47 protein-coding genes are annotated in these 48,568 nt (G+C 74.7%); 39 read left to right on the plus strand and 8 right to left on the minus strand.

Annotated features, from left to right (window positions below):
- The first annotated feature begins 43 nt into the window (after positions 1-43).
- Genes ACEQ2X_RS02810 through ACEQ2X_RS02860 form a run of 11 tightly spaced genes read left to right on the plus strand, consistent with a single transcriptional unit; the run spans position 44 to position 10,303 of the window.
- Positions 44-1,987 carry a hypothetical protein gene (locus tag ACEQ2X_RS02810; RefSeq protein ID WP_370324244.1) on the plus strand — a complete coding sequence of 648 codons (1,944 nt, stop codon included), beginning with the start codon at positions 44-46 and terminating at the stop codon, positions 1,985-1,987.
- A 25-nt stretch (positions 1,988-2,012) separates the two neighbouring features.
- Complete coding sequence (gene def / locus ACEQ2X_RS02815; protein WP_370324245.1) at positions 2,013-2,585, plus strand: peptide deformylase; 573 nt, start codon at positions 2,013-2,015, stop codon at positions 2,583-2,585.
- Positions 2,585-3,523, plus strand: coding sequence for a methionyl-tRNA formyltransferase (gene fmt / locus ACEQ2X_RS02820; protein ID WP_370324246.1), 939 nt, complete (start codon positions 2,585-2,587; stop codon positions 3,521-3,523). Before def ends, fmt begins: the two co-directional genes overlap by 1 nt.
- On the plus strand, positions 3,520-4,854 hold the full coding sequence (locus tag ACEQ2X_RS02825; protein WP_370324247.1) for an RsmB/NOP family class I SAM-dependent RNA methyltransferase: 1,335 nt from the start codon (positions 3,520-3,522) through the stop codon (positions 4,852-4,854). Before fmt ends, ACEQ2X_RS02825 begins: the two co-directional genes overlap by 4 nt.
- A 6-nt stretch (positions 4,855-4,860) precedes the next feature.
- Positions 4,861-5,799 carry a response regulator gene (locus ACEQ2X_RS02830; protein ID WP_370324248.1) on the plus strand — a complete coding sequence of 313 codons (939 nt, stop codon included), beginning with the start codon at positions 4,861-4,863 and terminating at the stop codon, positions 5,797-5,799.
- Between the two features lie 24 nt (positions 5,800-5,823).
- Positions 5,824-6,858 (plus strand): bifunctional diaminohydroxyphosphoribosylaminopyrimidine deaminase/5-amino-6-(5-phosphoribosylamino)uracil reductase RibD, encoded by a 1,035-nt coding sequence (gene ribD, locus ACEQ2X_RS02835; RefSeq protein WP_370324249.1) that lies wholly within the window; start codon positions 5,824-5,826, stop codon positions 6,856-6,858.
- 13 nt (positions 6,859-6,871) lie between these two features.
- Positions 6,872-7,498, plus strand: coding sequence for a riboflavin synthase (locus tag ACEQ2X_RS02840; RefSeq protein WP_370324250.1), 627 nt, complete (start codon positions 6,872-6,874; stop codon positions 7,496-7,498).
- Positions 7,495-8,769 (plus strand): bifunctional 3,4-dihydroxy-2-butanone-4-phosphate synthase/GTP cyclohydrolase II, encoded by a 1,275-nt coding sequence (locus tag ACEQ2X_RS02845; protein ID WP_370324251.1) that lies wholly within the window; start codon positions 7,495-7,497, stop codon positions 8,767-8,769. The genes ACEQ2X_RS02840 and ACEQ2X_RS02845 overlap by 4 nt, the downstream gene beginning before the upstream one ends.
- The gene (gene ribH, locus ACEQ2X_RS02850) at positions 8,756-9,214 is read left to right on the plus strand and encodes a 6,7-dimethyl-8-ribityllumazine synthase (protein WP_370324252.1); all 459 of its coding nucleotides are present in this window, start codon (positions 8,756-8,758) and stop codon (positions 9,212-9,214) included. The genes ACEQ2X_RS02845 and ribH overlap by 14 nt, the downstream gene beginning before the upstream one ends.
- A 32-nt stretch (positions 9,215-9,246) precedes the next feature.
- On the plus strand, positions 9,247-9,948 hold the full coding sequence (locus ACEQ2X_RS02855; RefSeq protein WP_370324253.1) for a hypothetical protein: 702 nt from the start codon (positions 9,247-9,249) through the stop codon (positions 9,946-9,948).
- Positions 9,949-10,000: 52 nt separating this feature from the next.
- Positions 10,001-10,303 (plus strand): chorismate mutase, encoded by a 303-nt coding sequence (locus ACEQ2X_RS02860; protein ID WP_370324254.1) that lies wholly within the window; start codon positions 10,001-10,003, stop codon positions 10,301-10,303.
- Positions 10,304-10,405: 102 nt separating this feature from the next.
- Here ACEQ2X_RS02860 and ACEQ2X_RS02865 read toward each other — a convergent pair whose 3' ends face one another.
- Positions 10,406-11,917, minus strand: a complete 1,512-nt coding sequence (locus tag ACEQ2X_RS02865) for an aldehyde dehydrogenase family protein (RefSeq protein ID WP_370324255.1) — start codon at positions 11,915-11,917, stop codon at positions 10,406-10,408.
- 147 nt (positions 11,918-12,064) lie between these two features.
- On the opposite strand from ACEQ2X_RS02865, the gene ACEQ2X_RS02870 reads away from it, so the two are divergent.
- Entirely contained in the window at positions 12,065-13,345 is a 1,281-nt protein-coding gene (locus ACEQ2X_RS02870) for a hypothetical protein (RefSeq protein WP_370324256.1), read from the plus strand.
- A 6-nt stretch (positions 13,346-13,351) separates the two neighbouring features.
- Here ACEQ2X_RS02870 and ACEQ2X_RS02875 read toward each other — a convergent pair whose 3' ends face one another.
- A complete protein-coding gene (locus ACEQ2X_RS02875) occupies positions 13,352-14,428 on the minus strand; it encodes a serine aminopeptidase domain-containing protein (RefSeq protein ID WP_370324257.1) in 1,077 nt (358 codons plus the stop codon).
- 78 nt (positions 14,429-14,506) lie between these two features.
- Here ACEQ2X_RS02875 and ACEQ2X_RS02880 point away from each other — a divergent pair, with 78 nt between their 5' ends.
- From ACEQ2X_RS02880 to pheT, 8 genes are all read left to right on the plus strand, one after another.
- The gene (locus ACEQ2X_RS02880) at positions 14,507-15,307 is read left to right on the plus strand and encodes an A24 family peptidase (RefSeq protein ID WP_370324258.1); all 801 of its coding nucleotides are present in this window, start codon (positions 14,507-14,509) and stop codon (positions 15,305-15,307) included.
- A 22-nt stretch (positions 15,308-15,329) separates the two neighbouring features.
- A complete protein-coding gene (locus tag ACEQ2X_RS02885) occupies positions 15,330-15,776 on the plus strand; it encodes a hypothetical protein (RefSeq protein ID WP_370324259.1) in 447 nt (148 codons plus the stop codon).
- Between the two features lie 239 nt (positions 15,777-16,015).
- Positions 16,016-16,213, plus strand: a complete 198-nt coding sequence (rpmI, locus tag ACEQ2X_RS02890) for a 50S ribosomal protein L35 (RefSeq protein WP_370324260.1) — start codon at positions 16,016-16,018, stop codon at positions 16,211-16,213.
- Between the two features lie 62 nt (positions 16,214-16,275).
- On the plus strand, positions 16,276-16,629 hold the full coding sequence (rplT, locus tag ACEQ2X_RS02895; protein ID WP_370324262.1) for a 50S ribosomal protein L20: 354 nt from the start codon (positions 16,276-16,278) through the stop codon (positions 16,627-16,629).
- Between the two features lie 35 nt (positions 16,630-16,664).
- Positions 16,665-17,516, plus strand: a complete 852-nt coding sequence (locus tag ACEQ2X_RS02900; RefSeq protein WP_370324263.1) for a TrmH family RNA methyltransferase — start codon at positions 16,665-16,667, stop codon at positions 17,514-17,516.
- On the plus strand, positions 17,513-18,685 hold the full coding sequence (locus ACEQ2X_RS02905) for an ATP-binding protein (protein WP_370324264.1): 1,173 nt from the start codon (positions 17,513-17,515) through the stop codon (positions 18,683-18,685). The genes ACEQ2X_RS02900 and ACEQ2X_RS02905 overlap by 4 nt, the downstream gene beginning before the upstream one ends.
- On the plus strand, positions 18,682-19,737 hold the full coding sequence (gene pheS, locus ACEQ2X_RS02910; RefSeq protein ID WP_370324265.1) for a phenylalanine--tRNA ligase subunit alpha: 1,056 nt from the start codon (positions 18,682-18,684) through the stop codon (positions 19,735-19,737). Before ACEQ2X_RS02905 ends, pheS begins: the two co-directional genes overlap by 4 nt.
- A gap of 89 nt (positions 19,738-19,826) precedes the next feature.
- Positions 19,827-22,256 (plus strand): phenylalanine--tRNA ligase subunit beta, encoded by a 2,430-nt coding sequence (gene pheT / locus ACEQ2X_RS02915; protein ID WP_370324266.1) that lies wholly within the window; start codon positions 19,827-19,829, stop codon positions 22,254-22,256.
- 22 nt (positions 22,257-22,278) lie between these two features.
- Here the strand turns inward: pheT and ACEQ2X_RS02920 are convergent, their stop codons facing one another.
- Complete coding sequence (locus tag ACEQ2X_RS02920; RefSeq protein WP_370324267.1) at positions 22,279-22,878, minus strand: hypothetical protein; 600 nt, start codon at positions 22,876-22,878, stop codon at positions 22,279-22,281.
- Between the two features lie 81 nt (positions 22,879-22,959).
- Between ACEQ2X_RS02920 and ACEQ2X_RS02925 the strand changes: the two genes are divergently transcribed.
- Positions 22,960-23,238, plus strand: coding sequence for a DUF2277 domain-containing protein (locus tag ACEQ2X_RS02925; protein WP_370324268.1), 279 nt, complete (start codon positions 22,960-22,962; stop codon positions 23,236-23,238).
- Between the two features lie 55 nt (positions 23,239-23,293).
- Here ACEQ2X_RS02925 and ACEQ2X_RS02930 read toward each other — a convergent pair whose 3' ends face one another.
- Positions 23,294-24,244: an ROK family protein gene (locus tag ACEQ2X_RS02930; RefSeq protein ID WP_370324269.1), complete on the minus strand. Its 951-nt coding sequence runs from the start codon at positions 24,242-24,244 to the stop codon at positions 23,294-23,296.
- Between the two features lie 280 nt (positions 24,245-24,524).
- On the opposite strand from ACEQ2X_RS02930, the gene ACEQ2X_RS02935 reads away from it, so the two are divergent.
- Positions 24,525-24,779 carry a hypothetical protein gene (locus ACEQ2X_RS02935; RefSeq protein ID WP_370324270.1) on the plus strand — a complete coding sequence of 85 codons (255 nt, stop codon included), beginning with the start codon at positions 24,525-24,527 and terminating at the stop codon, positions 24,777-24,779.
- 18 nt (positions 24,780-24,797) lie between these two features.
- Here the strand turns inward: ACEQ2X_RS02935 and ACEQ2X_RS02940 are convergent, their stop codons facing one another.
- Both ACEQ2X_RS02940 and ACEQ2X_RS02945 read right to left on the minus strand, forming a co-directional pair.
- Positions 24,798-27,038 (minus strand): thiamine pyrophosphate-dependent enzyme, encoded by a 2,241-nt coding sequence (locus tag ACEQ2X_RS02940; protein ID WP_370324271.1) that lies wholly within the window; start codon positions 27,036-27,038, stop codon positions 24,798-24,800.
- A 42-nt stretch (positions 27,039-27,080) separates the two neighbouring features.
- On the minus strand, positions 27,081-28,160 hold the full coding sequence (locus ACEQ2X_RS02945) for an RDD family protein (RefSeq protein WP_370324272.1): 1,080 nt from the start codon (positions 28,158-28,160) through the stop codon (positions 27,081-27,083).
- A 268-nt stretch (positions 28,161-28,428) separates the two neighbouring features.
- Here ACEQ2X_RS02945 and ACEQ2X_RS02950 point away from each other — a divergent pair, with 268 nt between their 5' ends.
- From ACEQ2X_RS02950 to ACEQ2X_RS03020, 15 genes are all read left to right on the plus strand, one after another.
- Positions 28,429-30,285: an O-antigen ligase family protein gene (locus tag ACEQ2X_RS02950; RefSeq protein ID WP_370324273.1), complete on the plus strand. Its 1,857-nt coding sequence runs from the start codon at positions 28,429-28,431 to the stop codon at positions 30,283-30,285.
- A 65-nt stretch (positions 30,286-30,350) separates the two neighbouring features.
- On the plus strand, positions 30,351-30,926 hold the full coding sequence (locus tag ACEQ2X_RS02955; protein ID WP_370324274.1) for a sigma factor-like helix-turn-helix DNA-binding protein: 576 nt from the start codon (positions 30,351-30,353) through the stop codon (positions 30,924-30,926).
- Positions 30,923-32,536 carry a hypothetical protein gene (locus ACEQ2X_RS02960; protein ID WP_370324275.1) on the plus strand — a complete coding sequence of 538 codons (1,614 nt, stop codon included), beginning with the start codon at positions 30,923-30,925 and terminating at the stop codon, positions 32,534-32,536. The genes ACEQ2X_RS02955 and ACEQ2X_RS02960 overlap by 4 nt, the downstream gene beginning before the upstream one ends.
- Positions 32,537-32,632: 96 nt before the next feature.
- The gene (argC, locus tag ACEQ2X_RS02965) at positions 32,633-33,643 is read left to right on the plus strand and encodes an N-acetyl-gamma-glutamyl-phosphate reductase (protein WP_370324276.1); all 1,011 of its coding nucleotides are present in this window, start codon (positions 32,633-32,635) and stop codon (positions 33,641-33,643) included.
- Positions 33,644-34,855: a bifunctional glutamate N-acetyltransferase/amino-acid acetyltransferase ArgJ gene (gene argJ / locus ACEQ2X_RS02970; protein ID WP_370324277.1), complete on the plus strand. Its 1,212-nt coding sequence runs from the start codon at positions 33,644-33,646 to the stop codon at positions 34,853-34,855. It begins immediately after the preceding gene.
- Positions 34,856-34,866: 11 nt separating this feature from the next.
- Positions 34,867-35,796, plus strand: a complete 930-nt coding sequence (gene argB, locus ACEQ2X_RS02975; RefSeq protein ID WP_370324292.1) for an acetylglutamate kinase — start codon at positions 34,867-34,869, stop codon at positions 35,794-35,796.
- The gene (locus ACEQ2X_RS02980) at positions 35,793-37,055 is read left to right on the plus strand and encodes an acetylornithine transaminase (RefSeq protein ID WP_370324278.1); all 1,263 of its coding nucleotides are present in this window, start codon (positions 35,793-35,795) and stop codon (positions 37,053-37,055) included. The genes argB and ACEQ2X_RS02980 overlap by 4 nt, the downstream gene beginning before the upstream one ends.
- Complete coding sequence (locus ACEQ2X_RS02985) at positions 37,045-37,413, plus strand: response regulator (protein WP_370324279.1); 369 nt, start codon at positions 37,045-37,047, stop codon at positions 37,411-37,413. Before ACEQ2X_RS02980 ends, ACEQ2X_RS02985 begins: the two co-directional genes overlap by 11 nt.
- 4 nt (positions 37,414-37,417) lie before the next feature.
- The gene (argF, locus tag ACEQ2X_RS02990; protein ID WP_370324280.1) at positions 37,418-38,389 is read left to right on the plus strand and encodes an ornithine carbamoyltransferase; all 972 of its coding nucleotides are present in this window, start codon (positions 37,418-37,420) and stop codon (positions 38,387-38,389) included.
- A gap of 8 nt (positions 38,390-38,397) precedes the next feature.
- Positions 38,398-38,859, plus strand: a complete 462-nt coding sequence (gene argR / locus ACEQ2X_RS02995) for an arginine repressor (RefSeq protein WP_370324281.1) — start codon at positions 38,398-38,400, stop codon at positions 38,857-38,859.
- A 13-nt stretch (positions 38,860-38,872) separates the two neighbouring features.
- A complete protein-coding gene (locus ACEQ2X_RS03000) occupies positions 38,873-40,108 on the plus strand; it encodes an argininosuccinate synthase (RefSeq protein WP_370324282.1) in 1,236 nt (411 codons plus the stop codon).
- A gap of 174 nt (positions 40,109-40,282) precedes the next feature.
- The gene (locus tag ACEQ2X_RS03005; RefSeq protein WP_370324283.1) at positions 40,283-40,873 is read left to right on the plus strand and encodes a hypothetical protein; all 591 of its coding nucleotides are present in this window, start codon (positions 40,283-40,285) and stop codon (positions 40,871-40,873) included.
- A gap of 3 nt (positions 40,874-40,876) precedes the next feature.
- Entirely contained in the window at positions 40,877-42,313 is a 1,437-nt protein-coding gene (argH, locus tag ACEQ2X_RS03010) for an argininosuccinate lyase (RefSeq protein ID WP_370324284.1), read from the plus strand.
- Positions 42,310-43,500: a winged helix DNA-binding domain-containing protein gene (locus tag ACEQ2X_RS03015; protein WP_370324285.1), complete on the plus strand. Its 1,191-nt coding sequence runs from the start codon at positions 42,310-42,312 to the stop codon at positions 43,498-43,500. The genes argH and ACEQ2X_RS03015 overlap by 4 nt, the downstream gene beginning before the upstream one ends.
- A 95-nt stretch (positions 43,501-43,595) precedes the next feature.
- Complete coding sequence (locus ACEQ2X_RS03020; protein ID WP_370324287.1) at positions 43,596-44,009, plus strand: hypothetical protein; 414 nt, start codon at positions 43,596-43,598, stop codon at positions 44,007-44,009.
- Between the two features lie 6 nt (positions 44,010-44,015).
- On the opposite strand, the gene ACEQ2X_RS03025 is transcribed toward ACEQ2X_RS03020, so the two are convergent.
- A complete protein-coding gene (locus ACEQ2X_RS03025; RefSeq protein ID WP_370324288.1) occupies positions 44,016-44,375 on the minus strand; it encodes a hypothetical protein in 360 nt (119 codons plus the stop codon).
- Between the two features lie 57 nt (positions 44,376-44,432).
- Between ACEQ2X_RS03025 and polX the strand changes: the two genes are divergently transcribed.
- Positions 44,433-46,187, plus strand: coding sequence for a DNA polymerase/3'-5' exonuclease PolX (polX, locus tag ACEQ2X_RS03030; protein ID WP_370324289.1), 1,755 nt, complete (start codon positions 44,433-44,435; stop codon positions 46,185-46,187).
- 23 nt (positions 46,188-46,210) lie between these two features.
- Positions 46,211-46,807 (plus strand): DNA-3-methyladenine glycosylase, encoded by a 597-nt coding sequence (locus ACEQ2X_RS03035; RefSeq protein ID WP_370324290.1) that lies wholly within the window; start codon positions 46,211-46,213, stop codon positions 46,805-46,807.
- Between the two features lie 246 nt (positions 46,808-47,053).
- Here the strand turns inward: ACEQ2X_RS03035 and ACEQ2X_RS03040 are convergent.
- Positions 47,054-48,568 (minus strand): penicillin-binding transpeptidase domain-containing protein (locus ACEQ2X_RS03040; RefSeq protein ID WP_372530537.1); only part of this gene is annotated, 1,515 nt, incomplete at its 5' end.

Raw genomic sequence — 48,568 nt, forward strand, 5'->3', positions numbered from 1 at the left:
AGACCCGTCAGGATGACGGGTCTCCCGACACACTGGTGGGGTGGTGGGAGTGACCGCTGACCGACCCCGGTACGTCCGGGTCGTCGTCGACGTCGGGCCGGCGCACCTCGACCGGCCCTTCGACTACGCCCTCACCCCGGACATCGACCCCGCCGCCGACGTGGGCGTCGGCTCCCGCGTCAAGGTCAGCTTCAACGGCCGGCCGCGCACCGCGTGGGTCGCGGAGGTCACCGACACCCCGTCGACCGACCCCGACCGGATCAAGCCGGTCGAGGCCGTCGACGGCGACGTCCGCTGGTTCGACGACGACGACCTCGCGGTGTGGCGTTGGGTCGCCGACCGCTACGCGGGCACCCTGTCCGGCGCGATCCGGCACGCCCTCCCGCCACGGATCGTCCGGGTGGAGCGCGAGGCCGCCACCTGGGGACCGCCCGCCCCACCGACGCCGGCGGATCGGCCGCCATGCCCGAGCGACCGCTGGCGGCCCTTCACCGCCTCACCCCTCCTGAAGGCCGCGAGCGACCCCGACGGCCGGGCCTACCACCTGCGGGCCCCCCTCCACCCGACGGAGGGGGAGGGACCGCTCCTGGTCGACCTCGTCACCCGGTGCGTCGCCGCCGGCCACCAGGCCCTGGTCGTCGTCCCGTCCCCCGCGCCCGGCCCGGCGGACGACGTCCTGGCCGCCGTCGGCCCGCTCGCCGCGGACCTGCGCGGGGACGTGGCCGACGCCGAGCGGTACCGGGTCTTCCTCCGCGCCCGCCGCGGTGAGATCGGGGTCCTCGTCGGCGAGCGCGGGCTGGTGCTCACGCCGGTCCGCGACCTCGGCCTGGTCGTGGTCGTCGATGAGGCGAACCCGGCGTTCAAGGAGCAGCGCAACCCCCGCCACCACGTCCGCGAGGCCGCGCTCGGGAGGGCGAGGATCAGCGGCGCGACGGCGGTGCTCACCTCGAGCGTGCTGTCCGCGCAGGCCAGACGGCACCTCGCCGGGGGCCACCTGATCGGTGTCCGCGCCGACCGGGCGACCGAGCGGGCCCACGCGCCGGAGGTCCGGGTCATCGACCGGCGCACGCTGCCGGTCAACGCGCGGCGGACCCGCCTGGTCGGCCCGATCGCCGACGCCCTCGCGGACGTGGTCGCGGTCGGCGGCACGGCGATCGTCCTGGCCGCGGCGAAGGGCAGCGGCACCTCGCTCGCCTGCGGACGGTGCCGCTCGCGGTTCGAGTGCCCCACGTGCGGCGGCGGGATCGGGCCGACCGCCCACTCCACCGCCACGCCGGACGCGTGGCGCTGCGCCGCCTGCGGCTGGACCGGTGCCCCCCGCCCGTGCCCGGACTGCGGGAGCACCGACAGCTTCCCCCTCCGCGCGGGTGCGTCCCGGCTGGCCGGCGAGCTGGCGCGCACCCACCCCGACGCCGACGTCGCGCACATGGAGGGCTTCGACCAGCCCGGCCCGACCCGCCGACCGGCGATCGCGGTGATGACCCGGGGCAGCGTCGTGGCACGCCCGGACTGGTTGCGGTCCGACCCCGACGGGATGGCCGACCTGCTGGTGATCGCCGACCCCGACGTGCTGGTCGGCCGCCCGGTCGTCGACGCGACGGAGGACGCCCTGCGCCTGTGGCTCGACGCCGCCCGGCTGGCCCGCCGGGTCCTGGTGCAGACCGCCCACCCCGACCACCCAGGGCTCCAGGCGCTCGTGCGCGCCGATCCCGACGGCTTCTGGGACGGCGAGCACGAGCGGCGCGCCGTCCTCGGGTTCCCGCCGGCCGGGTCGCTCCTGCGCCTCACCAGCCTGGCCGACGACGCCGCCGCGGCGGTCCGCGCCGCCGTGCCGGGCACCCTCCTCGGCCCGGACCCCGACGGCGTGGCCCTGCTGAAGACCGCCGACCTGCATGGCACGCTGACGGCGCTGGCACCCCTCCGACAGGCCTGGGCGCGCGACGACCGCCGCATCCGGGTGGACGTGGACCCCGTCCGGCTGGCCTGACCCCACCCCTGGAGACCTGCTGACCATGGCCGAGCTGCCCATCCGCATCTTCGGCGACCCCGTCCTGCGCGAGCGGGCCCACGAGGTCACCGACTTCGACGACCGCCTGCGCCGCCTGGCCGGCGACATGCTCGAGACCATGCGTGCCGCGGCGGGTGCAGGCCTCGCGGCCAACCAGGTCGGGGTGCTCCAGCGCCTGTTCACCTGGGAGACCGAGGACGCCCACGGCGCGGTCGTCAACCCGACGATCACCTTCGAGTCCGAGGAGGTGCAGGAGGGCGACGAGGGCTGCCTGTCCTTCCCCGGCCTCTTCTACCCGACGACCCGGCCGCTGCAGGTCCACATCGAGGCCCGGGACGTGTTCGGCGAGGAGCTGACCCTGGAGGGGGAGGGGCTGCTCGCGCGGATCATCGCCCACGAGATCGACCACCTGAACGGGATCCTCTTCATCGAGCACCTCGCCCGGCACGACCGGAAGGACGCGATGCGCCGCATCCGCAGGGGCGAGCTGGAGTACCCCCCACCGCCCGAGGAGCTCCCGGACGCCGAGGGCCCGGACGCCGAGCTCCCCAACGCCGAGGGCGGAGCGGTCGCCTGATGCGGATCGCCTTCTTCGGCACCCCGGCGCCGGCCGTCCCCGCCCTCGAGGCGTTCGTCGCCGCGGACGACGTCGAGGTCGTCGCGGTGGTGACCAACCCCGACCGTCCCGCCGGCCGCGGGTACGCGCTGACCCCGCCGCCGGTCAAGGTCGCCGCCCTCGACGCCGGCCTCGACGTCTGGCAGCCCACGACGCCGCGGGAGGTCGTCGAGGACCTCCGCGCCGCACGGGTCGACGCCTGCGCGGTCGTCGCCTACGGCTCGATCCTGCCCCAGGACCTGCTCGACGCGGGCGGCGCCGGGTTCGTGAACCTGCACTTCAGCCTCCTCCCCGCCCACCGGGGCGCCGCCCCGGTGCCCGCCAGCATCCTCGCCGGCGACACGGTCACCGGCGTCACGTGCTTCCGCCTGGACGCCGGCATGGACACCGGCGACGTGCTCGTGACCCACGAGACCCGCATCGCCGCGGACGAGACCGCCGGTGAGCTGACCGCCCGGCTGGCCGAGGCCGGCGCCCCCGTCCTGGTCGACGCCGTCCGAGGGCTGGTCGACGGCACGCTGCCGCTGGTCCCCCAGGACCACGACCGGGCCACCTACGCCCCGAAGATCGCCGCCGCCGACGCCGCGCTCGACTGGGCGCAGCCCGCGGCCGCGATCGACCGGGCCGTCCGGGCGTTCAACCCGATGCCGGGGGCCCACACCACCCTCGACGGCAGCCGCCTCAAGGTGCACCGGGTCACCCCGACCGACGCGAGCGGGGAACCCGGCCACGTCGTCGGTGAGCGCGACGGCCGCCCGGTCGTCGCCTGCGGCGAGGGGGCGGTCCGCCTGGACGAGGTCCAGCCCGCCGGCAAGCCCCGGATGGACGGCGCCGCCTTCGCCAACGGCTACCGCCCGACGGTCCTCGGCCGGACCGACGACGCAGCCGACACCCGGTGAGCGACCCGCAGCCCGGGAGCGACCCGCAGGCCCAGGGCACCGCGTCGCGCCGCACCGCGCTCACCGCCCTGCGCCGCATCCACGACCAGCAGGCGTGGGCGTCGCCCGTCGTCGATGCGGTGCTCGGCGAGTCCGGCCTCGACGCCCGCGACCGGTCCTTCGCCGCCAACCTCACCTTCAGCACCCTGCGGGTGGAGGGGACCCTCGACTGGATCCTCTCCCACCTGGTCAGCCGCGGGCTCGACGCCGTCGAGGACGACCTGCTCGACATCCTGCGCCTGGGCACGTGGGAGCTGCGCTTCGGCGCCGCCCCCTCCCGCGCGGTCGTCAACGCCTGGGTCGAGGTCGCCCGGCAGGTCGTGGGCCAGCGGGCCACCGGCTTCGCCAACGGCGTGCTCCGCGGCGTCGCCCGACGCGCCGACGACCTGCCCTGGCCCGACGAGGCCACCGACGAGGGGCTCGGCCTGCGCCTGGGCTACCCGGCCTGGATGGTCGCCCTCGCCCGCCAGCGCTTCGGCGACCCCCGCGCCCGGGCGGTCCTCGAGGCCGGCAACACCCCCGCCCCGCTGGTGCTCCGCGCCGTCGCCGACCGCGACGCGGTCATCGCCGCCCTCACCGGCGACGGGATCGCCGCCGCACCCGGTGCGCTGTCACCCCACGCGGTCGTCCTCGCCGAACGGCACGTCCCGGGCGACCTCGCCGTCGTCCGCGACGGCCTGGCCGTGGTGCAGGACCAGGCCTCCCAGGTGGTCGGCGTGACCGCCGCGGAGGGCCTGCCCGCCGGCGCGCACGTCATCGACCTCTGCGCCGCGCCGGGCGGCAAGTCCACCCACCTCGCCCAGCAGGGCCTGACCGTCACCGCGGTCGACCGCCACCCCGGCCGGCTGCGTCGGGTGGCCGCCCTCGCCGACGGGCTGGGCATGGCCGTCACCACCCTGGCCGCGGACGGCATCGACCCCGGCCTGCCGGAGGGGCAGGCCGACGCCGTGCTGCTCGACGCGCCCTGCTCAGGGCTCGGCGTGGTCCGCCGCCGGCCCGAGCTGCGGTGGCGGAAGACCCCCGACGACGTGGACGCGCTGGCCCGCACCCAGGTCGACCTGCTCGCCTCCGCCGTCCGCCTGGTTCGCCCAGGGGGACGCGTCACCTACTCTGTGTGCACCTGGACCGAAGCTGAGACCGATCTCGTCGTCGATGCAGTACGCTCCGTGGCCGCAGTGCGCAGTCTGCGACCCCCGGCGGTGGGCACTCCCACCCGGTGCGGCACGCAGCTGGCACCCGACCTCGACGACGGGGACGGGATGTTCGTGGCGGCGATGCTGAGAGAGGGATGACGAGGCATGGGCGGTGACCGGATCCTCGTGGTCGACAACGAGACGGACATCCGCCGCTTCGTGGAGGTGAACCTCCGGCTGGAGGGGTTCGAGGTCGTCGTCGCCGGAGACGGGCCCGAGGGGCTCCAACGCGCGTTCGAGTCCGACCCCGCCCTGGTCCTCCTCGACGTGATGATGCCCGGCATCGACGGGATCGAGGTGTGCCGTCGGCTGCGCGCCGACCCCCGCACCAGCCACATCCCGGTGATCCTGCTGACCGCCAAGTCCATGACCGTCGACAAGGTCGTGGGCCTGGCCGCCGGCGCCGACGACTACGTCCTGAAGCCCTTCGACCCGATGGAGCTCGTCGCCCGCGTGCGCACCACCCTGCGGCGCGCCGCGGACCTCCGGGGCGCCTCGCCCCTCACCGGCCTGCCGGGCAACCACCGCATCGAGACCGAGATCTCCCGCCGGCTGGAGGACGACCAGCCCGTCGCGGGCGCCTACGTCGACCTGAACGACTTCAAGTCCTACAACGACCACTACGGCTTCCTCGAGGGCGACAAGGTCATCCAGGCCACCGCGCAGGTCCTCCGCGAGGCGCTCACCACCGGCGGGACCGCCGACTCGTTCCTCGGCCACATCGGCGGGGACGACTTCGTGATGGTGTTCCACCCCTCCCTCATCGACGACGTGTGCATCCAGGGGATCCGGCGCTTCGACGAGATGATCCCCGCCCTGTACGCCACCGAGGACCTCGAGCGCGGCCACCTCGAGCTGCAGGACCGCCGCGGCCAGACCCAGCGCTACGGGCTGATCAGCATGGCGATCGGGGCGACGTCCAACACCCAGCGGACCTTCATCGACCACCGCCAGATGGTCTCGGTCGCCACCGAGATGAAGTCGCACGTCAAGCGGTCGAGCCCCGGCCGCTCCGCCTACGCCGTCGACGGCCGCTCGGGCTGACGCGCCGCGTACCGTGGCGCGGTGGTGGACCACGACGACCTGAGCCGGCTGGACCGCGCCTTCGCGCTCGGTGAGCGGGGCCGCGGGCGGACCAGCCCCAACCCGTTCGTCGGGTGCGTGCTCGTCGCCGGCCAGCAGGTCGTGGGGGAGGGGTGGACCCAGCCCCCGCCCGGTCCGCACGCCGAGGCGGTCGCCCTGGCCCAGGCCGGCGAGGCCGCCCGCGGCGCGACGGCCTACGTGACCCTCGAGCCGTGCGCCCACGTCGGTCGCACCCCGCCGTGCACCGAGGCGCTGATCGCCGCCGGCGTCCGCCGGGTGGTCGCCGCGCTGGCCGACCCCAACCCGATCGCGGGGGGAGGGGTGGATCGCCTCCGCGCCGCCGGGATCGCCGTCGACGTCGACGTGGCCGCCGACCGGGCCCGCCGGGTCCACGAGGTGTTCCTGCACGGCCTGACCCACGACCGCCCGTTCGTCATCGCGAAGACCGCGAGCAGCATCGACGGCTACATCGCCGACCACACCGGCGCGTCGCGATGGATCACCGGCCCGGGTGCCCGCGAGGCCGGCCACAGGCTGCGCGCCGAGGTCGATGCGGTCCTGGTCGGCAGCGGCACCGCCCTCGCCGACGACCCGGCCCTGACCGTCCGCCTGCCCGGGTGGGATGGACCGCAACCGCGTCGGGTGGTCCTCGACCGGCGGGGCAGGCTCCGCGGGCGGCCGGACCTGCGGCTCCTCACCGATCGCGCCGCCGACACCGTCGTGCTCGACTCCGCGACGCCGGAGGACGCCCTGGCCGCCCTGCACGCCGACGGGATCCGCAGCGTCCTGGTGGAGGGCGGGGCCGGCGTGATCGGCGGGTTCCTCGCCTCAGGGCTGATCGACCGCTTCGAGGTCCACCTGGCCGGCGTGGTCCTCGGGCAGGGCCTGTCACCGGTCGCCGGGCGGTTCGACCTGGCCGACGCGCCGCGGCTCGAGTTGGCGAGCGCGGTCGTGTGCGACGACGATGTGCTGGTGACGGCGTACCCGCGCCGCGCAGATGCCGACGAACCCCAGGGCTGACAGAGGAGACGACGTGTTCACCGGACTGGTCGAAGAGGTCGGCGAGGTCGCAGACCTCCGCCGGGCCGAGGGGTCCGCGGTGCTCGAGATCAGCTGCCAGGTGGTGCTCGACGGCTCGGAGGTCGGCGACTCGATCGCCGTGAACGGCTGCTGCCTGACCATCACCGACCTGCGCCCCGAGGGCTCGTTCACCTGCGACATGATGGGCGAGACCCTCGACCGCACCGCGCTCGGCGACCTCACGCCGGGCGACCCGGTGAACCTCGAGCGGGCGATGCGCGCCGGCGGCCGGCTCGGCGGCCACCTGGTGCAGGGGCACGTCGACGGGGTCACGACGGTCCGGTCCATCGATCCGCACGAGGAGTGGACGACGGTCACCTACGCCCTGCCACCCCGCCTGTCCCGCTACGTCGTCGAGAAGGGCTCGATCACGATCGACGGGGTCTCCCTGACCGTCGCGGCGGTGGGCGACGACTGGTTCTCCGTCGGGCTGATCCCCCACACCCTCGAGGTGACGACCCACGGCATCCGCGGCGTCGGCGACCGCGTCGACCTCGAGGTGGACGTCATCGCGAAGTACGTCGAGCGGATGCTGTCCGCCGGCGTCACCTCCCCCTACTCCCCGGGCGGTGACTCGTGAGCCGCGGCTTCAGCTCCATCCCCGACGCGATCGCCGCGGTCGGCCGCGGCGAGGTCGTCGTCGTCGTCGACGACGAGGACCGCGAGAACGAGGGCGACCTGATCATGGCCGCCGAGGCCGTGACGCCGGAGAAGATCGCGTTCTTCCTCCACCACACGTCCGGCTACATCTGCGCCGCGATCACCAAGGAGCGCGCCAGCCACCTCGAGCTGCCGCCGATGGTGACCGACAACACCGACCCGATGCGGACCAACTACCTTGTCACCGTCGACGCCAGGCAGGGCACGTCGACCGGCATCAGCGCCGCGGACCGCGCGACGACCATCCACGCGCTGATCGACCCGGCCACCCGCCCCCACGACCTGTCCCGACCCGGTCACGTGGTGCCCCTCGGCGCGGTGCCGGGCGGGGTGCTCAAGCGGGCCGGGCACACCGAGGCGGCCGTCGACCTCGCCCGCCTGGCGGGCCTCGCCCCGGCCGGTGTGCTGTGCGAGATCGTCGACGCGAAGAAGACCGACATGGCCCGGCTGCCGGAGCTGCGGGACTTCGCCGCCGAGCACGACCTGCACATCATCTCCATCGCCGACCTGATCGCGTGGCGGCGACGGTCCGAGCGGCTCGTCCACCGGCTGGCCGAGGCGTCGATCCCCACGCCCTACGGGACCTTCCGGGCCGTCGGCTACCACTCGGACATGGACGGCCACGACCACGTCGCCCTGGTCTACGGCAGCCCCGAGAACAAGCCGAACGTGCTGGTCCGGATGCACTCGGAGTGCCTCACCGGCGACATCTTCGGGTCCCTCCGCTGCGACTGCGGCCCGCAGCTGCACGACTCGATGCGCAAGATCGCCCAGGAGGGCGAGGGCGTGATCGTCTACATCCGCGGCCACGAGGGCCGCGGCATCGGCATCATGCACAAGCTGCAGGCCTACAAGCTGCAGGACGACGGCCGCGACACGATCGAGGCGAACATCGAGCTCGGCTTCCCCGCCGACGCGCGCGACTACGGCACCGGGGCGCAGATCCTCGTCGACCTGGGCCTGTCGACCCTCCGGCTGCTCAGCAACAACCCGGCGAAGCGCGCCGGCCTCGAGGGCTACGGCCTCGAGATCGTCGAGCGCGTGCCGATCGAGACCGCCCCGACGGCCGAGAACCTGCGGTACCTGCAGACCAAGCGGGACCGGATGGGGCATACCCTGACCCGACTGGACACCCTGAGCGACGTGGCGGGCGGGGCCGCCGGCGAGGACACCGACGATGCGAGTGCATGAGGGCAGCCTGGACGGCAGCGGCCTGCGGGTGGCGATCATCGCCAGCCGCTTCAACGACACGGTCGTGCAGCGGCTGGTCGACGGCGCCGCGTCGTGCCTGACCCGCCACGGCGTCGCCGACGACGACGTCGCGCTGTACTGGGTGCCGGGCGCCTGGGAGATCCCGCTGGTCGCCAAGCGGCTGGCGGACGGGGGAGGGGTGGATGCCGTCGTCGCCCTCGGCGCGGTCGTCCGCGGCCAGACCGCCCACTGCGACTACGTCGCCGGCGAGTCCGCCGCGCTCGGCCGGGTCGCGCTCGAGACCGGTGTCCCGATGGCCTTCGGCGTGCTGACCACCGAGACGTGGGAGCAGGCGACCGACCGCTCCGGCGGCAAGCTCGGCAACAAGGGCTGGGAGGCCGCCCTCGCGGCCATCGAGACCGCCAACCTGCTGAAGGCGCTGTAGCGGCCATGCGGCGGGCGGCGGGACGCCGGTGGGTGGTCGCGGGACTGGTGGCGCTCGCGGCCCTGGCCACGACCCTCCCCGCCGCGGCCGCGCCGCTGCAGGCCGTCGCACCACCCGGCGCGCACTACGTGCGGGGAGGGGTGACCCCGCCCCTCGGGCCCTGGGCGGTGACGTGGGACGACGGCCGCACCGTCCACGAGACGGCCTTCGTCGCCTACGCGGACGCGGGCGCGGTCACCCTGGTGCACCCCGCGGCCGTCGTCGAGCGGATCGGCCTGCACCAGTCCAACCACGAGGGCGCCCGCGACCAGGTCCTCGCCGCGAGCGCGGCCGGCGGGATCGTGCTCGGGTCCAGGGGTCGGCTGTCGGGCCTGCAGAGCGCCGCGGACGTCGTCGTCGCGCCGGGCAGCGAGATCCGCGCGCCGGTCACGGGCACCGTCGTGCGGGCCGGCACCTACGAGCTGTACTGCCGGTTCGACGACGACTACGCGGTCATCGCCCCGGACGACGAGCCGGCGTGGGAGGTCAAGCTGCTCCACATCCAGGGCCTCGCCGTCCAGGCGGGCGACCGGGTGGTCGCCGGCGAGACGGTCCTGGCCGCAGCCGCGCGGCCGCTGCCGTTCCGCTCGCAGGTGGACGACACGACGGCTGAGCCGTCCTGGCCCCACGTGCACGTCGAGGTCATCGACCCCTCGATCCCGAACGTGCCCAACGGCGGTTCGGGTGGCTGCTGACCCGCTACCGTGACCGCCGCCCCCGACAGGCCACAGACGAGGAGCACACCACGTGACCGATGACCCCGTCCTGAGCGAGCTGCGCGCGCGCATCGACGAGCTCGACGCGGCGCTGATCCGGCTGATGGGGGAGCGCTTCGAGGTCACCCGCAAGGTCGGTGCCCACAAGCGCGAGGTCGGGCTGCCCCCCGCCGACCCGGCCCGCGAGGAGGTCCAGATCGCTCGCCTCCGCCTCCTGGCAGAGGAGGCCGACCTCGACCCGACGTTCTCGGAGAAGCTGCTGCGGCTCATCATCGACGAGGTGATCCGCGACTACGCCCGCACGGGGGGCACCCCAGGGGGCTCCGCCCCCTGACCCCGTCGGGCGCTGCGCGCCTGACCCGACCCCCGTCGTGCCGCTCCGCGGCGCGTCCCCCCGTTCCGCCAGACCAGGCTCGCTCCGCTCGCGGTCTGGCGGCTACCGGTCGATGTCGGGGCGGTCCTGGACCGCGCGGGTGCGGATGGTGTGGACCGAGTCGCCGGACAGGATCCCCCCGCGGCCGAACAGCCGGCCGCCCTCCCAGTTCGAGAGGCCGAGCTCGGGCTTGTCGAGCGCGTACTGGCCGTCGACCCACCGGGTCAGGCCGTTCCCCACGAACGGCGCGTCGACGGTGTCGAAGAACCGCTGGTGCTCGGCGGGGTCCTCGGCGATCAGGCTGGCGACGAACCGCGGGCTCTGGGCGTTGAACCGGGCGACGGCGTCGTCGACGGACTCGACCACCACGAGGGTGACCTCGGGGGAGTCCTCCCACTCCCACTCCTCCCCCAGGCGGTCGGGCGCGATCGCCTCGGCCTGCGGTTCGACCACCTCGCCCCCGGCCCGCGCGATCGGGACCTCCCGGTCGAACCACGCGTCGGGCACGTGGGACCGCGACCCCTCCTCCACGTGGAGCTTCGCGTGCACCCCCCGGGCCTCGCCGGCCGCGGTCAGCGCGTCGAGGAAGACGCCGACCAGCTCGTCGGCGCGGTCCGCCGTGATCGCACAGGTGTTGAGGGTGTTGCACACCTTCCGGTCGAGCGACCGGCGGACCGCCTCGCCGAAGTCCGTCACCGACGCGGACGGGCCCGCGACGATCCACGCCCCGCCGGTGCCGTGCAGGCTGACCGGGATGCCCGCCAGCCGGGCCACCGCCCCCAACGTCGCCGTGGCCGGCCCCGACCCGCGGGCGACGGCGAGGGCCAGACGCGGGTCGCTGAACAGCGCCCACCCCGCCGAACGGGCCGGTGAGTCCACCAACGACGCCGCGCCCGACGGCAGGCCCGCGGCGGCGAGGGCCGGCTCGAGGGCGTGCGCGACGATCGCCCGCGCCGTGCCCAGCGCGTCGGAGCCGATGCGGAACACGACCGCGTTGCCGGTCCGGAGCACCCCGCAGGCGTCCGCGAACACGTTGGGCCGGCCCTCGAACACGAACCCGACGACGCCGAGGCGGTCGACGACCTGCTCGACCCTCCAGCCCTCGTGGGAGACCACCTCGGTGACCTGCCCCCGCTGGGAGGGCATGTCCCGCCAGCCGCGCAGGCCGGCGACCATGTCCGCGCGCATCCGCTCGCCGAGCACCAGCCGGGTGGTCGAGCGGCCCCGCGCACGGGCATCCGCGACGTCGCGCTCGTTGGCGGCGCGGATCGGCGCGAACGCGTCGTCGTCGGCCAGGGCGTCGGCGAACGCGTCGTAGAACGCCGAGACCTGCTCGTCGGTGACCGTGCCCATGGCGTCGAACGCACTGACGGCGGCATCGACGGCGCGGCGGGCGGCGTCGCGCTCGGGTGCGGGCAGGTGCAGCACCTCGCCGTGGACGCCGCGCGCGGGCGCGACGACCAGGATCGCGTCGCCTGGCCTGAAGGCCTCGGCGACGTCCGGGGGCACGGTCGTCACCCGGTCCCCGCCCACGATGAGCGGCATGCCGGCGGTCAGCGTCTCCAAGCGGTCCATGGGCCCAGACGCTACCGCCGCCCGCCGGGTCGACCGAACCGCACGGTCGCTTACGGAACCGTGACCCCCCTTCCACCTCGTTCCGTTACGTGCGTACGGTACCGCCGCCTGCGAGACCGCCACGATCCGGACGGGAGATCACCAGAGATGACGCGCCTGCTGACGACCATCGCGCTCACCGCGCTGCTGCTGACCGCCTGCGGCGGGGACGACGCCGCCGACACCACCACCGAGCCGACCGAGCCGGCGGCCGAGGCAGCCGCCGCGGTCGCGAGCGAACCCGAGGCGATGGCCTCCTCCGAACCGGCCGCGGCCACCGAGCCCGCGGAGGCGATGACCGAGGAGGCGCCGGGCGACGACCCCCGTGCGGCTGATGCCGACGCCCTCGCCGCGACCTTCGACGGCGTCGCCTTCCCGTTCGACGCCCAGACCGAGGAGAACGCGCCGCTGTTCACCTACCTGGCCGCGACCGGAGAGGACCCCGCCCTCGTGGCGGGTGCGCTGCGTGGCATGGCCGCGACGCACCGGGCGGTGGAGGTCGAGGGGTACGTCCTGGTCGACGACGAGTACGCCGAGGTGGTCCTCACCCACCTCGTCCCCGACGCGGACCCCGCGGTCCTGCTGGCCGCCATCGACGCGGGCGCGACGCTGTTCAACCTCGACGCGGGACCGGACGCGCGGGTCCGCGACGCGATGATCGCCGCCGCCGAGGCGGTCGGGGACCCCGCCCTCACCACCGCCGTCGTCGACGAGATCTGGCAGGCGGACTGGGAGACCGACCCCGCGATCAGCGCCTTCATGCTCGACGCGGTCAGCTCCGGCGACCCGGTGCTCACGACCTCGGCGCTGTTCCGCGTCGAGACGGCCAACGCCTTCACCCTCGCCGAGCGGTCGGCGTTCGTCGACGCGATCCTGCCGCTGGTCGGCGCCCCCGATCCGGTGGTCCACGGCAGCGCCTTGCAGGCGCTCGGCAACCTCGCGCGGGAGATCGCGGGCGATCCGCGGGTCGACGCGATCCAGTCCGGCGCGGAGGCCGGTCTGGCCCACGCGGACGTCTACGTCCGCGGCTCCGCGGTCACCGCCCTCGAGGGCATCGGCCGCCTGTCGGCCGTGCCGCTGCTCATCGGCGTGCTCGGCGACGTGGAGGAGGGGGCGCTCGGGTCGGTCAGCACCACCGCCTACGACGGCACCCAGACGAGCGTCGGCTACGACGTGTCGCCCTGGTCGACGGTGACCGACGCGGCGCTGGTGGCCATCTCGTCCCTCACCAGCGGGACCCCGTACCACTTCGACTACTTCGGCTACGACATCGACCCCTCCCTGCCGACCCCGGTCGACGACCAGATCCTCGCCGTCGCGGCCGAGGCCGAGGCGTGGTTCGCCGCCAACGCCGCGGCCATCGAGGCGGACGCCGCCGCGCAGGCCTGATGGGCGCTAGCGGACGACCAGGTCCGCGAACGCCGCCAGCGCTGCGTCGTGGGGCAACCGGGGATCGCACGTCGTCAGGCCCACCAGCCGCGTGACCGGTGACAGGTACCCGAGGCACGTCAGGTCGGCGTGACGGGCCTCGGGGACCGCGCGGAGCTCGACGGTGGGCATCGCCGTCAGCAGCCGGTCGTTGCCGTTGCCGACCCACTCACCGCTCCGCACCGCGATCATCGGGACGTCCAGGGCGGCGCGGGCCTCCGACGGGACCGGCTGCACCCACGGGTCGAGGCCCAGCACCCCGCGGACGCGCGGGTCACGCGCGGCGAGGGCCGTCGCGGCCCCGCCGCCGGTCGACTGGCCGATCAGCCAGACGCCGTCGGCGCGGGGGCGGAGGGGGCTCAGCGCCCCGGCCGCCACCGCGTCCACCACGGCCTCGAGGTCCTCGGCGTAGCGCGCGACCAGCGCGGCGGTGCGGAGCCGGTAGTCCGGCGCGTCATCGGGCGGCATCAGCGTCGCCTCGAGGCCGGTGACCCGTCCGTCGGGGTGCTGTGCGGCCAGCGCACCCCCGACGTGGTCCGGGGCGACGACGATCCACCCCTCGCTGGCGAGCTGCTCGGCCAGGTCGGCGTGCATCGTCCGGAACCCCAGCCAGCCGTGGCTGATCACGACGGCGCCGCGGACCGGCCCGTCGTCCGCCGGCGTCCAGGCGGGGGTCGCGTCCGCGATCGCCGTCCCGCGGCTGCGACGGATCGGTCGCAGGGTCCAGGCCGGGATCCGGTAGCGCGCCGCGAGGGCGCGGGCCACCCCGGCGCTCGCCGGGAACAGCGGTGCGCCCGGCCCGTTCGCAGCCCGCGCGGGGTACCAGACCTGGACCGGCAGGGTCCGCGGCCCCTCCAGCTCGACGATCGTCGTGCCCACGGGGTGCGGACCGGTCGGCGGGGGCAGCGGGCTGGCAGGCGCGGCCCAGCGGACGACGCCGCCGACGCCGGCCAGCGCCCCGATGCCCGCGGCGGCGCGGCCGGGCGTGGTGACGCGGCGGCGGGATCGCGCGGGACGTGGGTCGGGGCGTCCGTGGGTGGCCATGGCGGACAGTTGTACCCGCGCGGTGCGCCTGTGGACGATCGGCCGCCGCGCCGCGCGCACCAGGCATGATGGCCCGCGATGGCAGGACTGGTCGCGCTGCTCGCCGGGGTGCTCGGACTCGCGTTCGGGTCCTTCGCCAACGTCGTGATCCACCGGGTCCCCGAGGGGCGCAGCGTCGCCCGGCCGCCCTCCGCCTGCCCGCGGTGCGGGACCGAGATCCGGCCGCGCGACAACATCCCCGTCGTGTCCTGGCTGCTGCTACGGGGTCGTTGCCGCGACTGCGGTGCGCCGATCAGCCCTAGGTACCCGGTGGTCGAGCTGGTCTGCGGGGCCCTGTTCGCCGGGACGGCGTGGTGGCTCGCGTCGGCGGACCCGCCGGACTGGTGGGCACTGCCCGCCATGGGCCTGTTCGTGTGGATGCTCCTGGTCGTCACCGTCATCGACTACGAGACCCGCCGGATCCCGAACGCCCTGACCTACCCGCTGACGCCGGCCCTGGCGGTCCTGCTGGTGGTCGCGGCGCTGGCGAACGGCGAGCCGGGCCGGATCGTCGACGTGCTCATCGGCGGGGCGGGGGCGTTCGCGTTCCTGCTGGTGCTCGCGCTGATCAACCCGCGCGGGATGGGCATGGGCGACGTCAAGTACGCGGCGTTCCTCGGGCTGGGCCTCGGCTACGTCGGGCTCGGCGCCGTCGTGATCGGGATCTTCGGGGCGTTCCTGATCGGGTCGGTCATCTCGATCGGCCTCATCGTCACCCGGCTCCGCGGGCGCAAGGACATGATCCCGTTCGGCCCGTTCCTCAGCATCGGGGCGCTGCTGGCGCTGCTGTTCGGCTCGCAGATCGCCGACGCGTACCTGTCGGCGGTCGGGCTGGCCTGAGGCCCGATAGCATCCGGTGGCGATGAGCGATCCATCCGCACAGGGACAGCCCACCCAGGAGGAGATCGAGGCGTACTACGCCCAGCTCCGCGAGGCCCCGGCAGGCGACCTGCTGATGCAGTGCGTCGGCATGCTGGCCTCGGGGGCCGAGGCCAAGCTCGGCCGCGGCGACGCCCGCCTCCTGATCGACGCGCTGGCGGCGATGGTCGGCGCGGCCGAACCCCACCTGGGGTCGGGCGTCGAGCAGCTCAAGACCGCCGTCAGCCAGCTGCAGATGGCCCAGGTCCAGCTCGAGCGCCAGCAGGCGTCCGGCGGCGAGCAGCCCGCCGAGGGGGAGGGGACATCGACGCCCCCACCCGGACAGGCGTCAGGTGGGCAGGCGTCCAGCGGGCCGGCACCGGGTGGGCCGGCACCGGGTGGCCAACCCAAGCAGACCGACAAGCTCTGGATCCCCGGCCGGGACGGGTAGCGGGGCCGAGCCGCCCCCCACCCCCGGTGGACAACGGTGGGCGCCGGACCTACCCTTGTCGGTCCAGACCAAGTGGGCGCGGCGCCCCACCTGCCAGGTCACGTCCTCGCGCAGGTCCATCACCTCCTCCGACCACCCCTCCCCGGGGTCGGTCACGGATGTGTCGCACGGCCGCTGCTCCCGCAGCGGCCGTCGCTGTTCCGGGCGGCCGAGCAGACCACCGACCGGAAGGCCCCGCCATGCCGAAGCAGAAGACCCACTCGGGCACCAAGGACCGCTTCCGCGTGACCCGCAACGGCAAGGTCATGCACCGCCGCCAGAACCGCAACCACCTGGCCGAGCACAAGCCGCAGCGCCGCAAGCTGCGCCTGCGCCGCGACGAGCCGCTCCAGAACACCGCCGAGGCCAAGACCATCAAGCGGATGCTGGGCCGCTAGGTCGCAGTCCGACGGGGCCCGCGACGTGGCCCCGCCCACCACACCTGAGGAGAAGCTGAGACATGGCACGCGTCAAGCGCGGCGTCCACGGCCGCAAGCAGCGCCGCACCGTCCTGAACCGGGCGAAGGGGTTCCGCGGAGCCCGCAGCCGCCGCTACCGGATCGCCAACGAGACGATCCTGCACGCCGACCGGTACGCGACCCGGGACCGCCGGGCCAAGAAGCGGGACTTCCGCAAGCTCTGGATCACCCGCATCAACGCGGCGGCACGGCAGGAGGGCATGAGCTACAGCCGGTTCATGCACGGCCTGAAGCAGGCCGAGATCGAGCTCGACCGCAAGGTCCTGGCCGAGCTGGCCGTCAACGACCCGAAGGCGTTCGCCGCGCTGGTCACGGCCGCGAAGGCCGCGCTCTAGCACGTCCGGCACCCCCGAGGGGGAGGAAGGGCGACATGAGCCTGGCGCACCAGCTCACGACCGCGCCGGTCATCACCTCGACGGCGAACCCCGCCGTCAAGGCCGCCGCGAAGCTCGCGGCGCGGAAGGGCCGGCGTGACGAGCGCGCCTTCCTGGTCGAGGGGCCGCAGGCGGTCAGCGAGGCGCTGGGCCAGCTCATCGAGGTCTTCGCCACCCCGCAAGCCCTCGACGACCATGCCGAGCTGCTGCGCCAGGCCGCCGGGGCGGGGGCGGAGGTCCGGGCCGTCACCCCCGAGGTGCTGCGGGTCCTCGCCGACACCGTCACGCCCCAGGGCCTGGTCGGCGTCGCGCCGATCCGCGACGTCGCGCTGGTCGACGTCCTCCCCACCGCCCGCTTCCTGGTCGTGCTCGACGGGGTCAGCGATCCGGGCAACGCCGGCACGATCATCCGCACCGCGGACGCGGCGGGCGCCGACGCGGTCGTGTTCCTCGCCGGCAGCGTCGACCCGTACAACCCGAAGGCCGTCCGAGCGTCGACGGGGTCGGTCTTCCACCTGCCGATCGTCACCGGCGCCGCGCCGGAGGCCCTGGCCGACCTCGCTGCGGCCGGCCTGCAGGTCCTGGCTGCCGACGTGCGGGCCTCGGTCCCCCTCGCGGAGGTGGACCTGTCGGTCCCGACCGCGCTCGTCTTCGGGGGTGAGGCGGCGGGCCTCTCGGCGACGGTGCTCGCGGGATGTAGCGTGTCAGTCCACATCCCAATCGCTCGCCCCGAACGCCCTGGCCACCACGGACACGCGGAGAGCCTCAACCTGGCTGCAGCAGTCGCGGTCATGGCGTACGCGGTGCACGACGCGCAGCAGCACGCCACGGCTCACACGGAGACATGACCACCACGTCGGGATCGCCACGACCGCCAGCCGAGCTCGCTGGCCTGGAGCTCCTGCCCGACCCGGCGGTCGCCGTGGACGCCCACGGGGTGATCGCGTACGCCAACCCCCTGGCGCGGCGGCTGCTCGCCGACGGCGGCGGCGAGCTCGTCGGCGCCCCGGCGCCCCGCACGCTGCGCCTGCGCACCGAGGACGGGTCGGACTGGTGGAGCTGCGCCGAGCCCCTGGCCGGCGACGCGACGGTGATCCGGCGCCTCGCCGAGCAGGAGCTGAACCTGCAGGTCGGCTCCACGAACCGGGCGGTCGCGGTCAACGGCACGCGGCTGACCACCGGCCCGCTGGCCGGGGGGCTGCTGCTCACCGTGCGGCGCGCCGAGGCGCGCCGGCGACGTGACACCGCGCGCAGCGACCTCGTGTCCACCGTCAGCCACGAGCTGCGCAGCCCGCTGACCAGCGTGAAGGGGTTCACGAAGACGCTCCTCGCGAAGTGGGACCGGTTCAGCGACGACCAGAAGAAGCAGATGCTGGCGACGGTCAACGAGGACGCGGACCGGGTGACCCGCCTGCTGGGCGAGCTGCTGGCCGTGTCCCGGATCGACGCCGGCCGCCTGCAGCTCAAGCGGCAGATGGTGCGCCTGCCCCAGCTCATCGACGGGGTGGTGACCCGCACCGCCGCCGGGATCGGCCAGGGTCGCGCGGTCGACGTCGTCGTCGGCGACGTGCCCGACCTCTACGCCGACCCCGACCGCCTCGAGCAGGTCCTCGGCAACCTCCTCGAGAACGCGATCAAGTACACCGACGGGCCGATCGAGATCGCCGCGGAGGAGGGGGCGGACGTCGTCACCGTGACCGTCAGCGATCACGGGGCGGGCATCGAGCCGGAGGTCCGCAACGCCGTCTTCACGAAGTTCTACCGCCGCCCGGGTGAGAAGCGGCAGGGCACCGGCCTCGGCCTCTACATCACCAAGGGCCTCGTGGAGGCGCACGGCGGCGAGATCTGGGTCACCTCCGACGTCGGACGCGGGTCCACCTTCGCCTTCACGATCCCGAAGGGCGGCCTCGAGCTCGCCGGCATCGACATGGACGCCCTCCGCGCCAGCGTGATGACGACCCAGGACAGCGTCGCCTCCCCCTCCTCCCACGGATCTCCGAACGGACCGCCGCAGTGAACGACACCGCCCAGCCGCTGACCGAGACCCTCGAGGCGCTCGGGTCCGAGGCGCTGGCCGCCATCGCCGCCGCCCCCGACCTCGACGCGCTCGACGAGGTCCGCCAGACCTTCATGGGCAAGAAGGGCCGGGTCAGCCTCATCAAGCGCCAGCTCGGCGGCCTCGACCACGAGGACCGGAGAGTCGTCGGCCAGGCCGTCAACGACGTGAACGCCCGGTTCGCCGCGGCGTTCGACGCCCGCCGGACCCAGCTCGAGCTCGAGCGGGACGCCGAGATCCTGGCGGCCGAGTCGATCGACATCACCCTGCCGCCCCGCGTGCCGCGGACCGGGTCGCTCCACCCGCTGCGCCAGACCCTCGACGCGATCCTCGACGTGTTCGTCGGGCTCGGCTACGAGGTCGTCACCGGCCCGGAGGTCGAGTCGGACTGGTTCAACTTCGACGCCCTCAACACGCCGATGGACCACCCGGCCCGCACCCTGCAGGACACGATCTACGTCCAGGGGCTGGACGAGGCCCCCCGCCGAGATGACGGCACGACCGGCCTGCTGCTCCGGACCCAGACCTCCCCGATGCAGATCCGGACCATGCTCGACCGCGAGCCGCCGGTGTACGTGGCGGTCCCCGGCCGCGTGTACCGCCAGGACACGCCGGACGCGACCCACCTGCCGGTCTTCCACCAGATCGAGGGGCTGGCGCTCGACACCGACCTCTCCCTCGCCGACCTGTACGGGACGCTGATGGCCTTCGCCCGGGCGCTGGTCGGCGAGGACGTGCAGCTGCGCTTCCGCCCCCACTACTTCCCGTTCACCGAGCCGTCGGCCGAGCTCGACGCCTGGGTCCCCGACGGCCGCGGCGGCGGGCGCTGGACCGAGCTGCTGGGCTCCGGCATGGTGCACCCGAACGTGCTCGCGGCCGGCGGCCACGACCCCGAGGTCGTGCAGGGGTTCGCGTTCGGCATCGGCATCGAGCGGACCGCGATGGTGCGCTACGGCGTGCCGGACCTGCGGCTCTTCGCCGACAACGACATCCGGCTGCTGTCCAGCTTCTAGCCCACCGACTGAAGGGTCCGTCCCCGCGCGCCTGCCACGCCGCGGCCCGGCCGGGCTCGGACCCCTCCACCGATCCGAGGAGCACCGCGATGCGCGTCCCCATCTCGTGGCTGTACGAGTACGTCGACCTCGACCAGTCGCCCGAGCGGCTGGCCGACACCCTCACCCTGGGCGGGCTCGAGGTCGACGCCGTCCACCGGCCCACGGCCGGCACCCGCGGCGTCCGGGTCGTCGAGGTCGTCGAGGTCGGCGACGTGCCCGGCTCGGACAAGCTGTCGCTGGTCCAGGCCGACGACGGCGAGCAGGTCTGGGAGATCGTCTGCGGCGCGCGCAACTTCACCGTCGGCGACCGGGTCCCCGCCGCACTGCCCGGGGCGGTCCTGCCGGGCGGGTTCGAGATCGGCCGCAAGCAGCTGATGGGGGTCACCTCGAACGGGATGCTGGCGAGCGCCCGGGAGCTCGGCGTCGGCGACGACCACACCGGCATCTGGCTGCTCGGCCCCGACGCGCCCGTCGGCGCGGACCTGACCGGCTGGCTGGACCTCGACGAGGCCGTCCTCGACATCGAGCTCACCCCGGACCGCGGGTACGGCGCGTCGTTGTGGGGGCTCGCCCGCGACCTGTCGGCGCTCACCGGCGCCGAGCTGCGCATCCCCGAGCTGGCTGGCAACCCCGACGGCGACCCGGGCATCGGCGTGACCATCGACGAGGGGTCGGGCTGCCGGCGCTGGGACGGCCGCGGCATCGCGGGCGTGTCGGTCCGGCCGTCGCCCGCGCTGGTGCAGAAGCGGCTGGCGCTGGCCGGGATGCGCCCGATCTCGAACGTCGTCGACGCCACCAACTACGCGATGCTCGAGACGGGGTACCCGGTCCACGCCTACGACACGTCGCTGCTGACCGGCGACCTGGTCGTGCGGCCGGCCGAGCCGGGCGAGACCCTCACCACCCTCGACGGGGTGGCGCGCACCCTGGACGGCGAGGACGTCGTCATCGCCGACGCGTCCGGACCCATCGGCCTGGCAGGGATCATGGGTGGCGAGGCGACCGAGATCAACGCGCTCACCACCGACCTCTACGTCGAGGTCGCCGCCTGGGACCCGGTCAAGGTGCTGCGGACCGGCCGCCGCCACCAGCTGTTCACCGAGGCGCGGTCCCGCTTCGAGCGGACCGTTTCCGCCCAGTGGCTGCCCGCCGGCGCGTCCCGGGTCAACGACCTGATCGTCGAGTGGGCCGGCGGCACCGTCGTGGGCGGCCACGACCACCACGTCATCCGCGACCAGCGGCCCAAGATCGCCCTGCGCAGCGAGCGCATCCGCTCGCTGCTCGGCATCGACGTCGACGCCGACGCGCAGGCGGACCTGCTCCGCCGCATCGGGTGCACCGTGAAGGGCGAGGGACCCGAGCGGACCGTGACGCCGCCGCCGTACCGCCCCGACCTCACCATCGAGGCGGACCTGGCCGAGGAGGTCGCCCGGCTGCACGGCTACGACAAGATCACCCCGACCGTGCCGTCGACGGGCCGCGCAGGGCGCCGGTCGCCGGAGGACCTCGCGGCCCTCGCGATCCGGCGGGCGCTCGCGGGCGCCGGCTGGACCGAGGCGCTGCTGTACCCCTTCATCGCCGACGAGGACCTGGCCGCGCTCGGCCTCTCGCCCGACGACCCGCGCCGGCGGACCGTGAAGCTGGTCAACCCCCTCAGCAAGGAGGAGTCGGTGCTGCGCACCACCCTCCTCCCCGGCCTCCTCGCCACCGTCCGCCGGAACGTCAACCGCCAGCAGGGTGACGTGGCGCTGTTCGAGACCGGCCACGTGTTCGTGCCCCCCAGCGCCGACCACCCCGCGGCCGACAGCGGCACCGAGGGTGTCTCGCTGCCCGCCGAGCCGGATCACCTGGCCCTCGTGGCCTGCGGCGCGTTCGAGGTGCGACGCCACGACCGGTCCGCCCGGCAGGTCGACGTCGCCGACGTCCTCGGCGCGGTCGAGGTGATCCGCCACACCGTCGGCGCGGACGCCCTGTCGGTCGAGCGGACCACCGAGATGCCGTTCCACCCGGGCCGCGCGGCGCGGGTCTCGTTCGGGGGGACGCCCGTGGGCGTGGTCGGTGAGCTCCACCCGCGGGTGTGCGACGCCTTCGAGGTGCCGCGCCGCACCGTGGCCGCTGAGCTCCGCCTCGACGTCATCGTCGCGGGCGGGGCGGCCCTGCCGACGGCGACGGTCCCCTCGTCCCTCCCCAGCCTGCGCTTCGACGTCGCGGCCCTGGTCGACGCCGACCTCGACCACGCGACACTGCGCACGGCCGTCGCCGAGGCGGCGGGGGACCGCCTCACGGCGATCGAGCTGTTCGACGTCTTCGCCGGCGAGCAGCTGGGGGAGGGGAAGAAGTCCCTCGCCTTCAGCCTCGTCCTCGACGACCCGGAGACCCAGCTCACCGACGCGGAGGAGGCCGCCGCGATCGAGCGGATCGCGACCGCGATCGAGCGGCTGGGCGGGGAGATGCGGGGCGGCCCGGCGCGCAGCTGACGCGGGCCGGGCGGGGGAGGGGTCAGGCGGCCCCGTCGACCAGCTCGCGGTCCCCGAGGGGAGCGTCGAGGGTGATGGTGTGCTGCGTGGCGATCGCCTGCTCGGTGCAGTAGACGTCGGCCTCCGGCGGGTGCTCGCTCGCCTGGACGAGCGTGATCGTGACCGTGGTGTCGGTCTCGACGACCCGGACGTCGGCGAGCACGGTGCAGGGCGCGACGCCGGACCACCAGCGCAGCGTGACCTCGGTGCCGTCCGCCGAGACGTCCGCTGACTCCCACGGGATCTCGCGCGGCTCCCCCTGGGCGGTCGGGACGATCTCGACGGGTTCGTAGGTGACCGCCGGCCCCTCGCCGGTGCACCCCTCCGGGGGGCACGGGGCCGCGGAGGGGTCCGGGGCGGTGTCCGAGCACTCGGTCGAGTCGGGCGCGCAGATCGTGGCGTCCGGGGCCGAGGAGACGGGTGCGTCCGGATCCGGGGTGGTCGGCGGGTCGCTTGTCGGCGCGGGTTCGGTGGCCGGCGGGGGGGCCGCGCCGACGCCCGTGCCCTCCTGGGGGCCGCAGGCGACGAGCACCAGTGCGAGGGAGGCGATCAGGACGGTCAGCAGGGGGCGGGGGGAGGTCATGTGCGGTCCGACGTCTGCCGACCCGCCGGCGTTCCGTCCCCCCGCGTGCCGTCCCCCGGCGTGATGGAGGAGACTGGGCACATGTGCCGCAACATCACCGAGCTGCGGGGCCTCGAGCCCCCGGCGACCGAGGACGAGATCACCGCAGCCGCCCGCCAGTACATCCGCAAGGTGACCGGCATCCGGTCGCCGAACGCCGTGGTGTCGCCCGGCTACGAGGCCGCCGTCGCGCAGGTCGCCGAGGTCACCAGCGCCCTGCTGGCCGACCTGCCCGACCGACGGCAACCGCCGCAGACCGTGCCGCCCCTGCGCCGCCCGCAGGTCCGCGCCCGGATGGGCCTGCCGCCCTTCGAGGGTTGAGGGGCCACGGCTCCCGCGTGCTCAGACGGCCAGGTTCTCAGACGGCCAGGGTTGCTCAGACCGCCAGGGTCACTGAGCGGGCCAGCTCGGCCGCGCCGACTACGCCGGCGTCGTCGCCCAGGGTCGCCACGACCCAGCGACGCTCGACGTCGGGCGCCATGAGCCGTGGCCTGGTCGCCTCGGCGATCCAGTCGACGTGGTCCTGCCCGAACTTCTCGGTCAGCCCGCCGCCGAAGACCACGGTGTCGACGTCGAGGATGTTGAGCGCCCCGCCGAGGGCCACGCTGAGGGCGGCGACGGCCTCCTCGATGATGACGACCGCGACCTCGTCACGGTCCTTCCAGGCGGCCTTCCAGACGCTCGACGTGATGCGGTCCTTGCCCTTCTCCGCCATGATCTCCGGGATCCGGGTCAACCGGCCCTCGGCGCGGAACCGGTCGATCGCGGACTCCATGCCCGCACGGCCGGCGTAGGCCTCCAGGCAGCCCCACCGCCCGCAGGCGCAGCGCCGGGGGTTGGCCTTGGCGACCGGCACGTGCCCGAGCTCGCCGGCCACGCCGTGCACGCCCTGGTGCATGCGCCCGTCGAGGACCAGCCCACCGCCGACGCCCGTGCCGAGCCAGCAGCCCAGCACGTCCGTGCTGCCCTGCCCCGCACCGTGGCGGGCCTCGCCGAGCGTGCCGAGGTTCGCGTCGTTGCCCACCACGACCGGGGCCCCGCCGATCCGGGGGGAGATCATGTCCGCCAACGGGACGTCACGCCCCCACCCGACCAGGTTCGGGGCCTCCAGCACGATCCCGTCGATCACCGGACCGGGCACGCCGAGGCCGATCGCCGCCGGCTCCGGGTCGAGCTCGAGGACCGACTCGACGATCAGCTCGACGACCGCCTCCGGCCCCTCCGTCGGTGTCGCGTGCTTGATGTGCTCGGTCGCGCTGCCGGTCTCGTCGACGGCGGCCACCAAGATCTTGGTGCCGCCCAGGTCCACACCGATCACAGATCCCATGGCCGGAGCCTAACCGCCACCCGCGCCGGCCAACCGGCCGGAGGGCTCGCGGTGCACGGATCGACCACCGCTCGTCCGCACTGCGCGCGCCCGAGATCCCAGAACCCGCGCCGACGGTGACGGGACCGCACGGATCGACCACGCCGGACCGCTCTCCGCAGCGGGTTCGTGGTCGATCCGTGCAACGGCGTGGGGAGGGGGGCCGGACGTGAGGTCCCACGGTCGACCGGACACCTCGGGTCATGGTTGGCGGGGTGGTGCGGCGGGCAAGAACCTCCACATGACCACCACGATCGACACCGTCCACCTCGCGAGCCAGCTGGCCCTGAGCGCGGCCTGGCAGCACCTGGACGAGGACGTCTCCCCGGTCGACGCCGCGTGCGAGGTCCTCGAGATCACCCCTGACGACGGCCGCCGGGCCGAGGTGGCCGGCGCGGTCGCCGCCACCGGCGAGATGGACTGGACCGCGCAGGTCGCCATGGCCGTCCACCTGCTGCTGTTCGCCGCCGACTCGCCGATGCCGTTCGCGGCCTGACCCGCAGCCGATCCCGACCTACCCCCGGCGGCGGCTGACGGTGATCCCGGCGGTCACGATCTCGTCGACGCCGACCAGGACCGTGTCGGCCGCCGGACCGAGGGGCACGTAGGAGTCGGCGGCGCGGACCGTCCGGATCACGGCGTCCGCCCCGCCCTCCACCAGCCCGGCGACCAGCGCATCGGCGATGCCCCCGCCGGTCGCGCGGCACTCGTCCACCACCAGCACCCGTCCGGTCGCGGCCGCCCGCTCTGCCACCGCCTCGACGGGCAGCGGGTTCAGCCAGCGCAGGTCGACGACCTCGGTGTGGACGTCCAGGGCAGCCAGACGCCGGGCCGCCTGCAGCGACATCCGGACCCCGTTGCCGTACGTCGCGATCGTGAGCGCGGGCTCCGCGCCCTCCGCCGCCGGGTAGACCCCGACCTCGCCGGGCAGCAGCGGATCGGCGCCCGGGGGCGGGTAGCCGAAGAGCCAGCGGCCGTCCCCCTCGGCGTGCAGGTCCTTCTCGTGGTACAGCGCGATCGGCTCGAGGAACGCCACGACCCGACCGTCGACGGCCGCCATCGCCACGGCGGTCCGCAACATCCGGGCGGCATCGTCGCCGCGCGACGGGCAGGCGATCGCGAGGCCCGGGATGTCCCGCAGCGCGCCGATCGCGTTGTCGTTGTGGAAGTGGCCGCCGAACCCCTTCTGGTAGGCCAGGCCGGCGATGCGGATCACCATCGGGTTGGTGAACTGGCCGGCGGAGAAGAACGACAGCGACGCCGCCTCGCCACGGACCTGGTCGAGGGCGTTGTGGACGTAGGCGAGGTACTGGATCTCGGGGATCGGGAGGAACCCGAGCAGGCCGGCGCCCTGGGCCATGCCCAGGATGGTGGTCTCGTCGAGGAGCGTGTCGAAGACCCGGTCCAGCCCGAACCGGGCCTGGAGCCCCGCGGTCACGTGGTAGACGCCGCCCTTGCGCCCGACGTCCTCGCCGAAGACCAGCGCCTCGGGTCGGCGGGCAAGCTCGTCGTGCAGGGCCGCGTTGATGTGCGCCGCCATGGTGCGCCGGGGCGGGGCGTTCGCGTCCTCGGGCAGCGCCCCCTCCCACACGGCCGCACGGGCCGCCGGGTCGAGGGCGCCACGTGCGTCCACGGCCACCTCGTCCGGTGAGTGCGGTGCGAGCGGCGCCACCACCGTCGCGCGGTCGGTGAGGGTGGCCCCGCCCGCCAACCGGTCCGCGGTCGACTGGACGTGCTCGTCGACCTCGGCGACGAGCATCGCCGCGTCGACGGCGCTGAGGGCGCCGAGGGCGACCAGGCGCCGGCCGGCCTGGGCGAGGGGGTCGCGGTCCTCGTCGGCGCGGATCGCCTCGGCCGTGCGGTAGGTCGACTCGACGTCGGAGCCGGCGTGGCCCCACAGGCGGACGGTGTCGAGGTGGAGGAACACCGGGGCGCGCGACCGCCGGCACCAGGCGACGGCGTCCTCGACGGTGGCCCACACCTCGTCGACCTCTCCGCGGGCGTGGACGTAGCGCAGGTGCGGCAGGTCGCCGAAGGTGCTGGCGATCCACCGGCGGGGGGTGTCGACGCTGATGCCGAGCCCGTTGTCCTCGCAGACGAACAGCACCGGCGCGCGGGCCCCGCGCCGTTGGGCGTACCGTGCGGCGTTGATGCCGGCCAGCGCCGAGGCGTGGTTGGCGGAGGCGTCCCCGAAGCTGCACACGACGATGGCGTCCTCGGGGACGTCGAGGACGTACCCGAGCCGCCGGGCCCGTTCGATCGCGACGGCGGTGCCGACCGCTTTGGGCAGGTGGCTCGCGATCGTGGAGGTCTGCGGCGGGATCCACAGCGGCACCGAGCCCCAGACCTTGTGGCGGCCCTGGGCGATCGGGTCGTCGGCGGCGGCGGTGAAGGACCGGACGGTGTCGCCGACCGCGTCGGTGCCGGGGACCTGGCGGCTGCGGGCCATGACGAACCCGCCGGAGCGGTAGTGCAGGAACGCCGGGTCGGTCGGCCGGGTCAGCGCACCGACCACCGCGTTCACCTCGTGGCCCGCCGAGGAGATCGTGTAGTAGGAGTGCCCGGTCGCCTTCAGCCGCCGCGCCGCCACGTCGAGGGACCGCGAGGTGAGCATGTCGGCCAGCAGGTCGCGCGCCCCGGCGGCGGTGAGCGATCCGGTGATCGGCTGGGCGTCCGCCAGCGGGCTGTGCGCCTCGGGGGCCCGTGCCAGGGCCTGCACCAGCCGCTCGGAGACGATGTCGACGCGTGACCGCATGCGCGGGACGATAGCCAGGGGAGGGGGACGCGCAGCGGAGGGTCAGACGCCCGGCTCGTCTCCCGGTGGGTCGTGGGCCGGGGTGTCGTGGGCCGATGTGTCATGGGCCGGTGTGTCGTCGTGGGCATGGCGCTCCAGCCAGTCGCCCAGCGGGGTGGGCAGGCTCGCCGGCCGGTCGCCCCAGTCGTAGACGACCGTGGAGCCGGCGGCGAGGTCGTGCCAGCCCAGCCGCTCGCGGCTGAGGAGCAGGCCGAGGAACCCGAGCCCGAACGCCAGCGCGCTGAGGGGCAGGACCAGGGTCCGGATCGCCGCGCGCGTCGTGGACAGGGGACGCCCCTGCCGCGAGACCACCCGCAACCCGAGGACGGCCATCGCCGGCGTGCGCCCCGCCACGGCCACCGACAGCCAGCTGTAGGCGAACAGGACCACCACGAGCGCCGCGGTGCCCCAGCTGCCCGACACGCCCTGCGGGTCGAACTCGATCCCGAGCAGCAGCGAGGCCAGGTAGCCCGCGCCCGCGGACAGCGCGGTGAACAGCCCGAACGCGGCGGCCACGTCCGCGCCGTTCGCGAGCAGCCGGCTGACCGGCCCGGCGTAGCGGCCGGTCACCTCGTAGCGGCCGCGCTCGCCACCGTCCTCGACCAGGGCCGGCGGGCCGTCCGGGATCGTGGTCAGGTCGATCCCGCGGAGCCGGAGGACGGTGCGGACCAGGATCGTGTCCAGGCCGACGACCTGGCGGCGGGCGATGTCGACCAGCCGCGCCAGCATCCCGCCGGTCGAGGCCGCGACGATCCGGTCCACGTCCACCCGTCGGACCACCCGGTCCACATCGACCCGGTCCATGAGCCGGTCGACGTCGACGCGGTCCAGCAGCCGGTCCACATCGACCCGGTCGAGCAGCCGGTTGACGTCGACCCGCTCAAGCAGCCGGTCGGGATCGACGCGGTCCAGCAGCGCGTCCGGATCCACCCGGTCGAGCAGGGCGTTGGGGTCGACGCGGTCGAGCACCGCGTTCGGGTCGACCCGGGCGAGGATGTCGTCGGGGTCGATCTGGTCGAGGATCGCGTCGCGGACCGGCCCGACCAGCCGGTCGACGGGAGAGCGGTGCGGACCGTCGGCCATCTGCGCCGGAGCGTAGAGGGCGGCCCGCCACGGGGATGGATTCGACACCGTGGCCGACCTCCACGGGATGGATTCGACACCGAGACGCGGGCACACCCACCCCTCCACCCCCTCCGGGTCACTCAAGCCACGTGGGACCTCATCTCTGCGAGGGGTGGAGGCACGACGGTGTCGAATCCATCCACGGTGGCCCGACCCCACCCCCCAGAGATGTCGAATCCATCCGCGGTCGGGGAACCTCCGGTCGAGTCGTAGCGTGTACCCGCAGGTGGCCACACTCGTCGAGGAGCGCACGGGGCTCGCGCCGGTCTCCGCGGACGCCGGGCGACCGGTCGCGCTCGCGGTCGTCGCGCTCGCGGTGCTGAGCGTCGTGGCCGTGGACCCGTGGGGGTTCGTGCCGCACGGGCCGCTCCGCTGGGCCAGCACGACCACGGCGTTGCTGACCGCCGTCGCCCTGACCCGGGGGACCCTCCACCTGCCGCGCGGCATGGCCACGGCCTGGCTGGTGCTGCTGGCCGCGCTGGGTGTCTCCGCGGCGACCGGCCTGGACCCCCTCCACGCGTGGATCGGGACCCCCGACCGCCGGATGGGCTGGCTCGCCTGGTTGGGCCTGGCCGCGGCCTGGGTGGTTGGCACGACGCTGTGGCCGCACCGCCGCACCGTCCTGCGGGGACTGGTCGTCGCCGGCGGGCTGCTCGTCCTCGGGGCCGGTGCCGACGCCCTCGGCTGGCTCCCCGATGACGGGGTCACCGGCAGGATCGGCGGCACCTACGGCCAGCCGGCGCACCTCGCGGCGATGTGCACCCTCCTCCTGCCCGTCGCGGTCGGGGTTGCCCTGGCCCGTGACGACCCACCTCCGTGGAGGGGTGGCGCTGCCGTCGTCACCGTCGGGCTGGTGATCACGACGCTGGCCACCCAGACCCGCGGCGCCTGGATCGGGCTGCTCGTGGCGAGCGCGCTGGTCGCCCGGCCGGCAGCCGACCGCGTGCGATCCCGCCCTCTCGTCGCGGTCGCGGTCGGGGTCGTGGCGGGCGCGGTCGTGCTCCTGACGCCCATCGGGGCGAGGGTCGTCGCGGCGTTCGACCTCGAGGACGGCGGGACGGCGGGGGGCCGCCTCGCGGAGTGGGCCGTGGCCGCACGCGTCGTCGCGGACCACCCCTGGACCGGCGTGGGGCCCGAGGGGTACCGCATCGCCTTCCCCGCCGCCGTCGACGTGGGCTACGCGGCCACCTACGGCCGCGACGTCATCACCGACCGCGCCCACAACGGCCTGCTGGACGTCACCGTCGCCGGGGGGCTCCCCGCCGGCGCCGCCCACCTGGTCCTGACCGCGCTGGCCCTGCGCCTCGCCTGGCGCGCCCGGTCCGACCTCGACACCCGGACGGCGGGTATCGCCGTCGCCGTCGTGGCGTACGTCGTCCAGCAGCAGGCGCTCTTCCCGCTGGCCGAGGTGGATCCGGTCCACTGGGTCCTCGTCGGGCTCCTGACCGCCCGCGACCTGACCGCCCGCGACCTGACCGGCCACGAGACCCCGCCGACGGTCGGTCTGCGCGCCGCGGCCCTCCGGCTGCCCGCCCTGGCGCTTCTGGTCGCCGTGGTCGCCGCGGGCACCCTCGGCGTCGTCGCCGACCACCGGATGGCGAGGGCAGCCGACCTCGCGGTCCCGCCCACGACCGGGCGGGCGCTCGCGGTGGCCGACGCCGCGGTCCGACTGCGGCCCGACGACATCCGCCTGCGCTTCGCCGCAGCGCGGATCGCGGCACGCGGGGGCCGGATCGTCGACGTGGACGCCGCCCTCGATCGCATCGACGCCGGTCTGGAGTTGAGCCCTCGCGACCCCGCCCTGCGCGCAGAGCGCGCCGACCTCCTCCTCGAGCGGGCCCGGCGATCCGGCCTGCCGGGCGACCTGACCGCCGCCGTGACCACCGCCCGGACCGAGGTGGCGGCCGACCCGACCGATCCCGCAGCCCACGTCCGGCTGGGCACGGTCCTCGCCTACGCCGGCGAGCACGACCAGGCCTCCCGCGCTGCGGACGCCGCCGCGGCCATCGACCCCGACGCCGACGGGATCGCAGCCCTCCGCGCGCTGCTCGCCCTGGACCTCGACGCAGCGGACGGGTCATGACCGCCGTGGACGAGCCGTCCCGAGATCGACGGAACCCCGCGGGTGGCTCGTGCGTGCACGGGGTGATGACCAACGCCCCACCGACCCCCGCCACCGGGTTGCGCCTGCCGGTCCACGCCCTGGCGGCCCACCCCCACGACCCCGGCCGTGCCGCCGTCCGCGAGGCGGGCACCGCGGTCCGCGACTTCACCACCTTCTACGCCGACGCCTACGACGGCGTCGCCCGCGCCCTCGTGCTCACCCTCGCCGACGCCGACCTCGGCGTCGAGGCCGCCGACGAGGCGATGGTCCGGGCCTACCAGCGCTGGGACACCGTCAGCGGCTACGACAACCCCGGCGGCTGGGCCTACCGCGTCGGCCTCAACTGGGCGCTGTCGCTGCGCCGCAAGCTGATCCGCCGCCTGTCGTTCGGCACGCCTCCGGCGATCCCCGTCGAGGACGCCGAGATCGCCGACCCCTCCGTCATGGCCGCACTCCGCCGCCTCGACGTCAAGCTCCGCGCCGTCGTCGTGTGCCGCCTGCTCCTCGACTGGTCCGTCGAGGACACCGCCGCCGCCCTCGACCTCAAGCCCGGCACCGTCAAGAGCCGGCTCCACCGCGCCCTCGCGACCCTCGAACGATCCCTGGAGGACCCCCGATGACCCGCACCGACCTCCCCGACCACCCCGAGACCGCCGCACGGGTCCGCAGCGCCCTGCAGCGCACCGCCGCCGGCGTCCACCTCGACGTCCCCGGCGCCGACGCGGCTCGTGAGACCGCCCACCACCGAGCCCGACGCCAGCAGCGCGTCACCGCCGGCATCGCGGCGCTGGCCGTCGTGGCCGGCGGCCTCGCCGCGACCACCTGGGTCACCCGGGACCCCGAGGTCCAGCTCGCCGCCGGCGCGGGCGCCCCGCAGGCCGCGGACGTCGACCTGACGTGGACCGACGGCCCGCACTCCCTGACCAGCGCGCCGACGATCGTCCAGGACGCCGACGGGGTCCTCTACGCGCTGTCCACCGCTCCCGGCACCACCTGGGACGGGCCCGAACCGCCCGCCCAGGCCATCTACCGGTCGACCGACGGCACCACCTGGGAGCAGGTCGACGCCGACGGCGCCCCGCCGCTCGCCACCTTCGAGGTCGGCGGCGACGGCCTGCTCTACGGCCTGTCCACCGCCCCCGGGGGGGTCGTGCTCGCCTCGTCCGTCGATGGCGGCACGACCTGGCAGACCGAGCCGCTCCCGGCCGAGGCGGACATCCGCCCGGACGTCGCCGAGGGGATCCAGCTGTCCTCCGGTGGCCACCAGCTCGACGTGGTCCGCGCCGGCGAGACCACCGTCGCCGCGGTGTCCACGCAGTGGTTCGTCGAGGCCGACGGTCTGGTCGACCCGGCCGATGAGGACATCGCCTACGTCGACGCCACCGACGCGGGCCTCGAGGTCCGGCGGATCCCCGTCGACCGCCGCGAGGCCGCGCCCGAACCGGCCGGCGTCCCCGCGGCCGACGCCACGCCCGCGCCATCGGCTGCGCCGGCGCCCGCCGTCGACGTGCCCGTCGAGGCGACCGAGGAGGTCGTCCGCACCATCCCCTGGTCCGAGGTCGGCCTGACCGGTCCCGCCGACCTCGTCACCCGCCGGGTGCTCACCGCCAACGGTGACGAGGGGTGGACCGCAGCCGACATCCCCGTCGAGGGGAGCGTCCGCGGGATGGCCGCCACGGCGGACGGGATCGTCGCGCTGGTGCAGGTCGGACCGACCGAGGGTCCGACGTCCCCGGTCCGCGTCGCCCGGTCGACGGACGGCGTCGCCTGGAGCGTGGACCCCGACCCGGTCGCGGACCTCAGCTACGTCGAGGTCGTCCAGACCGTCGGCGACGCCGTGGTCGCGGTGGGCCACACCTGGACCGAGGCGGAGACGAACGCGACCGTGCTGGCGAGCCACGACGGCGGGGTCACCTGGACGTCGACGTCGGTCGCCGACCTCGTCGAGGTGGCACCTGGCCGCCAGCTCGGGGTCGGCTCGGTCGGGATCGGACCCCTCGGCGTCGCCCTCGCCACCTACGCGGTGGAGCGCGAGGGCGCCGATCCCGCGGTCGACACCTCGGTGCTGTTCAGCCCCGACGGCGTGGCCTGGGACGTGATCGGCCTCGAGGAGATCGATCCCGATGCCACCGAGCTGCGGTGGACCGCCGTCACCGCCGACCGGGTGATCGTCGACGTGGTCCGCGCTGACGACAGCCGCGCGACGGTGGTCGGCATCCCGACCTCCTGAGCCCGGCCGGAGGCCCAGCCCGACGTGGGGGCGCGCCGCCCACCTGGCCACGCATAGCATTTGCATATGCATGCACGACCCGGCAGACTGCCTCGCATGGACGTCGGCATCGTAGGGGGATCCGGGTACGGGGGGGCGGAGCTGCTCCGGCTGCTCGCCAGCCACCCCACCCTCTCGGTCAGGACCGTCGCGGCGGGGTCCGCAGCCGGGCAGGACCTGGCCGACGTGTTCCCACACCTTGGGCTCAGCGGGACCCTCGTCCCCTCCACCCCCGAGGCCCTGGCCGGGTGCGAGCTGGTGTTCCTGGCCACCCCCCACGCGGTGTCCCTCGACCTCGCCCCGCCGCTCAGGGCAGCGGGTGCGACGGTCGTCGACCTGTCCGGGGCGTTCCGGCTGGACCCCGACACCTTCGAGGCCTGGTACGGCCTCGACCACACCGCCCGCGACGACAGCCCGGCCCCCTACGGCCTCCCTGAGCTCTTCCGCGCCGACCTGGTCGGCGCCGGGCTGGTCGCCGGGCCGGGGTGCTACCCGACCGCGGCGCTGCTCGCCCTCGCCCCCCTCGCCGGGCTGGTCGACGCGGACAGCGTCACGATCGTCGGCATGTCGGGCACCAGCGGCGCCGGGAAGGGGCTCCGGGACGACCTCCACGTCAGCCACGCGCTCGGCAACACCGGCGCGTACGGGGCGCCGACGCACCGCCACACGCCCGAGATCGAGGCGCAGTGGAGCCGACTGACCGGCGCGTCGGCCACCGTCAGCTTCACCCCGCACCTCGTGCCGCAGGTCCGCGGCATGGTCGTCACCCTGAACGCCACCCTGGTCGACGACGCCGCCGACGTCCGCGCCGCCTACGCCGACCGCTACGCCGCCGAGCCGTTCGTCACCCTGCTGCCGCACGGCACCTGGCCGCAGTCGACGCACACGATCGGGGCCAACACCGCCCACGTGAACGTCGCCGTCGATCCGCGGACCGGCCGCGTCACGGCCAGCTGCGCGATCGACAACCTCGCCAAGGGCGCCGCCGGACAGGCGCTGCAGGCCGCCAACGTCGCCCTCGGCCTGCCCGAGACCGCCGGCCTGCCGACGATGGCGGTGTACCCCTAGATGGCCATCCCCTTCGAGATCGCCCCGCTCGACGACGGCGTCACCGCCCCGTGGGGGTTCACCGCCGCGGGGGTCACCGCCGGCCTCAAGGCCAGCGGCCGGCCTGACCTCGCGATCGTGGCCACCGACACCCCGGTCACGGCCGCCGCGGTCCTGACCACCAACCAGGTGAAGGCGGCGCCCGTGGTCGTGACCGCCGAGCACCTCGCCGCGAGCGGCGGCCGGGCGCGCGCGGTGCTGCTGAACGCCGGGTCCGCCAACGCCTGCACCGGCCTCGAGGGGCTCGCGACCGCCCGGGAGGCCTGCGACCTCGTCGCCCACCACCTGGGCTGTGACGCCCATGAGGTCCTGATCTGCTCCACCGGCGTCATCGGCGTCCCGATCGACCGTCCCGCCTACCTCGCCGGCATCCCCAAGGTCGTCGCCGCGGCCGCCCCCGAGGGCGGTGCGGACGCCGCCGAGGCGATCATGACCACCGACCTCGTGGCGAAGGAGGCGGCGGTCCACGTCACCGACGCCGAGGGCGGCTCGGCCACGGTCGGCGGGATGTGCAAGGGCTCGGGGATGATCGCCCCCACGATGGCGACGATGCTGTGCGTGGTCACCACCGACGCGCCGCTCGAGGGGGAGGAGGCGGCGGCGATCCTCCGGCGGGCGACGGACCGGACCTTCAACCGGATCAGCGTCGACGGGGTCATGTCGACCAACGACACGATCGTGCTGCTCGCGAGCGGCACCGCCGTCACCCCACCGGACGCCGACGCGGTCGAGGCGGGGATCACCGCCGTGCTCGGCGACCTCGCCACCCAGGTCGTCCGCGACGGGGAGGGGGCGCAGCGGCTCGTCCGCATCACCGTCCGCGGGGCGCTGGCCGAGGACGACGCCCTCGCCGTCGCCCGGCAGGTCGGCACCGACGACCTGGTGAAGACCGCCGTCGCCGGCGGCGACCCCAACTGGGGCCGCATCATCGCCGCGGTCGGCGCCTCGCCGGTCCTGATCGACCCCGGCTCTGTCGACATCGCCGTCGGCGACGTCACCGTCTGCACCGGCGGGATGGCCGCGCCGTTCGACCGGGCGGCGGCCGAGGCGGTGATGGCCGCCGACGAGGTCCAGGTGACCATCGACCTCGGGCTCGGCGACGCCGAGGCGACCTTCCTCACCTGCGACCTGACCCACGGGTACATCACGATCAACGCGGAGTACACGACGTGAGCGGTGGGCTGGTGATGACCGGCCGTGCGCTCGAGGCGCAGGGCAAGGCGCGGATCCTCCAGGAGGCGCTGCCGTGGATGACCCGCTGGGCCGGGCGGACCGTCGTGGTCAAGTACGGCGGCAACGCGCTGTCCGACGGCGATGCGACGGTCGAGCACCCGGGGGAGGACCCCTCCTTCGCCGCCGACGTGGCCCTGCTCCGCTCGGTCGGCGTCCGGGTGGTCGTGGTGCACGGCGGCGGCCCGCAGATCAGCGCGCTGTCCGAGCGGCTCGGGCTCGAGACCCGATTCGTCGACGGCAAGCGCGTCACCGACGAGGCGACCCTGCAGGCGGTCCAGATGGCACTGCTCGGCCAGGTGAACCCGATGCTGGTCCGGATGATCTCCGAGGCGGGCACGCCGGCGGTCGGGGTCGCTGGCACCGACTCGAACCTGGTCCTGGCCCGCCAGCACGACCCCCGCCTCGGGCTGGTCGGCGAGGTCGAGTCCGTCGACCCCACGTACCTCCACCAGCTGCTCGACTCGGGTCGGGTGCCGGTCATGGCGACGCTGTGCGCGACCGCGGAGGGTCGGGTGGTCAACGTCAACGCCGACACCGTCGCCGGCGCGGTCGCCGTCGCCCTCCGCGCCGACAAGCTGATCTACCTGACCAACGTCGCCGGCCTGTACGAGCACTTCGGCACGCCGGATTCGACCCTCCTCAGCGAGGTCGGCATCGACCGGCTGGCCCAGATGGTCGACGGCGGCGAGCTCGTGACCGGCATGATCCCGAAGATCGCCAGCATCATCGGTGCGCTGCGCGGCGGCGTCCCGCAGGCCCACCTGCTCGACGGCCGGATCGAGCACGCCCTGCTGCTCGAGATCTTCACCGACTCGGGCGTCGGCACGATGGTGACCGCCGGCACCGCCGCGGAGGACACCGACCGGATGGAGCTCGCATGATCGAGGACCAGCTCACCGAGGACGACGTCCTCCTGCCCACCTACGGCCCACGGCCGGTCACCTTCACCAGCGGCGCCGGGTCGTGGCTGACCGCCACCGACGGCGGCCGCTACCTCGACTTCCTCTGCGGGCTGGCCGTCACGGGGCTCGGCCACGCCCACCCGGTCGTCACCCAGGCCGTGGCCGACCAGGCAGCACGGCTGACCCACACCTCCAACCTGTTCGGCACCCGACCGGTGCTCGAGCTCGCCGACCGGCTGCGCCGCACCCTCGGCTGGGATGACGGACGGGCGTTCTTCTGCAACTCCGGCGCCGAGGCCAACGAGGCGGCCCTCAAGCTGGCCCGCCGCCACGGCAAGCACGCCGACCCCCAGAAGGTCCACGTCGTCGCCCTGGACAAGGGCTTCCACGGCCGGCTCATGGGCGCGCTGAAGCTGACCGGCAACCCGGCCAAGCACGCCCCGTTCGAGCCGCTCGGCACCTGGGCCACCCACGTGCCCGCCGACGACCCCGACGCCATCGCCGCGGCGGTCGACGACCGCACCTGCGCGGTGTGGCTCGAGGTCGTCCAGGGCGAGGGAGGGGTCCGCCCCCTGTCCGAGGAGGTCCTCGCCGCCGCCAGGGCGGCCTGCGACGACCACGACGCGCTGCTGGTCGTCGACGAGGTCCAGACCGGCGTCGGCCGCCTGGGGGAGTGGTACGGCTGGCAGACCACCACCGTCGAGCCCGACGTCGTCTGCCTCGCCAAGGGCCTCGCCAACGGCCTGCCGATCGGCGCGATCGTCGCCCGGGGCGTCGCGGCCAAGGCGTTCCAGCTCGGGGACCACGCCACCACCTTCGGCGGCGGGCCGGTCGTGTGCGCCGCCGCGAACGCCGTCCTCGACACGATCGAGTCCGACGGCCTGCTGGCCCACACCCGGGCCATGGGCTCGCGGTTGGCGGCCGGCCTGGAGGCGCTCGCCGCCGACAGCCCGCTGGTCACCGGTCAGCGGGGCCGCGGCCTGCTGCGCGCCATGACGCTCTCCGGCGACTTCGCGCCCGCGGTGGCCGACGCCGCCCTGCGCCACCACCTGGTCGTCAACGCCGTCGCACCCGACGCCGTCCGCCTGGCCCCGCCGCTCAACGTCACCCCCGACGAGGTCGACGAGGCCCTCAGCCGGCTGCGCGCCGCGGTCGCCGACGTCGCCAGCCCGACCGGTGCCAGCCCGACCGGTGCCAGCCCGACCGGCGCCGCACCCGCCGAGACCGATGGCCGATGACCGCCCGACCGTGCTGGTCGTCGAGGACGACGACTCCGTCCGCGCCCTGGTGGAGATGCTGCTCACCGACTCCGGCGTCGCCGTCACCACCGCCCGCGACGGGCTGGAGGGGCTCCTCAAGCTGTCCTTCGCCCGCCCCGCCGCCGTCGTGCTCGACATCATGATGCCGGACGTGAGCGGCATGCGGGTCCTCGACGAGCTCGCCGCCCAGCACGACGACATCCCGGTCGTCGTCGTCACCGGCAAGCCCGAGGCCGCTGCCGAAGCCCGCCGGCGCCTCGGCGACGAGAACGTCTTCGACAAGCCGTTCGACCCCGACCACCTCATCCGCCGCATCACCCAGATCGTGGGGACCTGAAGCCATGTCCACGCCCCTGTCGTCCACCACCCCCATCCGCCACTTCCTGACCGTCGACGACCTGCAGCCCGACGAGCTGCTCGCCGTCCTCGACCTGGCCGACGACCTCAAGGCCCAGCGGCCCCGCCCGGGTCGCGGTCCGGTGTCGGATTTCGGCACCGCGCTGGCGGGCCACTCGATCGCGCTGATCTTCGAGAAGTCCTCGACGCGGACGAGGGTCAGCTTCGAGGTGGGCGTCCGCGAGCTCGGCGGCCACCCGCTCGTGCTGAACCGCGACCAGCTGCAGCTCGGCCGTGGCGAGACCGTCGCCGACACCGCCAAGGTCCTGTCGCGCTACGTCCACGCGATCGTGCTGCGCACCTTCGGCCAGGACCGGTTGGAGACCCTCGCGGAGGCCGGCAGCGTCCCGGTCGTCAACGCGCTCAGCGACCTCGCCCACCCCTGCCAGGCCGTCGCCGACCTCCAGACGATCCGTGAGTACAAGGGCGGGCTGTCCGGCCTCAAGCTCGCCTACGTCGGCGACGGCAACAACGTCGCCCACTCGCTGCTCAAGGCCGGCGCGATGATGGGCATGCACGTCGCGGTCGCCACCCCGCCGGGCTACGCCCCAGACGCCCAGGTCGTCGACGAGGCGATCGAGCTGGCCGATCCCTCCGACGGCCGCATCACCATCACCACCGACCCGGTCCAGGCGGTCGAGGACGCCGACGTCCTCTACACCGACGTGTGGGCGTCGATGGGCCAGGAGGCCGAGGCCGCCGAGCGCGCCGCCGTCTTCGCCGGGTACCAGCTGAACACGGCCTCGCTCGACCTCGCCCGCCCCGACGCGATCGTCATGCACTGCCTCCCCGCCCACCGCGGCGAGGAGATCACCGAGGAGGTCCTCGAGGGCGACGCCTCCGTCGTGTTCACCCAGGCGGAGAACCGCCTGCACGCCCAGAAGGCGTTGCTGCTGACCCTCCTCGGGCGGGCCTAGGGGTGGTCATGGCCACCGACGAGCGCACCGCCCGGCACGAGCTGATCCGCGAGCTGGTGGCGACCTACCAGATCAGCGCCCAGAGCGAGCTGGTGGAGCTGCTCGCCGCCCACGACGTCGAGGTGAACCAGGCCACGGTGTCGCGTGATCTCGAGCAGCTCGGCATCGGCAAGCTGCGAGGCGCCGACGGGACGGTCGCCTACAGCCTGCCCGAGCGGTCCGGCCTGGCCCAGCTGCTCCGCCAGTTCGTCACCCACGTCGACGCGAGCGGGAACCTGGCGGTCCTCCGCACCCCGCCCGGCGCGGCCGCGACCGTCGCCAGCGCGATCGACACCTCTGCAGTCGACGGGGTCCTCGCCACCCTCCAGGGCGACGACACCGTCCTGGTCGTCGCCCGCGAGCCGGCGACCGGCCGGGACGTCGCCACGACCCTCTCCCGCCTCAAGACACCCCCGATCCCCACACGCTAGGAGCACCAGTCCAATGGCCTCAACAGTGACACCGCGCACCTCCGGTGCGACGACCCTCGTCCTCGCCTACTCCGGCGGCCTCGACACCTCCGTCGCCATCCGCTGGCTGAAGGAGAACAAGGGCTACGACGTGATCGCCTGCGCCGCCGACATCGGCCAGGCCCAACCCGGCGAGATGGACCGCGTCCGCCAGCGCGCCCTCGACTGCGGGGCCGTCGAATCGGTCGTGGTCGACGCGAAGGAGGAGTACGCCCGCGACTTCGTCGCCCCGGCCATCGCCGCCAACGCGATGTACATGGGCAAGTACCCGCTCGTCAGCGCGCTGTCCCGGCCCCTCATCACCCGCCACCTCGTCGCCACGGCCGAGGAGTACGGGGCCACCGCGATCGGGCACGGCTGCACGGGCAAGGGCAACGACCAGGCCCGCTTCGAGGTCACCGCGATGGCGATCGCCCCGCAGCTGACCGTGGAGGCGCCGATCCGCGAGTGGGGCCTGTCGCGCGAGGAGTCGATCGGCTGGGCGACGGAGCGGGGCATCCCGATCCCGGTGAAGAAGGACTCGCCGTACTCCTTCGACGAGAACCTCTGGGGGCGGACCGCCGAGTGCGGGATCCTCGAGGACCCCTGGGCCAGCCCGCCCGAGGAGGTCTTCGAGCGCTCCGCCGCGCTGGCCGACACCCCCGACGAGCCCGAGGACCTCGTCATCCGCTTCGAGCGCGGCCTGCCGGTCGCGGTCGACGGGCGCGAGATGGCGATGGTGGACCTGGTCGCCGAGGTCGACCGGCGGGCCGGCGCCCACGGGGTCGGGCGGATCGACATGGTCGAGGACCGCCTGGTCGGCATCAAGAGCCGCGAGATCTACGAGTGCCCCGGCGCGATCACCCTGCTGACCGCCCACCGGGACCTCGAGGACCTGACCCTCGAGCAGGAGCTCGCCCAGGAGAAGCGCGCCGTCGAGGGCCGCTACGCCCAGCTGATCTACAACGGGCTCTGGTACACCCCGCTCAAGCGGGCGCTCGACGCGTTCATCGAGGTGTCCCAGCGCTACGTCACCGGCGAGGTGCGGATGACCCTGTTCAAGGGCCAGGCCTGGGTGGCAGGTCGCCGCAGCGAGCTGGCGCTCTACGACCACGACCTCGCCACCTACGACGCCGAGGACGCCTTCGACCACACCCAGTCCGAGGGGTTCGTGAAGCTGTGGGGCCTGCCCACCAAGGTCTGGTCGGAGAAGCAGGCCCACGTCCAGTAGCGGCGACGGCGCGTGCGGCGCGTGCGGCGTGTGCGCGGCCGTGCAGCTCAGATCTGAGGGGTGGGTCCGCCGGCGTCGCCGGGGCTCGGATCTGAGCGGTGGGTCGGGCACCCGGACTCCCAGATCTGGGGGCTAGGGTCGCTGAGCCACCCAACTCCCAGATCTGAGGACCGCATGCGACATCGACAGGTCAGCCCCGCCAGGGCCGGGGTGGTGGCCCTGACCGGCCTGGCGGTCCTGACCGGCTGCGGGGGCGGAGGGGCGGGCCTGGCCGAGGGGCCGATCCCCACGGTGCCGGACGCCACCGCACCGCCGGTGCCCGAGCTGGACCTGGCGGTGACGGCACCGGCGGCGTCCACTCCACCGCCGGCACCGACCGCGCCGGCGGCCACGTCGCCGCCGCCGGACGACGCCGCGGCCACGGCGCCTCCCGCCCCACCACCGCCTGCAGCGGACGTGCCCGACGACCCGGCCGCCTTCGGGCGCGAGGCCGGCGTGGCCGGGGTCCGCGACGCGGTCGCCACCGACCCCGAGGCCGCCGGGCCGCGCGGCCAGGAGCTGGTCGAACGGCTCGGCCAGGTGCTGGACCAGCCCACCCGGCAGCGGATCGACCAAGTCCGCCGGCAGGTCGAGCGGTGGGCCGAGCGCGACGAGCTGGCCGACGAGGTCGCGATCGCGGCCCTGGCGGCGCTCGAGCAGGCCCGTGAGGACGCGCCACCCCGCGGCGGTGACGACCGAGACCGTGACGACGACGAGGACGACTGACACATGAGCGACGCGAGCACCACCCCGACCACCCCCGCGACCGGCGAGGGACGGCTGTGGGGCGGGCGGTTCGCCGCCGGCCCCGACCAGGCCGCCTGGGCGCTGGGGGTCTCCACCCACTTCGAGGGGCGGCTCTGGCCCTACGACCTGGCCGGCTCGGCCGCGCACGCCGACGAGCTGCGCCGCCTCGACCTGCTGACCGCCGACGACCACGCGGCGATCACCCGCGCGCTGACGCGGATCAGGGGTGAGTTCGAGGACGGCTCGTTCGCGTTCCTCCCCGACGACGAGGACATCCACGGCGCGATCGAGCGGCGGCTCATCGCCCTGGCCGGCGAGGCCGGAGGACGCCTGCGCGCCGGCCGCTCCCGCAACGACCAGATCGTCAACGACCTGCGGATGTACCTGGCCGATGCGATCGCGGCGATCACCACCGACGTCCGGGCCGTGCAGACGGTCCTGGCCGACCAGGCCGAGCTGACCCTCGACGCCCTCGCGCCCGGTTACACCCACGTCCAGCGCGCCCAGCCCGTCACCCTCGCCCACCACCTGCTGGCCCACGCCTGGGGGCTCGATAGGGACGCGGGTCGGCTGCTCGACTGCCGGCGCCGGCTGCTCGACAGCTCCCCGCTGGCCTCGGGCGCGATGGCCGGGCTCACGCTGCCACTCGACCCGCAGCGGTACGCCGACGCGCTCGGCTACACCGGGACCGCCCCGAACACGATGGACGCCGTCGCCGACCGCGACTTCGCCGTCGAGTTCCTGAGCGCCGCCGCCATGCTCGGCGTCCACCTCTCCCGGCTCTGCGAGGACGTCGTGCTGTGGGCGTCGGTCGAGTTCGGCTGGGCCCGCGTCGGCGACGCGTTCTCCACCGGCTCGTCGATCATGCCGCAGAAGCGCAACCCCGACGTGGCCGAGCTCGTCCGCGGCAAGACCGGCCGGCTCGTGGGCGACCTCGTCGGGCTGCTCGTGGTCCTGAAGGGCCTGCCGATGACGTACAACCGCGACCTGCAGGAGGACAAGGAGCTGGTCTTCGACGCCGTCGACACCCTCGCGCTGTCCCTGCCGGCCGTGACCGGCATGATCGCGTCGCTGACCTTCGACACCGAGCGCATCGCGGGCACGGCCGCCGGCGGGTTCGCCCTGGCGACCGACGTGGCGGAGGCGCTGGTCGTCGCCGGCGTCCCCTTCCGCAGCGCCCACGAGCGGGTCGGCGCCCTGGTCGCGGAGTGCGAGCGGCAGGGCATCGACATCACCGACCTGGCCCCCGAGGCCTTCGCCGCCGCGATGCCCGAGCTGGCCGGCGAGACGACCGCCGACCTGCTCGACCCCGCGGGCGCGGTGCGTCGACGCAACGCTCCGCACGGGCCGGCGCCGGACGCGGTCGCCGGCCAGCTCGCCGCCCTCCGCGATCGGCTTGCCGCCGTGCCGCGCACGTGACCGCGGTCCGCCACGTCGACGACGACGAGCGTCGCCGGCGGCTGGTCCGCCGCCACCACCTGGGCCGCACCGCGGCGACGTGCCGGCAGGCCGTCGCCGATGTGCTGGCGATGCACTCGAGCGATCCGCTGACGCCGTTCCTGGGCCTGCGCGCACGGGTCCCGGACCTCACGATCGCGGCCATCGACGCCGCCCTGTACGAGGAGCGGGGTCTCTGGCGCCTACACGCCATGCGCCGGACGCTGTGGATCGTCGACCGCGACGACGCCCCCGCGGTGCTGGCGGGCTCGACGGCCAAGGTGGCGGCCGCCGAGCGCCGGCGCCTGCACGGCTGGCTGGGCGCTCTGGACGACCACCCGGCTGCCGCGGACCCGGCGGCCTGGTTGGCGGATCTCGAAGCGGCGGTCCACGCCCAGCTCGCCGACGGCCCGATGGCGACCCGCGAGCTGTCGACCACCGTCCCGGGGTTCGCGACCAAGGTGACGCTCGGCACCGGCAGGTGGGCGCAGGAGGCGGCCATCGGTCCGCGGCTCCTGTTCCTCATGGCCATGGACGGCGATCCCGTGCGGGGCGCCCCGCTCGGCACCTGGCGGGCCAGCCAGTACGTCTGGCACGCCCACCGCCAGCGGTTCGGCACCGACCCGCCGACCCGGCCGTCGACCGATCAGGCGCAGGCCCAGCTCGCCCGCCGCCACCTGGACCGCTTCGGCCCGGTGACCGAGGAGGACCTCGCCTGGTGGATGGGCTGGACGAAGGCCGAGACCCGCCGCGCCCTGTCAGCCGTCAGCCCGGTCGAGGTCACCACCGACGCCGGGCCGGCGTGGGTCCTGCCCGGTGACGACGGACCGGAGCCACCGCTCGACGCCCCCGCCGTGGCCCTGCTGCCGGGACTCGACCCCTCGACGATGGGGTGGAAGGCGCGGGACTTCTACCTCGGCGACCACGGGGCCGCGCTCTTCGACCGCAACGGCAACGCCGGGCCGACGATCTGGCTCGACGGGCGCGTCGTGGGCGGGTGGGCACAGGGACCCGACGGCGGCGTCCGCACGCGCCTGCTCGAAGACGTCGGCGCGGACGCCGCCGCCCTGGTGGACGCCGAGGCCGCCGCGGTCGGCGCCTGGATCGGTGACGACGGCGTCACGCCGCGCTTCCGCACCCCGCTCGAGCGCGAGCTCAGCGGGGCGTGACAGCGGGGCCTGACAGCCGGGCCTGACAACCGGGTCGGCCGTGGAGCCTGACCCGGCTGCCGTCGCCGACGGCCCGGAGTAGCCTCGCCCGCGCCATGTCCTCCCCGCGCCCCTCCAACTCCTCCAAGCGGTCCGGCAGCCAGGTCCAGCTGCTGGCCCGGGTCGACGAGCTGGCGCGACGGGAGGGCCTCATCGCCGCCGACACCGCCAAGGCGCGGATCTACCGCGACCGCATCGGCGGCACCGTCATGTGGCTGCCGCACGGGCAGGGCCGTCTCGAGCTCACGCTGATCCAGGTGCGCATGGCGTCAGAGCAGCGCGCCGACCTGCTCCACGAACTGCTGGCCCGGTGCGCGGCGAAGTCCACCGAGGACATCCCCGCCCACGAGCTCGGCCTGAGCGCCGACGACGCGTGCGCCCACTGGGCCACCCTCGAGCGGGAGTTCTTCGGCGAGTACCTGATGGCCCACCGCGAGGTGCAGGCCGGCCACGGTCCCCGCTCGGCCTGATCGCGCCTACCCCGGGCCTGGCCCCCCGGTCTCGAGCTCCCGCACGTCGACGGTCGGCTCGGCGTCGAACGCGCCGGTGTCGAAGCCAGCCTCCTCGAGGCTCTCCCGGCCCTTGGACCGCAGGACCGGGTCGATCAGCGCGGCGGTCCACCGCCGCAGCGACTCCTCCGCCAGGCCGTGCGGCACCTCCACGTCGAGGGTCACCGTGACCCGGACCGTCCCCGTCGGCAGGGGTTGGACCGTCCCCGGCGTCGCCCGCAGGACCTGGCGGTCGCCCGGGTTGAACAGCACGAGCGTGCCGTCGTCGTCCACCGCGGCGACCTTGCCGACGAAGCCGCTGGCCCTGACCCACCTGCCGATCTCCATGGGGCGAGGATAGGCGCGAGGTGCTGCGTCACAGGTCGCCGCTAGAGTCCCGCAGCGATGGCTTGGGTGAACGAGGAGCTGTCGCGTCGCTTCGGCGAGATCGCGACGCTCCTGAAGATCAGCGGCGCCGACCGCTTCCGGGTCCGCGCCTACGAGCGCGCGGCCGACGCGATCCTGGCCGCCCCGGTCGACCTCGGGGAGATCGAGCGCGCGGCGCTGTCGGACGTCAAGGGCATCGGCGAGTCGACGGCCAAGAAGATCGTCGAGTACCTCGACACCGGCACGATCGGGATGCTCGAGGAGCTGCGCGGCGAGGTCCCCGCCGGCGTGGTCGAGCTGACCCGCATCCCCGGCCTCGGCCCGAAGACCGCCGTCCTGGTGCACTCCCAGCTGGGCGTCGACTCGATCGCCGGGCTGCAGGAGGCGATGGACGACGGCCGCGTCGCCCAGCTGAAGGGCCTGGGCGCGAAGACGGTCGAGAACCTGCGCGAGTCCCTCCGCCGCATGGGCGCGAAGGACACCGACCGGGTACCCGCCGCCGACGCGATCGCCCTCGCCGAGGAGATCTGCGCCCGGCTGCGGATCCGCGACGACATCCAGCAGGTCACCTACGCCGGCAGCCTCCGCCGGATGCGCGAGACGATCGGCGACATCGACGTGCTGGTCGCCTCCGACGCCGACCCGGTGCCCATCCACGAGGCGTTCCGCGCCCTCGACCTGGTCGAGTCCGTCATCGCGGCGGGGGAGAAGAAGTCCTCGGTCATCACCGTCCGCGGCATCCAGGCCGACCTGCGGGTGGTCGAGCCGGTCGCCTGGGGTGCGGCGCTGCAGTACTTCACCGGCTCGAAGGCCCACAACGTCCGCGTGCGCGAGCGGGCGGTGCGCCGGGGGCTCCTGCTCAACGAGTACGGGATCTTCCACCGCGACGAGGAGGGACAGGCCGGCGAGCGCATCGCGAGCGAGACCGAGGCGGACGTGTACGCCGCCGTCGACCTGGCGTACGTGCCGCCGGCCATGCGCGAGGACACCGGTGAGGTGGACCGCGCGGCGGACGGCACCCTCCCCCGCGTCGTCGAGATCGCTGACCTGGTCGGCGATCTGCACGGCCACTCCGACTGGTCGGGAGACGGCAAGGCCACCCTCGCGGACATGGTGGCCGCGGCGGCGGCCAAGGGGTACGCGTACTGGGCGGTCACGGACCACGCCCTGCCCCTCCTCCCGATGAACGGCATCAGCGCCGCCCAGCTGCGCGAGCGCCGCGAGGCCATCCGCGCGCTCCAGGACGACCACGAGATGGCGATCCTCGACGCCTCGGAGCTGAACATCGGGTTCGACGGGGAGGTGGACTACGACCTCGACGTCCTCCTCGAGCTGGACTGGACCGTGGCGAGCGTCCACACCGGCCTCGAGAAGGGCGAGGCGGTCCAGACCGCGCGGATCCTGCACGCCATCGAGAACCCCGGGGTGAACGCCATCGGGCACCTCACCGGGCGCAAGATCGGCAAGCGGCCCGGCTACGAGGTCGACCTGGCCGCCATCCTGGAGGCCTGCCGCGAGACGGGGACGGCGCTCGAGGTCAACGCCTCCCCCCGCCGCCTGGACCTGTCCGGCGAGATGGTCCGCCGGGCGGTGGAGGCCGGTGTGACGCTCACGATCAGCTGCGACGCCCACTCGGTCGGCGACCTCGACAGCATGCGCTACGGGGTGTGGACCGCCCAGCGGGGGTGGGCGACGCCGGCGGACGTGCTGAACACCCGCGGGGTCGACGACCTCCGCGCGTTCGTGGCCGCCAAGCGGGAGCGGCTGCTCTGACCTCCCCCGGTTGGGGGGATCCGGTGGACCTCGCGTTCCTGGCCCGACCCTCCACCGCGGTGGCGCCCGACCTGCTCGGCTGCGTGCTGGTCTGCCCCGGGGAGGGGACGGCCGCACGGATCGTCGAGGTGGAGGCGTACGACTCCACCGACCCGGCCGCGCACACCTTCCGCGGCCGCACGCCCGGCAACGCGGTCATGTGGGAGCGCGCCGGACACCTCTACACCTACTTCACCTACGGCATGCACTGGTGCGCGAACGTGGTCACGGGCGAGGTGGGGGAGGGGCAGGCGGTGCTGCTCCGCGCGGCCGAGCCGCTGGCGGGGGAGGAGGTGTTCCGCGCCCGGCGGGGTGACCGCCCGTCGCGGCGTGATCTGCTGCGCGGTCCGGCGCGCCTGGCCCAGGCCTTCGGGCTCGGACGGGACCATGACGGACTGGACCTGCTCGCGCCTGACGCCCCCTTGCGCGTGCACCGGCGGGTCGGGCCGGCACCGGAGGTCGTGGCGGGCCCCCGCGTCGGCGTCCGCCGGGCTGCCGACGTGCCGTGGCGCTTCGCCGTCGCGGACAGCCCGTGGGTCTCGCGGTACGTGCGGCACCCGAAGGCCCCTCCCGCGAGCTGAGCGACCCTCCCCCTCCCCCGGGTGGCGGGGTGGCGTGGTGGTGGGTCAGCGGGGATGGATTCGACACCGTCAGGGGGCCCCACGGGATGGAATCGACATCTCACCCGCCTCACGCGCCACTGCAGTGGACCCTGGCCACGTGCGCGACCCGAACGGGGCAGGAGGGTGTCGAATCCATCCCGGCACGGTGTCGAATCCATCCCATCGGGGGGGTGCGCCCCCCGACCCCCGCGGGGGAGGGGTGGGTCAGGCCGGGTAGACGTCCAGGGTGACGGGGGAGTGGACGGGCACGTCGGCGCCGACGTCGGGGTGCTGCTGCCACACCACACCGGGGCGGGCGGCCGCGCCGGTGCACGACGCGACGCCGTCGGGGCAGCCGACGCGGACCTGGACGGTGAACCCCTGGGACTCGAGGTTCTGGCGGGCCAGGTCGAGGGTGAGGCCGAGCACGTCGGGCACGACCGTGCCGGTGCGGTCCGCGCTCGACACCCGCAGGGTCGCGACGAACCCGTCCGGTCCGAGCACCTGCCCCGCGCCGGCGGGCGGCTCCTGGGCCAGCACCCGGCCCGGCGGGACGGTGGTGGAGTGCTCCGGCTCCTCGACGACGGTGAACCCGGCCGCGTGCAGCGCCTCGCGGGCCTCGGCCACCCCCAGCCCGGTCCCCGGCGGCACGTCGACGGTCGGCGGACCGGCGGGCTCGGCGCAGGCCGTCGTCGGCTCCGTCCCGGGCAGGTAGCTGCGCTCCCCGATCAACCGGCGCGGCGTCCACGGGTTCGGCAGGCAGTCCCGGGTCAGGTCCACGGTGACGGTGACCAGGTCGACGCCCGGCCCGGCGAAGGGCGTGGCGACGGTGTCGGCCAGCGCGGCGGTCCCGAACCGCGCGAAGATCTCCGCGGGCCAGCCGCCTCCCTGCACCTCCACCCGCGTCCGCGGGGGGACCATGGGCACACGGCCCTCGGGGAAGCCGACCCACACCGCCACGGCGAGGTCCGGGGTGTACCCGGTGAACCAGGCGTCGGCGTTGTCCTGGGACGTCCCGGTCTTCCCGGCGGTCGGACGGCCCAGCTGCGCGCCGACGCCGGTCCCCGACGCGACGACGTCCTGCAGCGCCAACGTGACCTGCTCGGCGACGGCGGGGTCGACGACCTGCGCACCTGCCGCGTCGGGACGCTCCCAGATCACCACCCCGTCCGCGTCGGTGATCCGGCGGATGATCGAGGGGTCGTGGCGGACGCCGCCGGTCGCGAGCGTGGCGGTGGCGCCCGCCATCTCGAGGGGGCTGACCTCCTGGCTGCCGAGCGCGATCGAGCCCAGGGCGCTGAGGGGGCTGGTGATGCCGACGCGCCGGGCGACGTCGACGACGGCCTCAGGACCGATGTCGGCCACGAGCTGGGCGAAGACGGTGTTCACGCTGAGCGCCGTGGCCGTCCTGAGGGTGAGGTCGTCGTAGCCCTGACCGGCGGCGTTCGACACCTCCCACGTCCGTCCGTCGCCCAGGGGGACGGCGATCGACGCGGGCGCGGGGAGGGTGTCGGTCAGCTGCCAGCCGGCCTCCAGCGCCGCGGCCAGGACCAGGGACTTGAAGGCGGACCCGGGCTGGCGGCGCCCGTCCGTGGCCAGGTTGAAGCGCGCCACCGGGTCCAGCGGGTCGGTGTAGTCCCGACCGCCGACGAGCGCGCGGATCTCCCCGGTGGAGGGGTCGATCGCGACGACGGCCCCGCGGGGGTCCCCCGCGGGGAGATCGGAAGAGCGTCGTGTAGG

Source organism: Euzebya sp. (genome assembly GCF_964222135.1).
Lineage (GTDB): Bacteria > Actinomycetota > Nitriliruptoria > Euzebyales > Euzebyaceae > Euzebya.

What these genes read in the sequence shown, in the direction of transcription:
- ACEQ2X_RS02875 (WP_370324257.1), bottom strand. Translation starts at nt 14,428, where the DNA reads ATGGCCACCCACGGACGCCCCGACCCACGTCCCGCGCGATCCCGCCGC.
- polX (WP_370324289.1), top strand. Translation starts at nt 44,433, where the DNA reads ATGGCTTGGGTGAACGAGGAGCTGTCGCGTCGCTTCGGCGAGATCGCG.
- ACEQ2X_RS03005 (WP_370324283.1), top strand. Translation starts at nt 40,283, where the DNA reads ATGCGACATCGACAGGTCAGCCCCGCCAGGGCCGGGGTGGTGGCCCTG.
- rplT (WP_370324262.1), top strand. Translation starts at nt 16,276, where the DNA reads ATGGCACGCGTCAAGCGCGGCGTCCACGGCCGCAAGCAGCGCCGCACC.
- argH (WP_370324284.1), top strand. Translation starts at nt 40,877, where the DNA reads ATGAGCGACGCGAGCACCACCCCGACCACCCCCGCGACCGGCGAGGGA.
- ACEQ2X_RS02920 (WP_370324267.1), bottom strand. Translation starts at nt 22,878, where the DNA reads ATGACCTCCCCCCGCCCCCTGCTGACCGTCCTGATCGCCTCCCTCGCA.
- argJ (WP_370324277.1), top strand. Translation starts at nt 33,644, where the DNA reads ATGGCCATCCCCTTCGAGATCGCCCCGCTCGACGACGGCGTCACCGCC.
- def (WP_370324245.1), top strand. Translation starts at nt 2,013, where the DNA reads ATGGCCGAGCTGCCCATCCGCATCTTCGGCGACCCCGTCCTGCGCGAG.
- argF (WP_370324280.1), top strand. Translation starts at nt 37,418, where the DNA reads ATGTCCACGCCCCTGTCGTCCACCACCCCCATCCGCCACTTCCTGACC.
- ACEQ2X_RS02900 (WP_370324263.1), top strand. Translation starts at nt 16,665, where the DNA reads ATGAGCCTGGCGCACCAGCTCACGACCGCGCCGGTCATCACCTCGACG.
- ACEQ2X_RS03020 (WP_370324287.1), top strand. Translation starts at nt 43,596, where the DNA reads ATGTCCTCCCCGCGCCCCTCCAACTCCTCCAAGCGGTCCGGCAGCCAG.
- ACEQ2X_RS02955 (WP_370324274.1), top strand. Translation starts at nt 30,351, where the DNA reads ATGACCAACGCCCCACCGACCCCCGCCACCGGGTTGCGCCTGCCGGTC.
- rpmI (WP_370324260.1), top strand. Translation starts at nt 16,016, where the DNA reads ATGCCGAAGCAGAAGACCCACTCGGGCACCAAGGACCGCTTCCGCGTG.
- ACEQ2X_RS02935 (WP_370324270.1), top strand. Translation starts at nt 24,525, where the DNA reads ATGACCACCACGATCGACACCGTCCACCTCGCGAGCCAGCTGGCCCTG.
- argR (WP_370324281.1), top strand. Translation starts at nt 38,398, where the DNA reads ATGGCCACCGACGAGCGCACCGCCCGGCACGAGCTGATCCGCGAGCTG.
- ACEQ2X_RS02830 (WP_370324248.1), top strand. Translation starts at nt 4,861, where the DNA reads ATGGGCGGTGACCGGATCCTCGTGGTCGACAACGAGACGGACATCCGC.
- ACEQ2X_RS02980 (WP_370324278.1), top strand. Translation starts at nt 35,793, where the DNA reads ATGATCGAGGACCAGCTCACCGAGGACGACGTCCTCCTGCCCACCTAC.
- ACEQ2X_RS02960 (WP_370324275.1), top strand. Translation starts at nt 30,923, where the DNA reads ATGACCCGCACCGACCTCCCCGACCACCCCGAGACCGCCGCACGGGTC.
- ACEQ2X_RS02905 (WP_370324264.1), top strand. Translation starts at nt 17,513, where the DNA reads ATGACCACCACGTCGGGATCGCCACGACCGCCAGCCGAGCTCGCTGGC.
- argC (WP_370324276.1), top strand. Translation starts at nt 32,633, where the DNA reads ATGGACGTCGGCATCGTAGGGGGATCCGGGTACGGGGGGGCGGAGCTG.
- ACEQ2X_RS02885 (WP_370324259.1), top strand. Translation starts at nt 15,330, where the DNA reads ATGAGCGATCCATCCGCACAGGGACAGCCCACCCAGGAGGAGATCGAG.
- ACEQ2X_RS02985 (WP_370324279.1), top strand. Translation starts at nt 37,045, where the DNA reads ATGGCCGATGACCGCCCGACCGTGCTGGTCGTCGAGGACGACGACTCC.
- ACEQ2X_RS03025 (WP_370324288.1), bottom strand. Translation starts at nt 44,375, where the DNA reads ATGGAGATCGGCAGGTGGGTCAGGGCCAGCGGCTTCGTCGGCAAGGTC.
- ACEQ2X_RS02870 (WP_370324256.1), top strand. Translation starts at nt 12,065, where the DNA reads ATGACGCGCCTGCTGACGACCATCGCGCTCACCGCGCTGCTGCTGACC.
- ACEQ2X_RS02925 (WP_370324268.1), top strand. Translation starts at nt 22,960, where the DNA reads ATGTGCCGCAACATCACCGAGCTGCGGGGCCTCGAGCCCCCGGCGACC.
- ACEQ2X_RS02930 (WP_370324269.1), bottom strand. Translation starts at nt 24,244, where the DNA reads ATGGGATCTGTGATCGGTGTGGACCTGGGCGGCACCAAGATCTTGGTG.
- ACEQ2X_RS02940 (WP_370324271.1), bottom strand. Translation starts at nt 27,038, where the DNA reads ATGCGGTCACGCGTCGACATCGTCTCCGAGCGGCTGGTGCAGGCCCTG.
- pheT (WP_370324266.1), top strand. Translation starts at nt 19,827, where the DNA reads ATGCGCGTCCCCATCTCGTGGCTGTACGAGTACGTCGACCTCGACCAG.
- ACEQ2X_RS02945 (WP_370324272.1), bottom strand. Translation starts at nt 28,160, where the DNA reads ATGGCCGACGGTCCGCACCGCTCTCCCGTCGACCGGCTGGTCGGGCCG.
- ACEQ2X_RS02865 (WP_370324255.1), bottom strand. Translation starts at nt 11,917, where the DNA reads ATGGACCGCTTGGAGACGCTGACCGCCGGCATGCCGCTCATCGTGGGC.
- fmt (WP_370324246.1), top strand. Translation starts at nt 2,585, where the DNA reads ATGCGGATCGCCTTCTTCGGCACCCCGGCGCCGGCCGTCCCCGCCCTC.
- ACEQ2X_RS03000 (WP_370324282.1), top strand. Translation starts at nt 38,873, where the DNA reads ATGGCCTCAACAGTGACACCGCGCACCTCCGGTGCGACGACCCTCGTC.
- ribH (WP_370324252.1), top strand. Translation starts at nt 8,756, where the DNA reads ATGCGAGTGCATGAGGGCAGCCTGGACGGCAGCGGCCTGCGGGTGGCG.
- ACEQ2X_RS02880 (WP_370324258.1), top strand. Translation starts at nt 14,507, where the DNA reads ATGGCAGGACTGGTCGCGCTGCTCGCCGGGGTGCTCGGACTCGCGTTC.